Source organism: Paraburkholderia caballeronis (assembly GCF_900104845.1).
GTDB classification, from domain to species: domain Bacteria; phylum Pseudomonadota; class Gammaproteobacteria; order Burkholderiales; family Burkholderiaceae; genus Paraburkholderia; species Paraburkholderia caballeronis.
In genome coordinates, this window is the sequence record NZ_FNSR01000003.1 from 1 (window position 1) to 56,789 (window position 56,789).

General features: G+C 66.8%; 53 protein-coding genes and 2 pseudogenes (1 of these 55 running past the window's edge). 13 read left to right on the forward strand and 42 right to left on the reverse strand.

Annotation, left to right across the window (positions count from 1 at the left end; genetic code table 11):
- The 7 genes and pseudogenes from BLV92_RS26865 to BLV92_RS31830 all read right to left on the reverse strand — a co-directional run.
- On the reverse strand, window positions 1-793 hold a 793-nt coding region (locus BLV92_RS26865; protein ID WP_244283993.1), incomplete at its 3' end, for a porin.
- An 82-nt stretch (window positions 794-875) separates the two neighbouring features.
- Window positions 876-1,148 (reverse strand): hypothetical protein, encoded by a 273-nt coding sequence (locus BLV92_RS32395; protein ID WP_208862145.1) that lies wholly within the window; start codon window positions 1,146-1,148, stop codon window positions 876-878.
- Between the two features lie 246 nt (window positions 1,149-1,394).
- On the reverse strand, window positions 1,395-1,799 hold the full coding sequence (locus tag BLV92_RS32975) for a sodium:solute symporter family transporter (RefSeq protein ID WP_208862146.1): 405 nt from the start codon (window positions 1,797-1,799) through the stop codon (window positions 1,395-1,397).
- A complete protein-coding gene (locus tag BLV92_RS32980; RefSeq protein ID WP_342029125.1) occupies window positions 1,781-2,176 on the reverse strand; it encodes a sodium:solute symporter family transporter in 396 nt (131 codons plus the stop codon). The genes BLV92_RS32975 and BLV92_RS32980 overlap by 19 nt, the downstream gene beginning before the upstream one ends.
- A gap of 594 nt (window positions 2,177-2,770) precedes the next feature.
- A complete protein-coding gene (locus BLV92_RS26875) occupies window positions 2,771-3,370 on the reverse strand; it encodes a hypothetical protein (RefSeq protein WP_342029126.1) in 600 nt (199 codons plus the stop codon).
- Window positions 3,353-5,075: pseudogene (locus tag BLV92_RS26880) on the reverse strand (IlvD/Edd family dehydratase); the annotation flags it as partial. The pseudogene BLV92_RS26880 and the gene BLV92_RS26875, both read right to left, overlap by 18 nt.
- A 118-nt stretch (window positions 5,076-5,193) precedes the next feature.
- The gene (locus BLV92_RS31830; protein ID WP_143040736.1) at window positions 5,194-5,652 is read right to left on the reverse strand and encodes a hypothetical protein; all 459 of its coding nucleotides are present in this window, start codon (window positions 5,650-5,652) and stop codon (window positions 5,194-5,196) included.
- A gap of 112 nt (window positions 5,653-5,764) precedes the next feature.
- On the opposite strand from BLV92_RS31830, the gene BLV92_RS26885 reads away from it, so the two are divergent.
- Window positions 5,765-7,366, forward strand: coding sequence for a methyl-accepting chemotaxis protein (locus tag BLV92_RS26885; protein ID WP_090551514.1), 1,602 nt, complete (start codon window positions 5,765-5,767; stop codon window positions 7,364-7,366).
- Window positions 7,363-10,551, forward strand: coding sequence for an EAL domain-containing protein (locus BLV92_RS26890; RefSeq protein WP_090551515.1), 3,189 nt, complete (start codon window positions 7,363-7,365; stop codon window positions 10,549-10,551). Before BLV92_RS26885 ends, BLV92_RS26890 begins: the two co-directional genes overlap by 4 nt.
- Before the next feature lie 93 nt (window positions 10,552-10,644).
- On the opposite strand, the gene BLV92_RS26895 is transcribed toward BLV92_RS26890, so the two are convergent.
- On the reverse strand, window positions 10,645-12,270 hold the full coding sequence (locus tag BLV92_RS26895; RefSeq protein WP_143040737.1) for a methyl-accepting chemotaxis protein: 1,626 nt from the start codon (window positions 12,268-12,270) through the stop codon (window positions 10,645-10,647).
- A gap of 371 nt (window positions 12,271-12,641) precedes the next feature.
- Between BLV92_RS26895 and BLV92_RS26900 the strand changes: the two genes are divergently transcribed.
- Together BLV92_RS26900 and BLV92_RS26905 are read left to right on the forward strand one after the other, a co-directional pair.
- The gene (locus BLV92_RS26900; RefSeq protein ID WP_090551518.1) at window positions 12,642-13,964 is read left to right on the forward strand and encodes a TIGR00366 family protein; all 1,323 of its coding nucleotides are present in this window, start codon (window positions 12,642-12,644) and stop codon (window positions 13,962-13,964) included.
- A gap of 766 nt (window positions 13,965-14,730) precedes the next feature.
- The gene (locus tag BLV92_RS26905) at window positions 14,731-15,765 is read left to right on the forward strand and encodes a methyl-accepting chemotaxis protein (RefSeq protein ID WP_090551520.1); all 1,035 of its coding nucleotides are present in this window, start codon (window positions 14,731-14,733) and stop codon (window positions 15,763-15,765) included.
- Between the two features lie 356 nt (window positions 15,766-16,121).
- Here the strand turns inward: BLV92_RS26905 and BLV92_RS26910 are convergent, their stop codons facing one another.
- The 12 genes from BLV92_RS26910 to BLV92_RS26965 form a co-directional block, all read right to left on the reverse strand.
- A complete protein-coding gene (locus tag BLV92_RS26910; protein ID WP_090551522.1) occupies window positions 16,122-17,696 on the reverse strand; it encodes a methyl-accepting chemotaxis protein in 1,575 nt (524 codons plus the stop codon).
- A gap of 91 nt (window positions 17,697-17,787) precedes the next feature.
- Window positions 17,788-19,368 carry a dynamin family protein gene (locus tag BLV92_RS26915; RefSeq protein WP_090551526.1) on the reverse strand — a complete coding sequence of 527 codons (1,581 nt, stop codon included), beginning with the start codon at window positions 19,366-19,368 and terminating at the stop codon, window positions 17,788-17,790.
- On the reverse strand, window positions 19,365-20,621 hold the full coding sequence (locus BLV92_RS26920; protein ID WP_244283994.1) for a GTPase: 1,257 nt from the start codon (window positions 20,619-20,621) through the stop codon (window positions 19,365-19,367). Before BLV92_RS26920 ends, BLV92_RS26915 begins: the two co-directional genes overlap by 4 nt.
- 73 nt (window positions 20,622-20,694) lie before the next feature.
- On the reverse strand, window positions 20,695-21,093 hold the full coding sequence (locus BLV92_RS26925; RefSeq protein WP_090551530.1) for a RidA family protein: 399 nt from the start codon (window positions 21,091-21,093) through the stop codon (window positions 20,695-20,697).
- A 121-nt stretch (window positions 21,094-21,214) separates the two neighbouring features.
- Window positions 21,215-22,435 (reverse strand): benzoate/H(+) symporter BenE family transporter, encoded by a 1,221-nt coding sequence (locus BLV92_RS26930; protein ID WP_090551532.1) that lies wholly within the window; start codon window positions 22,433-22,435, stop codon window positions 21,215-21,217.
- 3 nt (window positions 22,436-22,438) lie between these two features.
- The gene (benD, locus tag BLV92_RS26935; RefSeq protein ID WP_090551534.1) at window positions 22,439-23,215 is read right to left on the reverse strand and encodes a benzoate diol dehydrogenase BenD; all 777 of its coding nucleotides are present in this window, start codon (window positions 23,213-23,215) and stop codon (window positions 22,439-22,441) included.
- On the reverse strand, window positions 23,212-24,234 hold the full coding sequence (gene benC, locus BLV92_RS26940; RefSeq protein WP_090551536.1) for a benzoate 1,2-dioxygenase electron transfer component BenC: 1,023 nt from the start codon (window positions 24,232-24,234) through the stop codon (window positions 23,212-23,214). Before benC ends, benD begins: the two co-directional genes overlap by 4 nt.
- A gap of 41 nt (window positions 24,235-24,275) precedes the next feature.
- Window positions 24,276-24,764 (reverse strand): benzoate 1,2-dioxygenase small subunit, encoded by a 489-nt coding sequence (gene benB / locus BLV92_RS26945; RefSeq protein WP_090551538.1) that lies wholly within the window; start codon window positions 24,762-24,764, stop codon window positions 24,276-24,278.
- Window positions 24,761-26,125, reverse strand: a complete 1,365-nt coding sequence (locus BLV92_RS26950; protein WP_090551540.1) for a Rieske 2Fe-2S domain-containing protein — start codon at window positions 26,123-26,125, stop codon at window positions 24,761-24,763. Before BLV92_RS26950 ends, benB begins: the two co-directional genes overlap by 4 nt.
- A 116-nt stretch (window positions 26,126-26,241) precedes the next feature.
- A complete protein-coding gene (gene catA / locus BLV92_RS26955; protein WP_090551543.1) occupies window positions 26,242-27,177 on the reverse strand; it encodes a catechol 1,2-dioxygenase in 936 nt (311 codons plus the stop codon).
- A 79-nt stretch (window positions 27,178-27,256) separates the two neighbouring features.
- Entirely contained in the window at window positions 27,257-27,547 is a 291-nt protein-coding gene (gene catC, locus BLV92_RS26960) for a muconolactone Delta-isomerase (RefSeq protein ID WP_090551544.1), read from the reverse strand.
- A 27-nt stretch (window positions 27,548-27,574) separates the two neighbouring features.
- Window positions 27,575-28,711 (reverse strand): muconate/chloromuconate family cycloisomerase, encoded by a 1,137-nt coding sequence (locus tag BLV92_RS26965; RefSeq protein WP_090551546.1) that lies wholly within the window; start codon window positions 28,709-28,711, stop codon window positions 27,575-27,577.
- A 195-nt stretch (window positions 28,712-28,906) separates the two neighbouring features.
- Between BLV92_RS26965 and BLV92_RS26970 the strand changes: the two genes are divergently transcribed.
- On the forward strand, window positions 28,907-29,827 hold the full coding sequence (locus BLV92_RS26970; protein WP_090551548.1) for a LysR family transcriptional regulator: 921 nt from the start codon (window positions 28,907-28,909) through the stop codon (window positions 29,825-29,827).
- 3 nt (window positions 29,828-29,830) lie between these two features.
- On the opposite strand, the gene BLV92_RS26975 is transcribed toward BLV92_RS26970, so the two are convergent.
- The gene (locus BLV92_RS26975) at window positions 29,831-31,177 is read right to left on the reverse strand and encodes an MFS transporter (RefSeq protein ID WP_090551549.1); all 1,347 of its coding nucleotides are present in this window, start codon (window positions 31,175-31,177) and stop codon (window positions 29,831-29,833) included.
- A 541-nt stretch (window positions 31,178-31,718) separates the two neighbouring features.
- Here BLV92_RS26975 and BLV92_RS26980 point away from each other — a divergent pair.
- Window positions 31,719-32,129: a BON domain-containing protein gene (locus tag BLV92_RS26980; protein ID WP_090551551.1), complete on the forward strand. Its 411-nt coding sequence runs from the start codon at window positions 31,719-31,721 to the stop codon at window positions 32,127-32,129.
- Window positions 32,130-32,264: 135 nt separating this feature from the next.
- On the opposite strand, the gene BLV92_RS26985 is transcribed toward BLV92_RS26980, so the two are convergent.
- The 5 genes from BLV92_RS26985 to BLV92_RS27005 all read right to left on the reverse strand — a co-directional run bounded on the left by BLV92_RS26985 (window position 32,265) and on the right by BLV92_RS27005 (window position 36,573).
- Entirely contained in the window at window positions 32,265-32,984 is a 720-nt protein-coding gene (locus BLV92_RS26985; RefSeq protein WP_090551554.1) for an amino acid ABC transporter ATP-binding protein, read from the reverse strand.
- Entirely contained in the window at window positions 32,971-33,621 is a 651-nt protein-coding gene (locus tag BLV92_RS26990) for an amino acid ABC transporter permease (RefSeq protein ID WP_090551555.1), read from the reverse strand. The genes BLV92_RS26985 and BLV92_RS26990 overlap by 14 nt, the downstream gene beginning before the upstream one ends.
- Complete coding sequence (locus tag BLV92_RS26995) at window positions 33,618-34,298, reverse strand: amino acid ABC transporter permease (protein WP_090551558.1); 681 nt, start codon at window positions 34,296-34,298, stop codon at window positions 33,618-33,620. The genes BLV92_RS26990 and BLV92_RS26995 overlap by 4 nt, the downstream gene beginning before the upstream one ends.
- Before the next feature lie 109 nt (window positions 34,299-34,407).
- Window positions 34,408-35,208, reverse strand: a complete 801-nt coding sequence (locus BLV92_RS27000) for a transporter substrate-binding domain-containing protein (RefSeq protein ID WP_134170068.1) — start codon at window positions 35,206-35,208, stop codon at window positions 34,408-34,410.
- Between the two features lie 480 nt (window positions 35,209-35,688).
- On the reverse strand, window positions 35,689-36,573 hold the full coding sequence (locus BLV92_RS27005) for a LysR family transcriptional regulator (RefSeq protein WP_177197960.1): 885 nt from the start codon (window positions 36,571-36,573) through the stop codon (window positions 35,689-35,691).
- A 77-nt stretch (window positions 36,574-36,650) separates the two neighbouring features.
- Here BLV92_RS27005 and BLV92_RS27010 point away from each other — a divergent pair, with 77 nt between their 5' ends.
- Window positions 36,651-37,952, forward strand: coding sequence for an aspartate aminotransferase family protein (locus BLV92_RS27010; RefSeq protein WP_090551564.1), 1,302 nt, complete (start codon window positions 36,651-36,653; stop codon window positions 37,950-37,952).
- Between the two features lie 77 nt (window positions 37,953-38,029).
- Here the strand turns inward: BLV92_RS27010 and BLV92_RS27015 are convergent, their stop codons facing one another.
- Both BLV92_RS27015 and BLV92_RS27020 read right to left on the reverse strand, forming a co-directional pair.
- Window positions 38,030-39,385, reverse strand: coding sequence for an APC family permease (locus BLV92_RS27015; protein ID WP_243842597.1), 1,356 nt, complete (start codon window positions 39,383-39,385; stop codon window positions 38,030-38,032).
- 97 nt (window positions 39,386-39,482) lie between these two features.
- Window positions 39,483-40,307, reverse strand: coding sequence for a carbon-nitrogen hydrolase family protein (locus tag BLV92_RS27020; RefSeq protein ID WP_090551567.1), 825 nt, complete (start codon window positions 40,305-40,307; stop codon window positions 39,483-39,485).
- A gap of 134 nt (window positions 40,308-40,441) precedes the next feature.
- On the opposite strand from BLV92_RS27020, the gene BLV92_RS27025 reads away from it, so the two are divergent.
- Entirely contained in the window at window positions 40,442-41,239 is a 798-nt protein-coding gene (locus BLV92_RS27025) for a helix-turn-helix transcriptional regulator (protein WP_090551568.1), read from the forward strand.
- A 118-nt stretch (window positions 41,240-41,357) separates the two neighbouring features.
- On the opposite strand, the gene BLV92_RS27030 is transcribed toward BLV92_RS27025, so the two are convergent.
- From BLV92_RS27030 to BLV92_RS32775, 7 genes are all read right to left on the reverse strand, one after another.
- A complete protein-coding gene (locus BLV92_RS27030; RefSeq protein ID WP_090551571.1) occupies window positions 41,358-41,795 on the reverse strand; it encodes an SET domain-containing protein in 438 nt (145 codons plus the stop codon).
- Window positions 41,796-41,938: 143 nt separating this feature from the next.
- Entirely contained in the window at window positions 41,939-43,378 is a 1,440-nt protein-coding gene (locus BLV92_RS27035) for an MFS transporter (RefSeq protein ID WP_090551574.1), read from the reverse strand.
- A 196-nt stretch (window positions 43,379-43,574) separates the two neighbouring features.
- The gene (locus BLV92_RS27040) at window positions 43,575-44,330 is read right to left on the reverse strand and encodes a glycoside hydrolase family protein (protein WP_244283952.1); all 756 of its coding nucleotides are present in this window, start codon (window positions 44,328-44,330) and stop codon (window positions 43,575-43,577) included.
- 435 nt (window positions 44,331-44,765) lie between these two features.
- Window positions 44,766-45,473 (reverse strand): 2OG-Fe(II) oxygenase, encoded by a 708-nt coding sequence (locus BLV92_RS27045; RefSeq protein WP_090551579.1) that lies wholly within the window; start codon window positions 45,471-45,473, stop codon window positions 44,766-44,768.
- A gap of 15 nt (window positions 45,474-45,488) precedes the next feature.
- Window positions 45,489-46,049, reverse strand: coding sequence for a methylated-DNA--[protein]-cysteine S-methyltransferase (locus tag BLV92_RS27050; protein WP_090551581.1), 561 nt, complete (start codon window positions 46,047-46,049; stop codon window positions 45,489-45,491).
- A 52-nt stretch (window positions 46,050-46,101) separates the two neighbouring features.
- Window positions 46,102-46,839 carry a 2OG-Fe(II) oxygenase gene (locus BLV92_RS27055; RefSeq protein ID WP_090551584.1) on the reverse strand — a complete coding sequence of 246 codons (738 nt, stop codon included), beginning with the start codon at window positions 46,837-46,839 and terminating at the stop codon, window positions 46,102-46,104.
- Window positions 46,839-46,970 carry an MGMT family protein gene (locus tag BLV92_RS32775; protein ID WP_143040738.1) on the reverse strand — a complete coding sequence of 44 codons (132 nt, stop codon included), beginning with the start codon at window positions 46,968-46,970 and terminating at the stop codon, window positions 46,839-46,841. Before BLV92_RS32775 ends, BLV92_RS27055 begins: the two co-directional genes overlap by 1 nt.
- 260 nt (window positions 46,971-47,230) lie before the next feature.
- On the opposite strand from BLV92_RS32775, the gene BLV92_RS27060 reads away from it, so the two are divergent.
- Window positions 47,231-47,680, forward strand: a complete 450-nt coding sequence (locus BLV92_RS27060; RefSeq protein WP_090551586.1) for an ester cyclase — start codon at window positions 47,231-47,233, stop codon at window positions 47,678-47,680.
- Window positions 47,681-48,082: 402 nt separating this feature from the next.
- On the opposite strand, the gene BLV92_RS27065 is transcribed toward BLV92_RS27060, so the two are convergent.
- Window positions 48,083-49,009 carry a PilZ domain-containing protein gene (locus BLV92_RS27065; RefSeq protein ID WP_090551589.1) on the reverse strand — a complete coding sequence of 309 codons (927 nt, stop codon included), beginning with the start codon at window positions 49,007-49,009 and terminating at the stop codon, window positions 48,083-48,085.
- A 477-nt stretch (window positions 49,010-49,486) separates the two neighbouring features.
- On the opposite strand from BLV92_RS27065, the gene BLV92_RS27070 reads away from it, so the two are divergent.
- Window positions 49,487-50,827, forward strand: a complete 1,341-nt coding sequence (locus tag BLV92_RS27070; RefSeq protein ID WP_090551592.1) for an LLM class flavin-dependent oxidoreductase — start codon at window positions 49,487-49,489, stop codon at window positions 50,825-50,827.
- Window positions 50,828-50,881: 54 nt separating this feature from the next.
- The gene (locus tag BLV92_RS27075; RefSeq protein WP_090551594.1) at window positions 50,882-51,289 is read left to right on the forward strand and encodes a GFA family protein; all 408 of its coding nucleotides are present in this window, start codon (window positions 50,882-50,884) and stop codon (window positions 51,287-51,289) included.
- A 71-nt stretch (window positions 51,290-51,360) separates the two neighbouring features.
- On the opposite strand, the gene BLV92_RS27080 is transcribed toward BLV92_RS27075, so the two are convergent.
- The 3 genes from BLV92_RS27080 to BLV92_RS27090 all read right to left on the reverse strand — a co-directional run bounded on the left by BLV92_RS27080 (window position 51,361) and on the right by BLV92_RS27090 (window position 53,616).
- Window positions 51,361-52,011, reverse strand: a complete 651-nt coding sequence (locus BLV92_RS27080) for a BON domain-containing protein (RefSeq protein ID WP_090551597.1) — start codon at window positions 52,009-52,011, stop codon at window positions 51,361-51,363.
- Window positions 52,012-52,112: 101 nt separating this feature from the next.
- Window positions 52,113-52,859: an acetoacetyl-CoA reductase gene (gene phbB, locus BLV92_RS27085; protein ID WP_090553091.1), complete on the reverse strand. Its 747-nt coding sequence runs from the start codon at window positions 52,857-52,859 to the stop codon at window positions 52,113-52,115.
- 106 nt (window positions 52,860-52,965) lie between these two features.
- Entirely contained in the window at window positions 52,966-53,616 is a 651-nt protein-coding gene (locus BLV92_RS27090; protein WP_090551601.1) for a BON domain-containing protein, read from the reverse strand.
- Window positions 53,617-53,807: 191 nt separating this feature from the next.
- On the opposite strand from BLV92_RS27090, the pseudogene BLV92_RS27095 reads away from it, so the two are divergent.
- Window positions 53,808-54,454 (forward strand): annotated as a pseudogene (locus tag BLV92_RS27095) (nitroreductase family protein).
- A 78-nt stretch (window positions 54,455-54,532) separates the two neighbouring features.
- On the opposite strand, the gene BLV92_RS27100 reads toward BLV92_RS27095, so the two are convergent.
- From BLV92_RS27100 to BLV92_RS27110, 3 genes are all read right to left on the reverse strand, one after another.
- Window positions 54,533-54,997: a hypothetical protein gene (locus tag BLV92_RS27100; protein ID WP_090551603.1), complete on the reverse strand. Its 465-nt coding sequence runs from the start codon at window positions 54,995-54,997 to the stop codon at window positions 54,533-54,535.
- Between the two features lie 261 nt (window positions 54,998-55,258).
- Window positions 55,259-55,645, reverse strand: a complete 387-nt coding sequence (locus BLV92_RS27105) for a hypothetical protein (RefSeq protein WP_090551605.1) — start codon at window positions 55,643-55,645, stop codon at window positions 55,259-55,261.
- Window positions 55,646-55,740: 95 nt separating this feature from the next.
- Window positions 55,741-56,205 (reverse strand): universal stress protein, encoded by a 465-nt coding sequence (locus tag BLV92_RS27110; RefSeq protein WP_090551608.1) that lies wholly within the window; start codon window positions 56,203-56,205, stop codon window positions 55,741-55,743.
- 291 nt (window positions 56,206-56,496) lie between these two features.
- On the opposite strand from BLV92_RS27110, the gene BLV92_RS27115 reads away from it, so the two are divergent.
- Window positions 56,497-56,789: the 5' portion of an MFS transporter gene (locus BLV92_RS27115; RefSeq protein WP_090551610.1), read on the forward strand. It continues 1,153 nt past the right edge of the window; the window shows 293 of its 1,446 coding nt (coding positions 1-293); its start codon is at window positions 56,497-56,499; the stop codon falls past the right edge of the window.

Here is a 56,789-nt window from a genome sequence, read left to right on the forward strand (position 1 = left end):
GCAGCGTCGCCGGCGTCAGCTGGTAACGCACGCTCGCTTCGTAGTTCGCGAAGCGCAGGCTGCCGCCCGCGATGATGTCGAACGTCGAGTTCGTGTACAGCAGCGCGAGCGTCGCCGGCCCGATCGCATACGTGCCGCCGAGGCCCCAGACCTGGTTGCGCGACACGTTGCTGATGATCGACGACGACAGCGAATAATAGTTATCCGAAGGAGCCGCGCCGGTGGTGTTCGTCGCCGGGCTGTTCACGAGCGAGTACGCCGCGTCGAGGCGCAGCGGGCCGTTCGCGTAGTCCGCGCCGACGCTCCATGCGCGGTTGTTCGCGAATTCGCCGGCCGTGTTCGAGAACGCGTACATCGCGTTCGCGGTGAAGCCCGAGATCGTCGGTGTCGTGTACTTGAGGCCGTTGTTCGTGCGATAGGTGTTGTTCAGGTCGTCGTTGTCGAACACCGCGTTCGCGTATTGCGACAGCGCGCCGACGCCGTTCGTCTGCTCCTGCCACAGGAAGTCCTGCACGCTGTTGTACTGGCGGCCGAGCGTCACCGTCCCCCAGCGGTTGTTGCCGAGCGCGACCCACGCGCTGCGGCCGAACATCCGGCCCGCCTGGCCCGCCGCGCCCGATTCGAGCGAGAAGCCGTTTTCGAGCCGGAAGGTGGCCTTCGTGCCGCCGCCGAGGTCCTCGGTGCCGAGCAGGCCCCAGCGCGAGCCCTGCACGTTGCCCTGGGTCGCCTGGTACGCGGAGTTGCCTTTCTGGTTGTTCGTGTAGGTGAAGCCGGCGTCGACGACGCCGTACAGCGTGACGTTGCTCTGCGCGTGAGCGGCGCCAGCGCAACCCCTGCGACCGCGGCGGACATGATGCTGCGGACGATGTGCTTGTTCATTGTGGTTTCCTTGAGTCCGGATCGATGTGGAACGAGTGAACGCCGGCAAACGCGAACGGCTGCCGGCAGGCCGGAAGGCGCGACGTCAGTGAACCAGCTTGCGCGCCTTCCATTTGCTTGCGCTCCTGTGCGAGAAGTGCGAGCGCTTCTTCGGACGTGACCCGCACGGGCGGCGTCACGAGACTGACGACTACGCCGGCCGCGAACGCGGCGACGACCGAAGGAATGCAGGGATTGCCCCAGAAGCTGCTCCACGACGGCACCGCCATCACCGCGAGCGACGTGCCGGACGCGCTGACGAGCGTCGCGAGCGCGCCCTGCCACGTGAAGCGCGGCCCAGAAGCGGCCGAGCACGCCGCATGCGAAGAGGCCCGACAGCACGGTCGCGATCATCTTCGTGATGTAGCTGATGATGTCGCTCGACGGCAGCGCGAGCAGCAACGCGACGCCGATCACCGCGACGAGCGCGATCCGCGAATGCGCGACGGCCTTGCGCGGGTCCGGCTGGCGGCGGGTCAGCATCGAGCGGATGTCGACGAGCAGGATCGACACGGCGCCACCGAATCGGCGCTCGACGTGGACAGCGTGGACGACATGCCGGCCGTCAGCACGATCAGGCCGAGCCACACCGGCAGCACCTGCGACGCGAGGAACGGGAACGCGAAGTCGGCGTTCGGCAGCTTCGGATCGAGCGCGTGCGCGGCCATGCCGATCACTGCGGGCAGCAGCGAGAAGAACAGGTACAGCACGCCGGAGATCAGGAACGAGCGGCGCACCGTGCCCGCGTCGCGGCCCGCGTAGATCCGCTGGCGATACGACGGCGTCGCGAGCACGCCGACCGCGACGACGACGGACAGCGACAGCGCGTGCAGCGGCCCGATCTTGTCGAGCGCGAGGAACGTCACGGCGGCCGGGTCCATCTGCGCCTGGATGTGGCCGAGACCGCCGCGAGCGTGACCGAGAAGAACGCGATCAGCACGAAGCCGATGAACAGCACGATCGCCTGCAGCGTGTCGGTCCACACCATCGCGGTATAGCCGCCGATCACGACGTACGCGGCGAAACCCGCGGCGATCAGCACCTTCGCGAGCGTCAGGTCGATGTGCGCGATCCACGCGAGATAGAGGCCGCCGCCGAGAATGTGCGAGCCGAGCCAGCCGAGCGACGCGATCAGCATCAGCACCGCGGACACGTTCTTCACGATGCGATTCGCGCCGACGTAATACGACAGTTCCTCGCTCATCGTCATGAACTGGAACTTGCGGATCGGCGCGAACATCCACGCGAGCAGCAGGATGCCGACCGCGCCCGCCGAGCCCGTAGAGCACGCCGGCCCAGCCGTTTTTGTACGCGAAGCCGACCGCGCCGATGCTCGAACCGGTGCCGACCATGGTCGCGACGGTGCTGCCGAGCGTGAGGAACAGCGGAAATGAGCGGCCGCCCAGCAGGAACTCGACGCCGGACTTCTGCCGGCGGCTGAGAATCGCGCTGATGACGACCATCAGTACGACGTAAGAAATGAATCCTGTCAGGAAGATTTCGTTTTCATGGTCACTCTGATAGCAGGACTAAAGGGACGCCTTGCTCCCGTCGCAAGCGGTCGCGATGGCGCGTGGTTTTCGGATCGGGGGAAACGGACGGCCCGCGGACAACGTGCATCCGGCAGGCGTGCGCCGACACGGGCCGCATTGCGCCCGCCTGCGCTCTCTTCGCCACCCCGTATTACTTAATTACGTATCAAATAACTTAATTATGAATTAGTCTAGGGACGGTCAGATGGGGCGTCAAGGGCGTCAAAATTAATCGGCGGCCCCCGCAGAAGGCTTGGCGTGCGGGTGTGCGCGCATCGAAAGCGAAGGGAAAAAACGACGTGAAAACGCCGCGCGCCTGTTCAGGCGCGGCGCACGGCGAGATGGACGAAGGGGAGAGAAGGAATCCGGAGCGCGCGGGCTAAACGACGCCGCATACGCCGTATAGGCGGGTAAACGTTAATGAACGACTGTTGCGCGCAGCGCGAATTCGCACAGAGGGGCTTGCGCCGGGTCACTGCGCCGGCGGCTGCGGACTGTTGGCCGGATTCGTGTCGAATTTCGTGACGGCCGTGATGCCTTCGGGCTCGACCAGTTTGCGCAACTCCGCTTTCGAGCGCGTCGGCGACATCGGCGCGGATAGACCTGCTCGCCGCCGACATACACCGTGAACGACCGCAGATAACGCGCCTGCTTGTCCGGGTTCCCGATCGTCGCGCGCGTCCACCGGTAAAGCGGATAACCGTCCGGCCGTTTTGTTCCGCTTCGCGCACGTAACCGGCGAACGCATCGAGCTGGCAGACCAGCGTCGCGCGAAACCGGCGCAGCACGTCGCCGAGCGGCGGATGAACGCTGGCCGCGTGGTCGCCGCGCAGCGCGCCCGCGAGCGCCTCCGATACGGTGAGCCGCAACTGGTACCGCCAAGCTTCGTCCTCCGGTTCGCGAGGCACGGTTGCGACCACGCGCGGCGCCTTCAGGAATCGAAATCGCAGCCCTCGTCGGCCTGCGTGATCGTCGCGAGAAACAGCTTGCGATAACCGCGCGCATCGGGGTCCTCGACACGCGGCGGCAGCGCGGCCACGCGCGCCGCGATCTCGTCCGCGCCGACCAGCAGGTCGAGCGAGCGCCGCGCGACGCTCAAGCGAATCCGGTCGCCGTCGCGCACGATCGCGAGCGGCCCGCCGATCGCCGCCTCCGGCGTCACGTGCAGCACGATCGTGCCGGCCGCGGTGCCGCTCATGCGGCCGTCCGAGATCCGCACCATGTCCTTCACCCCTGCCGCGCGAGCTTGCGCGGAACCGGAATGTAGCCCGCCTCCGGCATCCCCGGCGCGCCGACCGGGCCGATCCGCTTCAACACCAGCACGTCGTCCGCGCGCACGTCGAGGTCGGGGTCGTCGATCCGGCGCGCGAGATCCTCCGCGTCCTCGAACACGACCGCGCGCCCCTCGTGCTCCATCAGCGCCGCGCTCGCGGCCGACTGCTTGACGATCGCGCCGCCCGGCGCGAGATTGCCGCGCAGCACTGCGAGCCCGCCCTGCGGATAGATCGGCCGCGCGAGCGGCCGCACGACGTCCTGCCCGAACGGCGCCGGCGCGGCGTCCAGTTCCTCGCCGAGCGTGCGGCCGGTGACGGTCAACGCATCCAGATGCAGCAGCGGCTTCAGCTCGCGCATCACGACCGCGAGACCGCCCGCGCGATGCAGGTCCTCCATGTAGTGCTGGCCCGACGGCTTCAGATCGACGAGCACCGGCGTGTCGCGCGCGATCCGGTCCAGCGCGTCGAGGTCGATGCGGATGCCGAGCCGCCCCGCGATCGCGGTCAGATGGATGAGCCCGTTGGTCGAGCCGCCGATCGCGAGCAGCACGCGCAGCGCGTTTTCGATCGCGTGCGGCGTGAGGATCCTGGCGGGCGTCAGTTGCGCGCCGATCATCGCGACCGCCTGCGCGCCGGTGCGCTCCGCGATACGGATGCGATCCGCGCTGACCGCCGGCGGCGACGCGCCGCCCGGCAGCATGATGCCCAGCGCCTCCGCGATGCACGCCATCGTGCTCGCGGTTCCCATCACCGAGCAGGTGCCGACCGTCGGCACGAGCCGGTCGTTCACGGCGTCGATCTCCTCGGCGTCGATCTGGTCGCCGCGAAAACTCGCCCAGAAGCGCCGGCAATCGGTGCACGCGCCGACCCGCTCGCCGCGATGCGAGCCGGTCAGCATCGCGCCGGTCACGAGCTGGATCGCCGGCACGCCGGCCGCGGCCGCGCCCATCAGTTGCGCGGGCACCGTCTTGTCGCAGCCGCCGATCAGCACGACTGCGTCCATCGGCTGCGCGCGGATCATCTCCTCGGTATCCATCGACATCAGGTTGCGCAGGTACATGCTGGTCGGGTGCGAGAAACTCTCCGCGATCGAGATCGTCGGGAACTCGACCGGCAGGCCGCCCGCGAGCATCACGCCGCGCCGGATCGCGTCGATCAGTTGCGGCGCGTTGCCATGGCACGGGTTGTACGCGCTGCCCGTATTCGCGATCGCGACGATCGGGCGCGACAGCGCGTCGTCGGTGTAACCCGCGCCCTTGATGAACGCCTTGCGCAGAAACAGCGAGAAGCCTTCGTCGCCGTAATTCGTCAGCCCCTGGCGCAGGCCCGTGCGGTTCGAACCGTTCGGCATCGGGTGCCTCCTGATCGGTCGTCGGTGGGTGGTCCGGAAATTCTAACCGTTGCGGCGAACGGCGTTTTCCGGCGCGTTCGCGTTTCAGCGGGACGCAAACGTTTTGTCGTTCGACGCTTTATCGTTTGCGCAGTCCGCATTTAATTCGCGCATTCGAATGACGTTGCAACGAACCTTGATATCCGGTTACGGATGCGCGATTAACACCGTTCGCAAATGCCGTTTTAAATGCCGCGCGCCGCAATGCAACGAAATTGCGTATTGTCAATCTCCGTCGAAAAACGAGATAAGCGGCGAATCGCAAATGCGAATCGTGAAGGTAGAGTAACGCCTGCTTTGGATAGCGCGTCGCCGTCACATATCGTTCGCGCGGATCGAACCGGATGCGCAGGACGTTGCGCCGACGCCGTTCGACGAACCGCCAGCCGCAGCCGTACGCAACGCAGCACCGCCAGAAAAGCACCGACCAGAAATGTGGGCCGGGCTCGCGTGAATGCACGATGGACGCGAGCCGCGTATCGCCCGTTAAACGTATCCACTGAGAGCCGACGGCGCCGCACGCGCGGCGTCGGGCCATCGTGCCATCCGTAGTCGCCGGACCTCACTGCGCGTTCCGCTTTCGCGCTGCGCCCGCCGCCACCACGCGGCGGCCATGTCGCGAATCCAACGCCAGCCCGAACCTTCGAACCATGCGCAACAACGTGCCTGTTACCCAGCGCGAGTATCCGATCGCCGACGACACGACGCTGATGTCCGTCACCGACGTCAATGGCCGGATCGTCTACGCGAACGCCGCGTTCATCAAGACGAGCGGCTTCGACAAGAGCGAACTCATCGGCGCGCCGCACAACGTCGTGCGCCATCCCGACATGCCCGCCGAGGCGTTCGCCGACATGTGGGCGACGTTGCGCGCGGGCATTTCGTGGTCCGCCGTCGTGAAGAACCGGCGCAAGAACGGCGATCACTACTGGGTGCGCGCGAACGCGACGCCCATCGTGCGCGACGGCGTGCCGGTCGGTTATCTGTCGGTGCGCACGCGGCCGGGCCGCGACGAGATCGACGCGGCCGCGCAGCTCTATCGGCGTTTCGTGGACGGACGCGCGACCGGCTTGCGCTTCCATCATGGCCTCGTCGTGCGCGGCGGACTGCTCGGCTGGACCGCCGTGTTCCGGACGATGCCGGTGCGCACCCGCATCCGTTACGCGCTCGCGGCAGTCGCCGCGTGCTGCATCGCGGCCGCGTATGCAGCCGGTCTGCGCGGCGCGCCGCTCGGCGCGTTCGCGGCGGCGGCCGCGCTGCTCGGCGGCGCGACGGCGAGCGTGCTCGAACGGCAGATCGCGCGGCCGCTCGAACAGATGCTGACCGCCGCGCTCGGCGTCGCGGCCGGCGAGCGCGGCGGCGAACTGCGGCTCGGCCGGGTCGACGAGATCGGCATGCTCGCGCGCGCGATCCAGCAGTCGGGGCTGAACCTGCACTCGCTCGTCGACGACGTCAGCGAGCAGATCGGCGGCCTGCAGACGACGAACGACGAGATGGTGCGCGACAACGTCGACCTGAGCCGGCGCAGCGAGGAAGCCGCGTCGAGCCTCGAACAGACCGCCGCGTCGATGCAGCAGATGACGTCGATCGTCGATCGCAACGCGCAGGCCGCGAATCGCGCGGGCGCGCTCGCCGGCTCGTCGAGCGACGCCGCCGCGCAGGGCCGCGCGTGCGTCGAACGGGTGGTCGGCATGATGAGCGGCATCACCGAGGCGAGCCGGCGGATCAACGAGATCATCGGCGTGATCGACTCGATTGCGTTTCAGACCAACATCCTCGCGCTCAACGCGGCCGTCGAGGCGGCCCGCGCGGGCAGCACCGGGCGCGGTTTCGCGGTGGTCGCGGGCGAGGTCCGCACGCTCGCGCAGAAGAGCGCGACGGCGGCGAGCGAGATCCGCCGGTTGATCGGCGACAGCGTGTGCCGCATCGACGACGGCAGCGAAGTGGTCGGCGCGGCCGGCCATGCGATGAATTCGATCGTGTCCGAAGTCGAGCGGGTCGGCGCGCTGATCGCGGAGATCGGCAGCGCGACGAAGGAGCAGGCGGATGGCATCGGCCAGATCAACACGGCCGTCGGCCAGCTCGACCAGATGACGCAGAAGAACGCCGCGCTCGTCGGGCAGTCGGCCGCGACGGCCGAGTCGCTGCGCGAGCGCACCGCGCATCTGCTGCACGCGGTCGCCGTGTTCGGGCGGCATGACACGCTCCGGTCCGCGGTTCAACCGTCATCGACGCCGCGCTCGCCGACATGAGCCCGCACACGGACACGCTCGCCCGCAGCGTGCTGGCGCTCGACCAGCGGGTGCTGCGCGCGGAATGCTTCGACGCGCTGGCCGACGCGCTCGTGCACTGGGCGATGGAGGCGGGCGCGGACGGCGCGTATGTCGGCAGGCCCGACGCCGAAGGGCGGTTGCTGCCGGGACCGGCCGGCGACGAACGGACGCGTGCGTATGCACAGCGGCACCGCGTTTCGATCCGGCAAACGGAACCCGAAGGACAGGGGCCGGCCGGCGACGCGTGGCGCACCCGGCAGGTGCGGATCGCCGCGCTGTCCGTCGAACAGGACAACGACGCGGACGACGGCACGCCCGACGCAACCCGCTGGCGCACCTGCGCGGCCGTGCCGTTGACATACGACGGCCACGACGGCGGTCTGCTGTGCCTGTTCGCGCGCGAGACCGACCGTTTCGCGTCGCCCGACTGGACGCTCGCGCTCGACCACGTCGCGCTGATCGCCGGCGTCGCGCTCGACCGGCTGCGCCTCGGCGCCGAACAGAACCGTCTGCGCGAACTGGCGCTGCACGATCCGCTGACCGGCCTGCCGAACATGACGGCGCTCGCGCATCACGTCGAGCATGCGTCGGCGCGCAGCGCGCGCTCGAACGTGCCGCTCGTGATCGGCGTGCTCGACCTCGACCGCTTCAAGCCGGTCAACGACCTGTTCGGCCACGACGCGGGCGACCACGTGCTGCGCGAGGTCGCCGTGCGGTTGCAGGCGGGATTGCGCGCGAGCGACTTCGTCGCGCGCCTCGCCGGCGACGAGTTCGTGCTGGTGCTCGAAGGCGCGCGCGATCCGGTGCAGGCGTTGCGGCCGCTGTTCGACCGGCTGTACGAGCGGCTCACGCAGCCGTTCGACATCGGGCACACCGCGTGGCAATGCGGCGCGACGCTCGGGCTCGCGCTGTGGCCGAACGCGCCGGAGACGACGCTCGCGGACGTGCTGTCCGAAGCGGACCGCGCGCTGCGCGAAAGCAAGGCGCAGCGGGACCAGCGCGAGCACTGGTGGCGCTGGGCGTTGCAGGCGCCCGCGCCGCTGCCCGCGCTCGCGCGCGACGCCGATCCGTCGGGGTTGTACAGCCCTCACCTGCCGCAACTGGCGTCGCTGTCCGCCGCGTTGCAGCGCGACGCCGGAAGCATCGTCAACGAGTTCTACGAGCGCCTGACGCGGCTGCCGAAGTCGTCCGTGATCCTCGAATCGCTGACCGACTTCGAGCTTCAGCACCTGAAGGCGCAGCAGATCCAGAACCTGTTCGTGCTCGCGGACCCGGGCCTGGCCGAAGCCGATCATCGCGCGATGGCGATGCGCGTCGGCCGCATTCACGCGATGGTCGGGCTGGAGCGCGAGGAACTGGTGCGCAGCCGTGGCCTGCTCGCGGCCGCCGTCTACGCGCGGCTCGGCGGCGAGCGCGACAGCGGCGCGCTCCAGGTGCTGAGCCGCCGCCTGAACCGTGATCTCGCGTGGCAGACCGAAGCGTACGAACGGCTGCAGGACGAGCGCCAGCAGGTGCTGTTGAGCATCGCGCGGCTCGCGGGCACGACCGAGAACTACCCGGACCTGATCAACCGCGTCGTCGAGATTCTCGGCACCTGCGACGAGGTCGCCGGCTGCTCGATCGGCCGTCCCGACCGCGACGGCCTGTTCCGCGTCGAGGCCGCGTCGGGCCGCATTCTGGAGAAGCATCCGCGCCAGCCCGGCCCCGGCGCGGCCGGCGCGCACGACGGCATCCGGGTCGCGGACCTCGCGTGGCGGAGCGGCGCGAGCGAACGCTGCATCAACATCGGCACCGATCCGCGCATGACGTCATGGCAGGCGGTCGCGAAACGCGAAGGACTGTGCTCCAGCGTCGCGATTCCGGTCTGCCAGCCCGGCCACCCGCCGCTCGCGATCCTGACGCTGCACAGCGCATTTCCGGGCGGTTATTCGTCGGCCGAGCAGATCGCGTTCACCGACCTGCTGCAAACGCTGCTCGCGTTCGCGATGGGGCGCATCGCGAACCTTCAGGGGCCGACGCACACGATCCCGCAGGCGACGCGGCAACGCTGGGCCGCGCTGCTCCGCTCCGACGCATTGCAGATGCACTGCCAGCCGATCATGGACCTGCGGACCGGCAACGTGACGAAGGTCGAGATGCTCGCGCGCCTGTTCGACGGCTCGCGCCTCCTGATGCCGAACGAGTTCCTGCCCGCGCTGACGTCCGACGACTTTTTCGAACTGTACGTGCGCGGGCTCGGCCAGGCGCTCGTGTACCGGAGGCAGTGGCTGGACAGCGGCGTCGCGCTGAACGTGTCGCTGAACCTGCCGTCGAGCGCGCTCGGCGACATTCGCTACTTCGACGCGACCCGGCGCGGGCTCGCGACACACGACTGTCCGCCCGCTGCGCTGACGCTCGAAATCCTCGAAACCGACGCGCTGCCGCCCGACGTCGACGTGCCGGCGGAACTGGCGCGGTTTCGCGCGCTCGGCGTCGTGCTCGCGGAGGACGATCTCGGCGCGGGGCACAGCAGCCTCGCGCGGCTGCGCGAGCTGCCGTTCGACTGGATCAAGATCGATCGCAGCATCGTGAATCTCGCCGGCCGCAACCGGTCGAGCGTGCTGAACTTCATCTATCAGTTGACGCGGCTCGGCCATTCGCTCGGCAAGTCGGTGATCGTCGAGGGCGTCGAGGACGATGCGCTGCTCGAAGCGATCGCGATCCTGAAGGCCGATGCGGTGCAGGGCTACCGGATCGCGCGGCCGATGCCCGCGCGCCAGTTGCTCGACTGGCTCGCGAAACGTCCCGCGCCGCCCGACCCGGGCGCGCAGCCGCAAAGCGCGCTCGGCAAGCTCGCGCGGCTGCTGATCTGGGAAGAGCGGATCAACCTCGTGCTGAACGATGCGGGCGCGTTCGAGCGGCTCGCGGCGATCGTCCGGACCTCGGCCGCGACGCCGCCGGATGCCGAACCGGCGGCCGTGCCGCCGCCGTCGTTGTGCCATGCGTGTCCGCTGACGAAGTTCTTCGCGGACATCGAGGCCGCGCTACAGGACGACGAATCCGATTCGCTCGCGCAGCGCGCGCTGCTCGACGCGGCGCTGATCCACCGGCCGGGCAGCGCGGCTTACTGCCTGGCGCGGCAATGTCTGATCGCGACGCTCGGCGTCGGGGCCGACGCCGCGTAGCGGATCGATCCGTGGGAATGTCCTGGCGAGGCGGCGAGGCCGCCGGTCCGTTCTCCGGCAACCTCGCCCCGCCATTTCAGCGGGTCCGCCCGATCACGCCGGCACGGCTTGCCATGCGTTCGCGGTCCGCGCGGGCGCGCTGGCTTCGCGCCGGCGCGTCGCCGCCGGGTCCGCGAGCTTGAAGAGGCCGACCGTCGACAGCAGCGCGTCGGCCTGCTCCTGCAACGACGCCGCGGCCGCGCCCGACTGCTCGACGAGCGCGACGTTCTGCTGGGTCGCGCGTTCCAGATGGTCGATCATGTCGCGCACCTCGCCGATCTGCCGCGTCTGCGCGCGGCATGCGTCGTTGATCTCGCCCATGATCGACATCACGTTGCCGGACGACGTGACCACTTCCGCGATCGTGTCGCCAGCCGAATCGACTTCGCGCGTCCCTTCGTTCACGCGCGTCACGCTCTCGCCGACGAGCGCCTTCACCTCGCCCGCCGCCTCGGCGCTATGCTGCGCGAGCTTGCGCACCTCGCTCGCGACCACCGCGAAACCGCGTCCGTGCGTGCCGGCGCGCGCCGCCTCGACGGCCGCGTTCAGCGCGAGGATGTTGGTCTGGAATGCGATCGAATTGATCACCGCGATGATCTCGCCGATCCGGTCCGACGACGCGCGGATGCCGCGCATCGATTCGGTCACGCGCCCGACCGCCGCGCCGCCGTCGCCCGCCGTCGTCGACGCGCGCTTCGACAGCGAGTCCGCGTGCATCGCGTTGCTCGCGTTCGCGGCGACGCTCGCGTCGAATTCGCCGAGCGCGCTGGTCGCCTGTTCGAGCGCGCTCGCCTGACGCCCGGTGCGCTCGCCGAGATCCGCGTTGCCCTGCGCGATCTCGCGGCTCGCCATGCTCACGCCCTCGGCCGCAAGCCGCACCTGGGTGACGATGTCCGCGAGCGTGTCGCGCATCCGCGCCACCGTCGCCATCACGCTCGACGTATCGCCGGCGTGCAGCGCGACGCTGCGCGACAGGTCGCCTTCGCGGATCGAGTCGGCCAGCGCGATCACGTCGCGCGGATCCGCGCCGAGCGTGCGGCCGATGCTGCGTACGACGAACCACGCGACCGCGAGACCGAGCGCGCACGCAAGCGCGGCGAGCACGCCCATGAACAGCCGGAAGTCCGCGCTGATGCGGCGCGCCTCGGCGCCCTGCTGTTCGCTGCGCGCCTGCTCGAAGTCGATCAGCGCGTTGATCGACGCGAGCCATTCGACGAACGCCGGACGGGCGCCGTCGAGCAGCACGCGGCGCGCGCCCTCGGCGTCGCCGCCGCGCTGGCGCGCGATCACGTCGTCGATCAGCGGCAGCGTGCGGGCGCGCGCCGCGTTGATGCGCGCATAGATCGTCCGCTCGGCCGGCACGATGCCGACGTTCGCGGCGAACAGTTGATCGAGGGGCTGCGCTGAGTGGTCGTAGTCGGCCGCGAGTTGCTGGATGTGGTCGACGACGGCCGGCAGTTCCGTCGCATCGACCAGCAGCACGTCGCGCACCGCGATCGACCGGTCGTGCACGCTGCCGCGGAAGTTGATCGCATAACGCTCCTTCACGCCGTTCACGTCGATGATGTCGTCGAGCCGCATCCGGATGTTGTGAACCTGGTAGATCGAGACCGCCGCCAGCGTGACGAGCGCGACGAGCAGCACGCCGAATCCGCCGATGAGTTGTGCTCGCACTGTCATGCGCCGCATCGATATCATGATGACCCCGTAGCCGTTGTGGATTTCGCGCCGGCAGCGGCGATGCGCCGATGCGGGCTTCGTGTGGTAACAGCGGCAGGCGCCGTTTTATTCCCGGTCCGTGAACGATGGGTCGGGAAGGATGACTGAGCGCCTGTCGCGCTGTGATGAGCTTTGCCTGGGCGGCGCGAATTGGCCATTTGAAGTTCTCAATGCCGCCGATAGGGTCCGCCGCGGGTCCGTCACACAAGCCCGCACCGCGCGCGGGTTCTGCATGGAATCGGCGCTGTGAAACGCGCCGAAATATGACAGAATGGCGCCGCCGTTGCACAGGCGCGGCGATAAAAGAACAGGATGGCAAGGAGTCGAGACAGGTGATACAGCGTATTTCGGGTTTTTTTACTGGCGTCGTGCATCGGGTGCTGCCCGATCCGTTGATCTTCGCGATCCTGCTGACGGTGCTGACTTTCGTGCTCGCGTTCGGGCTGACACCGCAGCAACCCGCCGACCTCGCGATGATGTGGGGCACCGGCTTCTGGAACCTGCTCGCGTTCTCGATGCAGATGGCGATGATCCTCGTGACCGGCCACGCACTCGCCAGTTCGGCGCCCGTGCGGCGCCTGCTCGTCGCGCTGGCGAGCTGCGCGCGCACGCCGGCCCAGGGCGTGATGCTGGTCGCGTTCGTCGCCGCGATCGCGTGCGCGATCAACTGGGGCTTCGGCCTCGTGCTCGGCGCGATGTTCTCGCGCGAAGTCGCGCGCCGCGTGCGCGGCAGCGACTACCGGCTGCTGGTCGCATCCGCGTACATGGGGTTTCTGACGTGGCACGGCGGGCTGTCCGGCTCGGTGCCGCTCGTCGCCGCGACGAAGGGCAATCCGATGGAAAAGGCCGTCGGCCTGATCCCCGTAACCGACACGATCTTCACCGGCTATAACGCGTTCATCACGATCGGCCTGATCGTGATGCTGCCGATTCTCGCGCGGCTGATGATGCCGAAGGAAGGCGACGTGGTGTCGGTCGATCCGGCGCTGCTCGAAGATCCGCCGGTTCCGGTGCGCAAGCTCGGCCCCGATTCGACGTTCGCGGAACGGCTCGAAGAGAGCCGCGCGCTGTCGATCCTCGTCGCGCTGCTGTGCGTCGCGTTTCTGGTGGTCCGCTTCTCGCGCAAGGGCTTCGCGCTCGACATCGACACCGTCAACCTCGTGTTCCTCGCGGCCGGCCTCGTGCTGCACGGCACGCCGATGGCCTATGCGCGCGCGGTGGCCGGCGCGGCGCGCGGCGCATCGGGCATCATGATCCAGTTCCCGTTCTATGCGGGCATCCAGGCGCTGATGGACCACTCGGGCCTCGCGGGCATCATCACCAAGTGGTTCGTCGATATCGCGAACGTGCATACGTTCCCGCTGCTCGTGTTCCTCAGCTCGGCGGTCATCAATTTCGCGGTGCCTTCCGGCGGCGGCCACTGGGTCGTGCAGGGGCCGTTCGTGATGCCGGCCGCGCAGGCGCTCGGCGCGGACCTCGGCAAGTCGGCGATGGCGATTGCGTACGGCGAAGCGTGGACCAACATGGCGCAGCCGTTCTGGGCGCTGCCGGCGCTCGCAATCGCCGGGCTCGGCGTGCGGGACATCATGGGGTACTGCGTGACGACGCTGCTGTTTTCCGGCGTCGTGTTCATCGCGGGGATGTACCTGTTTTGAGGGGCGCTCCGCGGATGTGAGCGGGGCGAAGCCGGTTATGGCGCCTGCCTGCATCAGGCCGTATCGGATCGCCGACCTCTCGCGTCCGCGCTTGCGTTGAGCAGCGGGACGCTGCCTCGCCCGCCGTCGAATTCGTGGAAATACCCGATCGGGAAAGCCGGATCAAACGATGGGGGCCGCTATTTCGGCGAATCCCCCGGTAAATAAAAAGCTGCCCGCAATTCGTAGCTGCGCTGCGTTTCCTCCGCCTGCGCTCAATTCGCCTGCCGGCATTCGTGGACGTCCGGCGTTTTCGACGCGGTGTACGTTCCGCCTCCGACGGCAAGCCAATTCCCTCGACCGGCCACAGACTGGCGGTCGTTGCCAGGCCGCGCACGATTGTGCCCGCGAGAAGGATCGAACCGCGCCGGGAAGGCCGCTTACCCGGTCGCGGACGCCGTGAAAGAAAGGCGTAGCGTACTCTCCGACGCTCATGGAGCGGTCCTTGCGCGACAGCGCCAGGGCGTCGGCGTTTAGCGGCATTGCCATGCTGGTTCGCAGAAATCCCAGGCAGAACAATATTAATTCTGAATCGAACGATGATGGAGAAGGACTCCCAAGCATTGGGCATTGGACACCCCCATTGCGGTGCCGCAGCCCCAATAAATTACAAATGGAAAGCTTGAATGGCGACTTGCAAACGTTTGCTTAAAAGATATGACCATTTGATTAAAATCAGGCACGGCTTGTGCATTGGTATTGCTAAACACTCAAAAACGGAAACTCCATGTCGAATCCACAAGCCATTGTCGAACTGACGCATGAAGTAAGACGCCTTGCCACCGGCAAGATCAACGAGATCAACGACATCAACCGCGAAACCACCTTTCTAGCGTTGAACGCGCTCATCGAAGCAGCGCGCGCGGGCAATGCGGGCAAGGGTTTCGCCGTCGTAGCGAACCAGGTGAAGTATGTCTCGAAGCGCATTTCCGAAATCACCACAGGGTTGAACAAGGAACTGGCGGGTTCGCTGTCGACGCTGACCGAACTCGGCGACAGCATGATCGAGCGGTTGCAGTCGCATGACGGCCAGCGTTGCGCCGATCTTGCGCTGAACATGATCGACGTCGTCGACCGGAATCTGTACGAGCGGTCGTGCGACGTTCGATGGTGGGCGACCGATTCGGCGGTGGTCGAATGTCTCGTGGATCAGAACGATGCGTCGGCGGACCATGCGAGCAGCCGGCTGGCGGTGATCCTCGACAGCTATACGGTCTATCGCGATCTGTGGGTCGTCGATGCGAACGGCGTGGTCGTTGCGAATGGCCGTCACGATGTCTACCCGGTGCGCGGTCACAATGTCTCCAGCGCGGAGTGGTTCCGCGCCGCGCTGAAGACGAAGTCGGGTGCGGATTACGTTGCATCGGATATCGAAACGGTCGCGCCGCTTCGCGGCGCACAGGTTGCCACTTACTCGACTGCGATCCGCGAAGGCGGAGCCGTCAACGGGCGCGTGCTCGGCGCGCTGGTGATCTTCTTCGACTGGGCGCCGCAGGCCGACGCGGTGGTGAAGGGAGTCCGTCTGAGCGACGAAGAGTGGCAGCGGACGCGCTGCATGATCGTCGATTCGTCGTTCCGCGTGATCGCCGCATCCGATAGCAAAGGCATACTGGCGGAACGTTTTCACCTTCAGGCCAACGGCAAGCGGTCCGGATACTACGCCGCGCCGAACGGCACCGTCGTATCGTTTGCCGTTACGCCGGGCTACGAAACATATCGCGGGCTGGGCTGGTATGGCGTGGTTGTGCAGCGGCTCGCGTAGAAGCGGTATCGAAGTGCGCGGCGTGCTGTAGACCGCAGCATGCCGCGCCGATGGCGAAGTCTTCACGACCTGCACCAGTGCGTGCATCACGAGCACGACACGCCCGGCCGTATTACGCGGCGTAGCCCGCCTCATGGCAAGCGGCCCGGACAAGGTCCGGCGTCGCGCGCCTCCTCCTCGTCGGCCATCGGGTCCGGCAATCCCCGAAAGCGGCTGACGAAAAAAGCAACGCCCGTTTCCGTTACGCCCCGCGTTGCAAGTCTTCGACGCTAGAATCGGCGCGACGCTGGCCCATCGATCCCGCACAACGGATGAAACCGGACCCGCGTCGAGCGGCGAGACGTCCACCCGATTCGCTAGAAGTGAAACGCGCCCATGGTGGAACGCAGCCGCGTACTCTGTTCGCTCAACACGGCCGCCGTTCGCGCGGCGTTTTCCACCATCCCGGCGTTCTGCTGGGTGGTCCGGTCTATCTGCGCCACCGCCGTCCCGACTTCGACGATCCCCCGCTGCTGTTCCGCCGAGGCAATCGAGATCTTCGAAATCAACCCGGAAACGCTTTGCGACGACGCGACGATACGCTCGATCGTCTGCCGGGCCTCGGTCACGACCTCGGCTCCGCGCCGGCTCTGATCGACGGAGTCGTTGACCAGCTCCTTGATCTCCTTCGCCGCCGCGGCGCTGCGCTGCGCGAGGCTGCGCACTTCGGCGGCCACCACCGCGAACCCGCGCCCTTCGGTTCCGGCCCGCGCGGCTTCGACCGCGGCGTTCAGCGCCAGGATGTTCGTCTGGAACGCGATGCTTTCGATGACGGCGGAGATGCCCGACACGCGTCCCGCGCCGGCGATGATGCTCTCCATCGTCGATTGCACGCCGGCAATCGAGCCCGCGCCTTCCGCGGCCGCATGCGATGCGTCGCCGGCCAGTTCGGCCGCCTGCTTCGCGCTCTCGGCATTGACCTTCACCGCGTTCATCAACTCGGCCATCGCCGCCGAGGTCTGTTCCAGCGCCGACGCCTGATCGTCCGTTCGCGCGGACAGTTCCCGATTGGCCGTCACGATCTCGCTTGCCTTGCCGCCCACGGTTTCCGTGATGCCCTGCGCCTCCAGGACCATGCCGATGAGACTGCGATGCATCGCGCCCAATGTCGATGCGAGTTTGCCCGCTTCATCGTGGGAATCGCGGTTCGGCAGTTCGCACGCGAGGTCCCCCGCCGCGAGGCGCTGGCACGTCTCGATCAGCGCACGCATCTGCACCACCGCGCTTTGCCGGATGACCACGCCCGAGCGGAGCAGCAGCGCGACGCAGGCAAAGCCGATGGCCATAGCGGCCGCGCCTCTGCCGCTGTCGATCCCGTTGTAACCGGGCGCAGCGAGCATGGCAGCCAGAACAACCAGGATGCCGGCGCATTGCTTCAGATGCCCGTCGACGGTCCCGGGCCAGAACCAGCGAACGCAGCCGCGCAACCCGGTGCGCATGATGCGTCCGTTGCGAACGGCGAATCCGGACGACCCGCGCTTCAACGCGCGATATGCGTTCCCGGCAAGCTCGATCTTCTGCCGGGCCGGCCTGGACCTGACCGTCGTATAACCGGCATGACGCCCCTCGATCACGGTGGGCGTCACCGTGACGTCGGCCCAGAAGTATCGGCCGTCCTTGCGGCGATGCTTCATCACGCCGCTCCACGCGCCGTTGGTTTTCAGCGTCTTCCACAGATCGGCCGACACCTGGTCCGGCATGTCCGGGTGGTACAGCAGATTGCTCGGCGCGCCTTGCAGTTCGTCCATCGTGTAGCCGCTGACACGCGCAAATGCCGGATTTACGTAGCAGATCTTGGCGTCGGCGTCGTTGCGGGTAATGAGAAAATCGCGATCGTCGAACTGATATTCGCCCGACCCGCTCACGTCGTGGTCAGGTTGTTGAGCCTGCATGTGGGGATGTCTCCTCTTTGTTGCGTATCCTGGCCGCGTCCGGGTCGGCGCGAATCCGCCCCGCCGTTGCAATGAATCTGAAAATCGGCCTTCACGCAGCGCCGGAACGCAACCGCTGCTTCAGATCCCGCAGTTCCCGCTCGCCGGTCCATAGCACCTGCTTCAGGCTGTCGGACTGCGACGCCAGTTGCCCGATCGACGCGCGGCACTGGTCCGCTGCATGGCTGGCAAGACTCAGCAGACTTTCACGAACGGCCTGCACCAGTTCGCCATGCAGACGCCGGTAATCGACGCCCACCACCTGGTCCGGATGACCGCTGCCTGCCGCCTGTGCGACCACGATGTCCTCGTATCCCGCATCGTCGGCGACGGTTATCGTGGCGAGCGCGGGGTCGGTCGCAACGACGTATCCGGCCAGGTGCTCGTTCGCCTCGCGCGTGAACGCGTCGAGGACCGACTGCGAAAGGCCGTTCCGGATCGCCGTCACGTCGTGCGTTTCGGCATGACGTTCCAGCAGTTCGGGCAACGTCGGCATCACGCTGCGCCAGATGCCCGCCGCGATTTTTTCCCGTTGCTGTTCGAGCAGATCGACGGCGGTTCGCGACGCTTCGTCCATCTGATCCAGCAACGGCAGCACGTCCCGCAACAACGTCCGCAGAACGTTTTCTTCCAGATGGTGCAGCAATATCTCCGCGCACTTGCGCCGCTTGTAGGCCAGGGCGGGTTCGCCGATCGCGAGCAGCGCGCCGTAGAGCCTGTCGAATCCCGCTTCGGTCAGGGCCGCCGGGGTTTGCCCCTGCTCGCGCGCCACGTGAACCGACAGCGACACAGGCGTTCTCAACAGCGCCGCGTCCACGCCCATTGCCACGAGTTTTCCCGCCGCCCGCGCCGCGACGTCCGCTTCCTGAAGCGCGCGATTCCGCGCGGTCTTGTTGCGCAGCGCCTTCACGATCTCGCCGTCGATCTCGTCTTCGTCGTATGCGTCGCTGCGCGTCACGACCGGCAGCAGCGGCTTGTTGCGATGAAGCTCGCGGGCGATATCGTCCAGCTCCTGCACCTGCCCCGGCGACGTGGAACTGGTCAGCCACAACACCGCATCGGCGCTGTCGGTGAAACGCTGGGTCAGCGCCGCGTTCTCCAGCGTCATCGAATGCAATCCCGGCGTGTCGAGCAACACCAGGTTTTCGCCAAGACGCACGCCTTGCAGCCGGGCCGTGGTTTCGGTCGTACCTTCCTCCAGACGCGCCGACGTCTCGACAATGCGACCGCTGTCGAGATGAAAATACTGCACCGCTTTCCCGTGAGCGGCGAAGCGATCGGCGAGGAAGTTACAGAGCGAACTCTTGCCGGCGTTGAACTTGCCGAACACCAGCAGCAGCACCTTGTCGTCGAAATGGTCGGCCAGGGCGCTGGCCGGCTCCAGACTGGCCCATTGCCGCGCCCATGACGGAACGGCATCCCGCAACAGGGTGTTGATCGCGTCCGCGTTTCGAGCCAGGGGGCTACGTTCGGTCAGGCCGCGGGATACCAGACGATGCGCCTGAAGCTCGACACACAGTCTCTCGAACCACGCATTCAGCGAATCCAGGATCGCGCCGAGATCCTGCGCGACAAACTCGAACGCATCGACCTCCGCGATGAAGCGATGTTCGTTGCCGAGGTCCGTTTTCATGCGCGTTCTTCCAACTGGTCCAGCGCAGCCGATGCCTTGTCCGACGCGGCCATGGCCGCTTCGGTTTGCGCGATCAGCGAGGCCAGCGCCTGCCGGTCTCCAGAGCGTTCGTAATAGTGGCCGAACTCGCGCTGCATGCGCTGCCGGCCCGGCTCTTCGCAGAACATTCTGCGCAAGTCCTTGCGGAATTTCACGGACACGCCCATCACGGCGATCATCACGGTATTCAGGCTGCGCGCCGCCGTATGCTGCTCCGACGGCAGGTCGATCACGCCATGCCCCGCCAGAAAACCGTCGATTTCGATGCAGGCGCGCGAATACGCGATCTGGATGTGCGCGCGCTCCAGCTTGCCCGCGGTGATCGCATACGCATCCTTCGCGGAGTCCGGCACGATGGCATGGTCTTCGCCCAGCGCATCCAGCATCGCGGCGATGTCGCCGCCCACCTTGTCGATGACGGCCTTCAGGCCCCGGCTAAAGTCGTGCCGCTGCCGTTGCTGCGTGTCGCGCAACGCTTCGAGCGATTGCCTCTGCGCGGCGCGAAGCTGTGCCAGTTCCGCACGAATTTCCCCGTACAAAAGCGCGGTTTCATGCGCACGCGCGCCCGGCACGCGGGCCAACGCGTCGTCCAGTGCCGCGAGCAGCGCGGGAATTCCGCTGCGCTCCTGAAGCAGTTTCTTCGCACCCTCCACGCCCTTGCGATGGCGCGTGGACGAAACCGCATTCAGTTCGACGCCCGGCATCTGCGCGCCGATGGCGCTTGCGACCGTTTGCAGTTCGGTCTCGTCGGCCAGTTGATCCACTTGCGACAGCACGAACAACGTTTGCCGCTTCGTTCTGCCTGCGTCCGTGCGCAGTTCGGCCAGCAGCGACCGTTCCTTCGCATCCAGTTCGCCTTCCTTCGCGGAGTGGACGAACAGCCGGATATCCGATCGCCGCCACGCGGCCTGCAGCGCATGGGAGTCGTCCTGCGCGCCGGCGTCCGCGTCGAGCCCCGGCGCGTCCAGCCACCGCACGCCGCGATGCACGCGGTCCGACAACGTCACGGTCTCGCGCCGGTCCGCCACGGCGAAGATATCGTCGCCGATCAGTTCGTTCAGCAACCGGCTCTTGCCGTGGTTGTATTTGCCGACGACGGTGACAACGGGTTCGATCCCGTCGGCCAGGCATTGCAGCCGCGCCAGATCGCCGGCGCGGCCCGGCAGCACCGATACGACCTCGCGTACTGCCTGTTCACGAATCTCGCTGGACAATCTTCGGCCCCTCAGGTTTGCTGAAATCCGGACAGCGCCGCGTCGCCCGTCCCTTCGCACGAGCGTGCCGGCACTATTCGGGCAATACGGCCACGGCCTTGATCTCGATGATATAACCGGCCTCGCCGCACAGCATATGCGCGCCCACGGCCGTCCACGCCGGCAGCGGATGCGCATCGAGATACCGGTCCCGCACCCGCATGAACAGCGGCAGGTCGCGCAGGTCCGTATGGAACGTGGTCAGGTCCACCACGTCGCGCAGCGACGCGCCCGCCGCATGCAGCACCGCTTTGAGGTTCTCGAATGCCTGCACCATTTGCGCTTCGCGCCCTTCCACCAGACGCATGTCGCGGTCGCGGCCGATCTGGCCGGATACGTAAATCGTATTGCCGACCTTCAGCGCCGGTGCATAGCGAACCTTCTCGTACACCGCTTCCATTCCATCGGGAATGATGGCCTTGCGATCTGTCATGAACCTGTCTCCATTGAAGCGTGTTTCCGCACGCCGGGCCACTGTGGCTCGCGGCGCGGCCCGGTCTTCTGTCATTGCCCGCCGCCTTCCGAATCCGGCGACTACCGCTGCGGCCCGCCTGTCATGTTTTGGTCTCCCCCGCCGAACTCAATTCCATCGTGACCCGCCGGGACACCTTCCAGCGCAGCAGCGCATGCGCGGCGAGGCCGAACAGCAGGCCCCAGAACGCAGCGCCCAATCCGAACAACGACATGCCGGAAGCGGAGACGATGAACGTCACCAGCGCGGCGTCGCGATCCTTCACGTCGCTCATCGACGCGGCCAGCGCATTCGCAATGGTCGGAAACAACGCGAGGCCGGCAAGCGCCGCGATCAATTCCTTCGGCAGCATCGCGAACAGCGACAGCACGGTCGCGGCGATACAGCCGAGCACGAGATACAGCACGCCGCCCGCCACGCCAGCCACGTAACGCCGGTCCGGGTCCGGGTGCGCGTCGTGGCCGGTGCAGATCGCGGCGGTGATCGCAGCCAGGTTCAGCCCGTGGCAGCCGAACGGCGCGAGCACGGCGGACACCGCCGCCGACCATGCGATCAACGGTCCCGCCGACGGCCGCGTGTAGCCGCCGTTGCGCAATACCGCCATGCCCGGCACCCACTGCCCGGTCAGCGCCACCACCATCAACGGCAGCGAGAGGTTGACCACGGCCTGCCAGCCAATGCGCGGCGTGGTCCATGCCGGCACGGTGAACTGCAGCGACGGCGCGTGGCCGGTCAGCTTGCCGCCCAGCACCGCAACCAGCGCGCCGACGGCCAGCACGCCGACCACCGCATAACGCGGAAACCATCGGCGGCCGGCAAAAAACGCGGCGAACATCGCGCCGACCAGCAGCGGCTGCGCCGGCAGCACCACGAACATCTTCGCGGCGAAGCCGAACAGGATGCCGGCCAGCATCGCCGCCGAAATGCCGGCCGGCAGCCGCGAAACGATCTTGTCGAAGGTGCCGCTCACGCCGATCACGAAGGTCGCGACACTGGCGACCAGATACGCGCCCACTGCCTCCGGAAAGCTCACCGTCGGCAGCAGCGTAATCAGCAGCGCCGACCCCGGCGCGGACCATGCGACGACCACCGGCACCCGGTAGCGCAGCGACAGCACGATGCCGAGCACCCCGGAGCCGATCGAGATCGTCCACACCCACGATTCGAGCAGCGCGTGCGGCATCCCCTGCGCGGCCTGGAACACCAGCACCAGCGGCCCGGCAAACGAGATCAGCGTCGCGATGCAGCCGGCCACGAGCGCCGGCAGCGACGCGTCGCGCACGAGTTGTTTCCACGCGTTCATCGGTCAGCCCGTGTCGCCGCCGGCGACCGGCAACACCGAGCCGGTGATGTAGCTCGCATCGTCCGATGCGAGGAACAGGATCGGCGCGACCTGCTCGTCGATGCTGCCGTAGCGCTTGAAAAAGGTCGATCCGGTCACCTGCTCGACCGCTTCGTTCATCCACGCCTTTTCCTGCTCGCTGTCGCCGGCGGCGTTGCGCGGCACGCGGCGCGGCGGCGCATGGGTGCCGCCCGGCGCGGTCGCGACGACGCGGATGTTGTGCTCCGCGTACTCCATCGCCAGCGACTGCGTGATCGCGTTGACGCCGCCCTTGGCCGCCGAATACGGCACGCGGCGGATGCCGCGCGTCGCGTTCGACGAGACATTGACGATGGTTCCGCCGCCCCGCTTCAGCAGATGCGGCAGCACCGCATGGCAGGTATAGAGCGTCGGCATCAGCGAGCGGCGGATTTCCGCGTCGATCTGCGCCGGCTCGAATTCGGCGAACGGACGCATGCGAATCGCGCCGCCGACACCGTTGATCAGGATGTCGATGCCGCCGAATCGCCCGGTCGCGAACGCCATCGTCGCCGCCGCGCCTTCGTATGTCTCAAGGTCCGCGACGAAGGCCGCCGTGTCCGCGCTGCCCGCTTCCGCCGCCACGTCGGAGACGAACTCCGCGCGGTCGACGAACAGCACCTTGCCGCCTTCGGCCGCCGCGCGCAGCGCGACGCCCCGGCCGATACCCTGCGCGGCCCCGGTGACGACCAGCACCTTGCCTGCGAATCGTTGCGTGTTCATGCCGTCTTCGGAGCCGCGTTGGGAGTGAACTTCTCGTAGTGGAAGCTGTTGGGCTTCACGCCTTCGTCGTCGAAATACTTGCGCACCGCGTCGACCATCGGCGGCGGCCCGCACAGATAAACGTCGACGTCGCCGTCGTTCAGCGCGTCGGCCGGGATGTGCTGCGTCACCCAGCCCTTGCGCGGATGGCTCGACGCCGCATCGGCGACGACGGTGCCGTAGCTGAAGTTCGGCAGCTTCGCCGTGTACGCGTCGATCGCCTCGACCAGCACGAGGTCGAGGTCGCGCGTCACGCCGTAGACCAGATGCACCTTCTGCTGCGAGTTCGCGCGCGCGAGCGCTTCGAGCATCGACAGGAACGGCGCGAGGCCCGTGCCGCCCGCGAGGAACAGCAGCGGCCGCTCGACGCCGCGCAGGTAGAAGCTGCCGAGCGGGCCGACCAGTTCTAGCTTCGCGCCCGGCTGCGCCGCTTCGAGCCACGTGCTCATCACGCCGCCGGGAATCTTCTTGATCAGGAAACCGAGCTTCGCTTCGCCCGGCGCCGACGAGAACGAATACGAGCGATGCTGACCGCTGCCCGGCACGTCGATGTTCACGTACTGGCCCGGCAGAAACACCGGCGCGTCGCCGTCCACGTCCAGTTCGAGCACGACGGCCGCGTCGTTGTGCGGCTCGACCTTCGCGACCGTCGCCGCGACCTTGCTCTGCCCGGTCTTGCACACGGCGGACGACGCCGGCACCGCGATCACGCAGTCGCTCTGCGGGACCATCTGGCAGGTGAGCACGAGGCCGCTGTCCTTTTCGTCCTCGCTCAGCGCGTCCTCGATGTAGTCGTCGCCCAGATCGTAGCGGCCGCTCTCGGCGCGGCACTTGCAGGTGCCGCACACGCCGTCCGAGCAGTCCATCGGCAGATTGATCCTCGCGCGAAAGGCCGCATCGAGCACCTTCTCGCCCACATTGCATTCGATGAAACGGGTAACGCCGTCCTCGAAATTCAGCGCAACTTTATAGCCTGACATGGAACCTCCTGTCTCCTCCGGGTTCCGCCCGGCGTTCGACGTCAAACGTGATAGACGTCGAGCACCTGGCGGATGTAATCGTTCTTCAGCACGATCTTCTTGCTGGCGAACACCAGAACGTCGCCGGTCTCGCGCAACGTCGCGTAGACCGTGCCGAAAAACTGGTCGGTGGTCTTGTAGCGGTGACTGAGCGTGTGGAAGTTGTAGCGCACGTCCACTTCGTCGCCGCGCTCCGCGAGCACTTCCACGTTGGTGATGCTGTGGCTCGTGCGCGGCTCCGGCAGCGACGCGCCGCTGCGCTCCGTCTTGATGCGGAACACCCGGTCTTCGAGGCCGCCGCGGTCCGGGTAGTACATCAGCGAGATCTGGCTTTCGTGGTCGTCGGTAAGCCGGTCGTCGTCGTCCCACGCCGGCATCCAGTACGTGACGTCCTCGGCATAACAGGCCAGCCATTCTTCCCACTGGCGATCGTCGAGCAGACGCGCCTCGCGATACAGCGCGCCGCAGATTGTCTGGTAGTCGAAGCTCATGACTGCGCCTCCTCCTGCTGCCGTTCCTGCTTCAGCGCATCGCGCATCACCCGAGCCCAATACTCGTGCTGACACACGAACAGGCCTTCGTCTTCGCTGCGCGCGCCCGAGATGAGCGGCTTGAGGCCCATCTTGTTCGCGTTCTCGTCCGGGCCGTCCACCCACAGCGGCGCGCCGCGCGACAGATCGTTCCACAGCGCCGTCCGGCCGGCGTAACCCGCCTGGCAGGCGCGGAATTCTTCGAGGTCGTCGGCCGTGCCCATGCCCGACACGTTGAAGAAATCCTCGTACTGGCGGATGCGGGTGGCCCGTTCCGTCGCGCTCTCGCCCTTCGGCGCGAAGCAGAAGATCGTGACTTCGGTCTTGTCGACGCTGATCGGACGCACCACGCGGATCTGCGTGCTGAACTGGTCCATCAGGAAAACGTTCGGGTACAGACACAGGTTGCGCGTCTGGTTCACGATGAATTCCGCCTTCGCCTCGCCGACGCGCGCCTTGACTTCGTCGCGATGCCGGTAGATCGGCCGCACTTCGGGGTTCATCGTATTGGTCCACAACAGAATGTGGCCGTGCTCGAACCCGTACACGCCGGCCACCGACTTGCTCCAGCTATTTGCATCGACGGCCTGCGTGCCGTCCTCCTTGCGCCGGCCCATGGTCGCGGCGTAGTTCCAGTGCACGGTGCTGACGTGGTAGCCGTCGCAGCCGTTCTCCATCTGCATCTTCCAGTTGCCGTCGTAGATGTACGACGAGTTGCCGCGCAGCACTTCGAGCCCGTTCGGCGACTGATCGACGATCTGGTCGATGATGACCCGCGCTTCGCCGAGATAGTCTTCGAGCGGCAGCACGTCCGCGTTGAGGCTGCCGAACAGGAAACCGCGATAGCTCTGGAAGCGCGCGACCTTCTTCAGGTCGTGCGACCCTTCGGTGTTGAACTGGACCGGATACTGCGTGGTCTTTTCGTCCTTCACCTTCAGGAGCTTGCCCGTGTTGGCGAACGTCCAGCCGTGGAACGGACAGGTGAAGCTGCCCTTGTTGCCGTGCTTGCGCCGGCACAGCATCGCGCCTTTGTGCGCGCAGGCGTTGATGACCGCGTGCAGTTCGCCAGTCTTGTCGCGGGTGACGACCACCGGCTGACGGCCGATCCACGTGGTGTAGTAGTCGTTGTTGTTCGGAATCTGGCTTTCATGCGCCAGATACACCCAGTTGTTCTCGAAGATGTGCTTCATCTCCAGTTCGAACAAACCGGCGTGGGTGAAGATGTCGCGGCGGCAGCGGAATACGCCGGCCTGCCTGTCGTCCTGCACGGCGGTCGCAAGCAGGTGGTCCAGTTCACTGGCTTTGTCGATGATAGCGGACATAGTGGTCCCTCCCATGCCGACTCCAGACCGTGTCGGAGCCTCTGCATCGGTGTCGAAAGATTCTCGTGGCGGATCGGGCGGCGGCGTGGAAGCACACCGCCGTGACAGGCTGCGGCTTATGCCGCAGCCGAGGCGCGCAGGCGCTGGACGATCTGGTTGTCCTTGCCCTGGACCAGCGGCGTCAGGGTGAAGTTGAACTCGATGTCCTTGTACGTATCGGCCTTCAGGCCGAGCGCCGTGCCGCCGGTCTTTTCGACCACGTGCGGAATCAGTTCCTCGCGGGTCGCGTAAGCGAAGTCGTCCCAGATCAGCGGATCGCCTTCGATGTTGAACTGGGTGGTCAGCTTGCGCGCGTTGTCGGACGTGACGAAGAAATGCACGTGCGCCGGACGGTTGCCGTGGCGGCCGAGCACGTTCAGCAACTGCTGCGTGGCGCCGTGCGGCGGGCAGCCGTAGCCGACCGGCATCAGCGTGCGGAATTCGTAGCGGCCGTCCGCGCCGGTCTTCACCGCGCCGCGCAGGTTGAATTCGGTCTGCGCGCCGGTCGGATCGAAGTGCGAGTAGAAGCCCTTCGAATTCGCGTGCCAGCATTCGACGATCGCGTCCGCGACCGGCTTGCCGTCGACGCCGGTGACCGTGCCGTGGATGATCAGCGGACCCGCGTCCGGATCGGGGTTGACGTCGATCCGGGACACGCTGTCGCGCACCGGCGCGCCCGCGACATACAGCGGGCCTTCGATCGTGCGGGGCGTGCCGCCGTCGAGGCCGACCGCCTTGTCCTCGGCGTCCATGCGGATGTCGAGATACTTCTCCAGACCGAGACCGGCCGCGAGCAGCGCCGCCTCCCCGTCCTGACCGAGCTTGTTCAGATAGTTGACGCCGGCCCACACTTCGTCGGGCGTGATGTCGAGGTCGTCGATGGCCTTGAACAGATCGCCCAGCAGACGGTGGACGATCTGCTGGAAGCGGGCATTGCCGTTACCGGCGTCGAGATTCGAAGCGGCCTTCAGCAGGTCCTGCACTTCTTTGGTTTGAAATACGCTAACGCTCATGGTTACTGTCTCCACTTGGTATTTTGGGGAAGCCGGTTCAGGACGCGCCCGATTCGGGATCGACGCCCATCGCCCCGGGTCAGGCGTCGTCGTCGCGAATCGACGACGGGTGGCGACACAGCGGCGTCACCGAAATCTTCATGTACGGGAAGAGCGGCAGCGCGGTCAGGATGTCGTGCAGCTCGGCGTTGCTCTCCACGTCGAAAATGCTGTAGTTCGCGTATTCGCCGACCACACGCCAGATATGCCGCCACTTGCCGCTACGCTGCAGCTCCTGCGAATAGGCTTTCTCGCGCGACCTGATTTCGCTGGCGACTTCGGCCGGCATGTCCACCGGGATATTCACATCCATTCGTACGTGGAAAAGCATCGTCAACCTCCTGTTGACAGGGAGCGGTTATCGGGTGACTTTCAGCAGCCCGTCGCGGGTGAAACGCCTGACCTTCTCGTCGTCGAGTTCGATGCCGAGGCCCGGGCCGTTCGGCACGGTCAGTTCGAAGTCGCTGTAATCGAGCGGCGTGGTCAATATCTCTTCGGTAATCAGCAGCGGTCCAAACAGTTCGGTGCCCCACTGCAGGTTCGCGAAGCTGGCGAACAGATGCGCGGACGCGATCGTGCTGAACGCGCCTTCGAGCATGGTGCCGCCGTAAAGCTCGATGCCCGCGGCATCCGCGATCGCGGCGACGCGCTGCGCGGCGAACAGCCCGCCGCTCTGTTCGATCTTGATCGCGAACACGTCGGCGCCCGCGTGCTTCGCGATGTCGAATGCGCTCTCCGGACCTTGCAGGATTTCGTCGGCCATCAGCGCGACCGGGAAACGGCGCATCAGGCGCGCGAGCGCCGCGGCGGACGCCACCGGCTGCTCGACCAGTTCGCAGCCCGCGTCGGCCAGCGCCGGAATCGCCCATGCGGCCTGCGTCTCGCTCCAGGCCATGTTGACGTCGACGCGCACCGCCGCCCGGTCGCCGACCGCCCTCTTGATTTCGGCCACGTGCCGGATGTCGGTCTTCAGTTCCTTCGCGCCGATCTTCAGCTTGAAGATCTTGTGCCGGCGCACGTCGAGCATCGTCTCCGCTTCGGCGATGTCTTTCGCGGTGTCGCCGGAAGCCAGCGTCCACGCAACCGGCAGGCGCTCGCGCCGGCGACCGCCCAGCAACTCGCTCACCGGCACGCCAAGGCGCTTGCCCTGGGCGTCGAGCAACGCGGTTTCGAGCGCGCACTTCGCGAAGTGGTTGACCTTCACGAGCTTGCCGAGCCAGCCCATCAGCGCCTGGATCCGGGTGGCGTCCTGGCCGATCATCGCCGGCGCGAAGTACGCGTCGATCGCCAGCTTCATCGACTCCGGGCTTTCCGGACCGTAAGCCATCCCGGCGATGGTCGTGCCTTCACCCACGCCCACGACGCCGTCGCTGCAATACACCTTCACGAGCATCAGGGTTTGCCCGTACATCGTCGCGACGGACAGCTTGTGAGGGCGTATCGTCGGCAGATCGACAAGGCTCGTTTCGATACGTTCGATGGTGGCGGAGATCATGGAGAAGGCGGCGTTTTAGTAGGGGTTCCGGATTGTTTTATACATGCCGCGCCCCCGCAGAGTCCAATACCATTTGCGTACAATCCAATACCTTTATAATATGAAGCGGCTGCAACACGCCGTTTTAATGCTGCATTACGGCCCATCATATTTTCGAAGTATCGACTTTTCCACTCGCCTCACCGGGAACCGGGCATGGATCTACGCCAGCTTCGCTACTTCGTCGCCGTGGTTCGCGAACGCAACTTCACCCGTGCCGCCGAGCAGTTGCGCATCGCTCAACCGCCGCTGAGCCGGCAGATTCAACTGCTCGAACAGGAGATCGGCGTGCCGCTGCTGATCCGCAATACCCGCCCGGTGCGGACGACCGATGCGGGCCGTCTGGTCTACGAGCAGGCAATGCAGATTCTTGGCCGCGTGGAGCAGATGCAGGCCGCCGCCAGGCATGTCGGATTGCATCAGCGCACGGTGCTGTCGATCGGCTTCGTCGCGTCGGTGCTTTATTCCGGATTGCCAGGCTTGATGCGCAAGATGCGCCAGCATGCGCCGGAACTGGACATGCAGATGGTCGAGCTGATGTCGGTGCAGCAAATCCAGGCGCTCAAGGAAGGCCGCATCGACCTGGGGTTCGGCCGGGTGCGCCACAGCGACCCGAACGTGGCCGGCATCGTGCTGCGCGAGGAGCCGCTCGCCGTCGTGGTGCCGATCGGCTCTCCGATGGCGCAGGACTCGACGCCCATCCCGATAGAGGAACTGGCGGGGCAGAAACTGATCGTTTATCCGAAGGAGCCGCGCCCCGGTTTCGCCGACCAGGTGTTGAGCATCCTGCACGGCGAAGGCGTGCAGCCTGGCGAGGTGCTGGAAGTGCGGGAAATCCAGGCCGCGCTGGGGCTGGTCGCGGCCGAGTTCGGCGTGTGCGTGATTCCCGCGTCGGCGCGGCAGATACGCCAGGACGTGCACTACCGCCTGATAGACAGCGACCACGCGACGTCACCGATCATCCTGAACCATCGCGTGAACGACAACTCGTCGTACATCGACCTCGTGAAGCAACTGGTCAAGGAGCTGTACGCCGAGCCTCAGTCGTGGCTTCCCCCCAAGAAAGAGAAGCCCTGAACGCTAGTGGTTCGACGACAGCGCGATATCGGCGCTGGCCGGATCGAGACGCAGGCTGAACACCGCGAGCGCGGCGCCCGCGAGCGGCACGGCCAGCGCGAGGAAAAAGCCGGAAGCACCGCCCCACGAAAGGAACGTGCCGCCGATCGCCGACCCCGCGATGGCGCCCGCGCGCCCCATCCCGATGGCCCAGCCGGTTGCGGTGGCGCGCAGGGCCGTCGGATACGCGCCCACGATCAGGTAGTTCAGCGCGATCTGCTGGCCGCCGATGCCGAAACCCGCTGCGCCTGCGAGGGCGAACACGAGCGCCCAGTTCGTGCCCGCGTAACTCAGCCCGAGCGCGATGACGATGCCCAGCGCGAACATTCCGCCAAGCAGGTTGCGCGTATTCACGCGAGGCAGGACGAACGCGAGCGGAATCGCGCAAACGATGAACACCGCATTCACGATCACGGTGCCGAGCGGCGCCTGCGCCGCCGGCAGGCCAGCGGATTTGAGCACGGTGGGCAGCCACGACAGAAGCATGAACCACGCAACCCAGTTGAGCAGATAAACGGCCCAGATGGCGAGCGTCTTGCCCGCGCAGCCGTCCCTGAACAACGCGCCGACGCCGGCCTTCGCCACGGCCTCCTCGGGCACGGTGAAGCGCACGTCGGCCGGCAGCGGCTGGGTCACGATCTTCGACAGCGTTGCGTGCACGTATCGTTGCCCGCGAGCGCCGCCGCGCGACGCCTGATAGTAGAGCGACTCGGGCAGCAGCAGCGCCGCCAGCACCAGCACGGCAAGCGGCACCCCGCCGCCCACCACGAAAATGCCCTGCCAGCCGATCACCGGCAGCATGCGCGCCGCGAGCAGACCGCCGAGCATCGCGCCCGCCGGAAGCCCCAGCAGCACGCCGGTCAGGATCGCGCCGCGCAGTCGCGCCGGGCCGTACTCGGCGGCCAGCGCGAGCAGCACCGGGGTGCAGCCGCCCATGCCGAGCCCGGCGATGAAGCGAAGCACCAGGATGAGCTGCGGATCGGTCGCGAACGACGTGGCGAGCGTGGCGCAGCCGAACAGCGCGAGGCCGATCATGATGGCGGGCCGGCGGCCGATGCGGTCGCCGACGAGGCCCAGCGTCATCGCGCCGACCGTCATGCCGATGATGCCGGCCGTCAGGATCGGCGCCAGCGCGCCTGCGGAGAGCTTGAACGCGGCAAGAATGGCCGGCCCGGTAAACGCGATGGCCTGGGTGTCGAAGCCATCGAGAAGCGCGATCAGCACGCAGAGCGCAAGCACGCGCCATTGGAACGCGCCGAGCCGCTCGTTGTCGATGAGCGCCGGGATCGACCGGACGGAAGGGTGTGTCATGACGAGAGTCTCCAGACTGCGCGCATCCGGATGAATGCGCGGCGTTTATTGTTTTTGAAGTTCAGGCTACAGGCCGGCTAAGGATAGAACCCGGCATTTCGATCTGTCCAACACCGAATAGGTATCGTTTCCATACCGGCAAAGCATAGTTGCGAAGGCATTCTTTTATGCCTCGAAGGATCACTGATCTTTTCGCACTGGTCGGATCGTTCGATCGCGATGAACTCATCTGGCTGATGACGCATGGGCGCGCTCGACAACCCCGCGACGGCCGCTCCCCGATCGATGCGCCACGCGAAGTTTGTTATCCATCGCCAGCCGCCCCTCCACCGTCCTGAAGCCGGACACCAGGCAGAAGCCCGCTTGCGACCGGGGCCACACGAAAACGCGTATCGTCACGTTGATCGGACGGCTCGATGTGTCGCGCGGAATCAGTTCACGAAAGCGGCATCAATCTCCTTCAGTGCATCGGGAACTGAAGCGCCGCGCCCCGCTCTTCCGTCTTTCCACTGCCAGGTTGAAAGAACCCCAAGGAGGCAGCATGACCATGAACCGTACAAGCGGCGTGATCGGCGCGATGCTGGTTCTGGCCGCCGCGACGGGCGCGCCCGATGCGAACGCCAGAACGGAGGCGAGCGCGCCGGCCGGCGTGACCGTGCAACGCGTGGCGGTCTCGACGTCGCCGCCGAGGAACAGGCAGGACACGTCGTTAATTCGCGACGTCCGCCGTGCGTTGAGGCGCGTGCCGGGACTGAACGATTCGCAGATTCACATCAGGGCGCGCCACGGTGTCATCACGCTGACCGGGACCGTGCCGGAAAGCTGGCAGATTTCGCGCGCGGGCAATGCGGCAAGATCGGTGCACGGAGTGCGGGCAGTGTCGAACCGATTGACCGTGCGACGCAGGAACACCGCGGCCATCGAGCAGCCGTTCGCGGCATCGCTCGCATAGACCCGACGCCTTCCGCTTCGATGCGGACATGCGCTATCGATACCCGCGGACTTATCGGCGCGTCGCGATCGGCGTGGTGTTTCCCGGCGAATCACCATCGACGTCGGCGTTGCCTGGCCATCTCACGCCAGTCCGTCACTGAACGAACCGCTTCAACTCCACGGTAGACGGCCGCTCGAAAATCTCCTCCGGCGTGCCGCTCTCCCACACGCGGCCCTGATGCATGAACACGACCTTGTCGCTGACCGCTTTCGCGAAGCGCATCTCGTGCGTGACCATCACGAGCGTCATGTGCTCTTTCGCGAGGCTCTCGACGACGCCCAGCACCTCGCCGACCAGTTCCGGGTCAAGCGCCGACGTGATCTCGTCGCACAGCAGCACGCTCGGCTTCATCGCGAGCGCGCGCGCAATCGCGACGCGCTGCTGCTGGCCGCCGGACAGCCGCTCCGGATACGCGTCGAACTTGTCCGCGAGACCGACGCGCGCCAGCATCGCTTCGGCCACCGCGCGCGCCTCGTCGCGCGGCGTCTTCTTCACGACGTTCTGCGCGAGCATCACGTTCTGCCCGGCGGTGAGATGCGGAAACAGGTTGTACTGCTGGAACACCATGCCGACCTTCAGACGCAGCGCGCGCAGGTCCGCGTGGCGCGCGTCGATATGCGCGCCGTCGATCTCGATCGAGCCGGCGTCGATGCTTTCCAGCCCGTTCAGCGTGCGCAGGAACGTGCTCTTGCCCGAGCCGCTGCGGCCGATGATCGTGACGACCTGGCCGCGCTCGACGGAAAAATCGATGCCCTTCAGCACCTGGTTCGTCCCGAAGTTCTTCTCGACGCCTGCGGTTTCAACGAGCGGCATGCCATTTCCTTTGCAGCACTCGCGCCGACCATGTCAGCGGATAACAGAGTGCGAAGTAGATCAGCGCGACGAGGCCGTACACGAGGAACGGCTGGAACGTCGCGTTCGAAATCGCGGTGCCGACCTTCGTCAGCTCGGTGAAGCCGATGATCGACACCAGCGCGGTGTCCTTGACCGCCTGCACGCCGAAGCCGACGGTCGGCCCGATCGCGATGCGCGCGGCCTGCGGCAGGATCACGTGGCGAAGCTGTTCGAAATAGCTCATCGCGAGGCTCGCCGACGCTTCCCACTGCCCCTTCGGAACCGCCTCGACGCAGCCGCGCCAGATCTCGGCCAGATACGCGCTGGTGAAGAACGTGAGCCCGAGCGTCGCCGCCACCCACGGCTCGACGTCGATGCCGACGAGCGGCAGGCAGAAGAACACGAGGAACAGCTGCATCAGGAGCGGCGTGCCCTGGAATATCTCGATGTACACGCGCACGATCGCGCGCAGCAGCCGCGAATCCGACACGCGCATCACCAGCAGCACGAGGCCGACGAGGCCGCCCGCGACGAACGACACGAGCGACAGCACGACCGTCCAGCGCGCGGCGAGCAGCAGGTTCTCCAGGATCTGCCAGAACGTGAATTCGATCATCGCGCCGCCCTCCGGACGAACAGTTGCCGTCCCGCCGCGTGCAGCGCCGCGCGCAATACGAGCGCGAGCGCGAGGTACGCGAGCGTGATCACGAAATACGTCTCGAACGCGCGGAAGTTGCGCGACTGGATGTAGCTGGCCGCATACGTGAGGTCGGCGACGGAGATCTGCGAAACGACAGCGGAGCCGAGCATCGTGATCACGATCTGGCTCACGAGCGCCGGAAACACCTTCGCGAACGCCTGCGGCAACACGACGTGGCGAAACGTCTGCGCGGGCGACATCGCGAGCGCCGCCGCCGCTTCCAGATGGCCGCGCGGCACCGCGGCCACGCCGGCGCGCACGATCTCGACCGAATACGCGCCGAGATTCAGCGTCATCGCGAGGATCGCGGCCGCGTATGCGCCGATGTGGATGCCGAGCGCCGGCAGGCCGAAGAACAGGAAAAACAGTTGCACGAGGAACGGCGTGTTGCGGATCGCCTCCACGTACAGACCAACCGCGCCGCGCAGCCACGCGAGGCCGGGCGTGCCGGTATTGCGCGCGGCCGCGCCGGCGACGCCCACCGCGAGGCCGAGCGCCGTCGCGACGGCGGTCAGCCCGAGCGTGGTCGCGGCGCCGCTTGCGAACAGGCCGGCATAGCCGGTCAGTTCGCCGAATTGAAGCTGATAGCTCATGAAAACCGGGCTCGGGTCGAAAACGAAGGAACAGCGGCGGACGGACTCGTCCGCGCATGACGCGGCGGCCTCACCACCGCCGCGTCACGCGCGGCCTGGATGGTGAGACTCAGAGGCCCGCCGGCAGCGGCTGGCCGAGCCATTTCTGCGAGATGCCTTCGAGCGTGCCGTCCTTTTTCGCCTGCGCGATCACGTCGTCGACCTTCGCGAGCAGCGCCGGCTCGTTCTTGTTCAGGCCGACGAAACACGGCGAATTCTTGATCACGAACTTCGCTTCCGGGCGGCGCGGCGGATTCTTCGCGAGGATCGCGGCCGCGACGACGTTGCCGGCCGCGACCAGATCGACCTGCCCCGACAGGAACGCCTGGATCGTCGCGTTGTTGTCCTCGAAGCGGTGGATGTTCGCCTTCGGCGCCATCTGCGTCAGCGCGATTTCCTCCAGCGCGCCGCGCGTCGCGCCGACCGTCAGGTTCGGCGTGAGGTCGGCGGGGCTGCTCACCTTCACGTTCGCCGGGCCGAATACGCCCTGAAAATACGGCGCATACGCGGTCGAGAAATCGATCACCTTGTCGCGCTCCGGCGTCTTGCCAAGCGACGAGATCACGAGATCGACCTTGTTGGTCTGCAGGTACGGGATGCGGTTCGCGCTGTTCACCGGCACGAGCTGCAGCTTCACCTTCATCGACTTCGCGATCAGCGCGGCCATGTCGATGTCGTAGCCGCGCGGCTGCATGTCGGGGCCGATCGAACCGAACGGCGGGTAATCCTCCGGCACCGCGACGCGCAGCACGCCGCTCTTCGTGATCGAGTCGAGCGCATCGGCGCGCGCGGACGGAGCGGCAAACAGGAGCGGCGTCGCGGCGACCACGGCGGAGAAAGCGGCAAGCCACGTGCGGCGGGTACGGTTCATTGTTCTGGTTTCCAGGGAAGTTGCTGGACGGCGCGAGGGTCATCGTCCATCGTGATCGCGGCCCGGACTGGCCGGGCCGCCGTGCGCACCGTAGAAGCAAGAAGCAGACCATCGCTTGCTAACCGGCCGCAAAGCGCGCTCCGGTGGGGCTCGCGGCGACATGGCCGACGCGGACCGGAGCAGGCGTGCGCGTTTTGCGCTCGCACCATGCAGCGCATCCGGCCACGCACCATCCGTGCGCATGCACCACGATGGGAGGCGCGCGTTTCGGGCATGCCGCCAATCGATCAATAACCCTAAAGACTTTTTTCGGGTCGCCGGAAAGCCGTAAAACGGCTGGCAAGCCCGATTACCCGAGCCGATCCGCAGCCCGCACCGATCGCTCCATGCTCCGCACCGGCCCGACGATTGCCGCGCCGTCACGAGCCGAACTGGTGCGCATCGTCGTCTCGATCATGATTGACAGCGGCTTCGATGCGATCACAGCAACGGCAGCGTCGCCCGGATGTGTTCCGCGAATACCGTGACCAGATGGGGCGGCCGCCTGCGTTCGAACTTCAGCGTAATGCCGATGGTGGGCAACGGCGGAAGCGCGGGATCGCCGTTGAGTATCTGCAGGTCCGCCGGGACGGCGGTCTGCGTAATGACGGCCACGGCCTGCCCCGAGCGGACGAGCGCCGTCAGGCCGGCCAGGCTGCTGCTCGCATACGCAATGCGATAGGCCCTGCCCGCGCGTTGCAGCGCGTCGCACGCCGCCACGTGATCGAGCGTGTCCGGGTCGGAAAGCGCCAGCGGCAACGGGTCGAAATGCGCGGAGTCCTGTCCCGGATGACCGACCCACACCAGCGGCTCGCGGCGAATGATGTCCTCGTCCGCCGCGTGCTCGGGCAGCGAGATCATCGCGAGGTCCAGCGCATGCCTCTCCAGTTGTTCCAGCAGACGCGGCGTCGGCGCGCAGATCACTTCCACCAGCGCATGCGGATGCCGGCTCGCGAACCGGCGCAGCAGTTGCGGCAGGAACACGGCCGCATAGTCGTCCGGGCAGCCGAAGCGAATCGTCCCGGACAGCCCCTGGCCGGACAGATCGGCCATCGCCTCGTCATGCACCCGCAGAATGCGTTGGGCGTGCATCAACAGGCGTTCGCCGGGATTCGTCAGCACCACCCCGCGCCCCGTACGCTGGAACAGCGGCTGGTCGACGATGTCTTCGAGCCGCTTCATCTGCTGGCTCAACGCGGACTGGGTCCGGCCGATCCGGTTCGCCGCGCGGCTGAACGCGCGTGCATCGGCCACGACGACGAACGAACGCAGCAGATCGATTTCGAGTGAAAGACTCAAGGTATTAGCCCCGCTTCTGGCTTCGATAAGAACTATTCGATTCTATGAAATCAGGGAGCCGTCTAGACTGCAAGTCATTCCCGCAGTCGGCCAAGGAGAAACGCGTGTCCCGCAACGACGATGAAGTTTTCTGGCGCAACGCCAGGCAGCACCTGATCCGCTACGGCGGCACCTTCGCGCCGATGATCATCGAGCGCGCCCAGGGCAGCTTCGTTTATGACGCGGACGGCCGCGCCATCCTCGACTTCACGTCGGGGCAGATGAGCGCGGTGCTCGGGCACAGCCACCCGGAGATCGTGTCGGTCGTCAACGAATACGCCGGCAAGCTCGACCACCTGTTCAGCGGGATGCTGTCGCGGCCGGTCGTCGATCTCGCGACCCGGCTGGCCGACATCACGCCCGACGGGCTCGACCGCGCGCTGCTGCTCAGCACCGGCGCGGAGTCGAACGAGGCCGCCATCCGGATGGCGAAGCTCGTCACCGGCAAATATGAAATCGTCGGGTTTGCGCAGTCGTGGCACGGCATGACCGGGGCCGCCGCATCCGCGACCTACAGCGCGGGGCGCAAGGGCGTCGGTCCGGCAGCCGTCGGCTCCTTCGCGATCCCCGCGCCGTTTCTGTACCGGCCGCGTTTCGAGCGCGACGGCGCATACGATTACCTGGCCGAACTGGACTACGCGTTCGATCTGATCGATCGCCAGTCCAGCGGCAATCTCGCCGCGTTCATCGCGGAGCCGATCCTCAGTTCCGGCGGCATCATCGAATTGCCGCCGGGTTACATGGCCGCGCTGAAACGCAAGTGCGAAGAGCGCGGCATGCTGCTGATCCTCGACGAAGCGCAAACCGGGATCGGACGCACGGGCACGATGTTCGCCTGCCAGCGCGACGGCGTCACGCCCGACATTCTCACGCTGTCGAAGACGCTGGGCGCCGGTCTGCCGCTCGCGGCCGTCGTGACCTCCGCGCAGATCGAAGAACGCGCCCACGAGCGGGGTTATCTGTTCTATACGACCCACGTGTCCGATCCGCTGCCGGCCGCCATCGGTCTGCGGGTGCTCGACGTGGTCGAACGCGACGGGCTGGTCGAGCGCGCGAACGTGATGGGCAAGCGGCTCAGGAACGGCCTGCTGGATCTGATGGAACGCTTCGAATGCATCGGCGACATTCGCGGACGCGGGCTGCTGCTGGGAATGGAGATCGTCAAGGATCGCCGGACGAAGGAACCGGCCGACGAACTCGGCTCGAAGATCACCCGCGAATGCATGAACCTCGGCCTCAGCATGAACATCGTGCAGTTGCCCGGCATGGGCGGCGTGTTCCGGATCGCGCCGCCGTTGACCGTCAGCGACGAAGAGATCGATCTTGGCCTCGCGCTGCTCGGGCAGGCCATCGAGCGATCGCTGTAGCCGGTTCGTCAGCGGGCGACGCGCGACAGCCCTATCTGGGGGCTTCGTCGCGCGCCGTCGCTCACACGATCACAGCGTCACACGGCCATTTCCGGCGGAGCCTGGCGGAAGCAGCGCGTGATCCACGCCAGATAGAACAGGCCGGCGGCGAACCAGACCGCGCCGAGCACGAGCGCCGTCTTTTCCAGGCTCGACAGCAGCCAGATATCGGCGATCGCGCCGACGAGCGGGAACAGCAGCCCGCCGATGATCCCCATCGCCTGCGCGGTGCCCTTCGCGAGGTAATACTGGCGGATCACGCACAGATTGACCGCGGTGAACGCGAGGAACGCGCCGAAATTGATGAACGACGTCGACGTGGCCACGTCGAGCTTCAACGCGATGAGGCCCACGACGCCCGCCAGCGCGATGTTGAGCATCGGCGTCTTGTATTTCGGGTGCACGAAGCCGAAGAAGCGTTTCGGAAGCGCGTTGTCGCGCCCCATCGCATACAGCAGCCGGCCGACGCTCGCCTGAGCCGAAATGCCGGACGCGAACTGCGCCAGAATCAGCCCGGCGAGGAACAGCGTCACGAACACGTCGCCGCCCACCTTGCGGGCGATCTCGAACGCGGCGGAATCCGGGTCCTTGAACACAGCGCCCGGATGCGCAAGCTGCGTCGCATACGCGGCGATCACGAAGATCGCGCCGCCGATCAGCGCGATCAGCACGATCGCGCGCGGCACGGTCCGCTCGGGATCGATGGCCTCCTCGGTGAGCGTCGAGACGGCGTCGAACCCCAGGTACGAATACGCGGCGATGGCCGCGCCCGCCATCGTCACCGACAGCGGCACCTGCGGCTTGAAGAACGGCGTCGCGGAAATCAGCCCGCCCGGCCCCCTCATGGCCACGACGTAGTGGCAGCACAGCAGCACGAACACCGCGACGATCGCCAGTTGCACGATCATCAGCGCGATGTTGAAGCGATTCGCGAGTTCGATGCCGAGCACGTTGAGCACGCTCGTCAGCACGATGAACGCGACGATCCAGATCCATCCCGGCACGTGCGGAAACGCGGCGTTCAGGTACGCGGCGCCGATCAGCCAGATCACCATCGGCAGGAAGAAGTAGTCGAGCAGCGTGGCCCAGCCGATCAGGAAACCAGCATGCGCGTTGAAGGTCTTGCGCGTGTACGTGTAGGCCGAGCCGGCCACCGGAAAGCGCCGCGCGAGCTTGCCGTAACTGAGCGCGGTGAACACGATGGCGACCAGCGCGAGCAGATAGGCGAGCGCGGCGGTGTCGCCGCTCGCGCCGGACAGCACGCCATAGGTGCCGTACACGATCAGCGGCGCCATGTAGGCGAGGCCGAACATCAGCACGGACGGCAGGCCGAGGGTGCGCTTCAGGTGCGTTTCGTTGGCGGGCGCGGGTTGGCCCGGATGAGAAGTGGTCACGCGATGCTCCTGTGAATGTCACGCCCGTCAGGGCGAGCGAGGCCCCGGGTGGAGCCGCGCCACCCGTCGAATGAGAAAAAGGAAACGGCGCGCCGGCTCAGCGCGGCGCGATCAGCACCGCACGGCCCGTGGATGTATCGTCCGCGGGCCGCAGCCCGAGCGGTATGCGGGCGTCGTGGAGGTAGCGGTAATGCTCGCGGGCATCGACGAGCCGCGTGCGGTCGAGCCGCGTTGTCAGCACCGTCTCCGCCGCCGGCGCTTCGTCGACGACGTCGCCCCACGGATCGACGAGCGCCGACTCGCCGGGGAACGTGAGGCCCGCCTCGCCCGTTCCGTAGCGATTCACGAGCGCCGCGAACATCTGGTTTTCCATCGCCCGCGCGACGATCGCGCGGCGATGCACCGGCCCGAACGGGTCCATGTTGCCGTTCGTGACGATCAGCAGGTCCGCTCCCAGCGACGCCACCGCACGGGCGGTTTCGGGGAACTCGATGTCATAGCAGATCAGCAGGCCGACCATGAGGCCGCGAAACCGGCAGACCTCGAAACGGTCGCCCGCTTCGTACACGCCGACGTCGGACGCCCACAGATGGGTCTTGCGATAACGCAGCACGATCTCGCCGCGCTCGTCGATCAGCACGGTCGTGTTGTAGAAGCGTTCGCCGTCGCGTTCGGACAGGCCGATCGCGACGCCCACGCCGGCCTCGCGCGCGGCATCGCGCACGCGGGTCAGCGACGGGCCGTCGAGCGGTTCGGCGAACTGAGCGACGTTGTGGCGGTTCAGAAAACCGGAGACCGTGGTTTCCGGGAACACGATCAGATCGGTTCCCGGTTGGCGGCGCGCAATCAGATCGAGCACGCACTGCAGGTTCGTGGCGATCACGCCGTCCACCAGTGCGATCTGCGCCAGTTCGAGTTGCATGAATCAGGTCTCCTTTCATTGATTCGGGCGATATCGCATCGCAGTCATGCGCTGCGGTGCAAGGGTTCGGGCTATTATCAGCAAACAATATTCAGCGGAAATCACCCGGCAGGGTTACCACAATGGGGGAGAGGATGGCGCTCGAATGGAGCGATCTGGCGTTTCACCGCGAAATCGGCGCGGTCATCGAGGCGCTCGACGGACCACAGTTCTGGACCCGGCTCACCCGCACGCTCGAACGCCATGTCGCCTTCGAAAGCTGGGTCGCGCTGCGTTTCGAGCCGCGCGCCGCGCCGGCGGTCTGCGCCGAATCGCCGACGCCGGACGGCGCGGTGGACCTGATGTTCCGCGACTATCTCGCGGCGCTTTATCAACTCGACCCGTTCTACATCGATGCGTGCGAACGACCGGTGTCGGGTTTCGTCACGCTGGCCGACGTGGCGCCGGACAACTTCACGATGACCGACTACTACCAGCGGTATTTCCAGAAGAACATCGTCGGCGACGAGGTGCACTTCAACTGCCGGATCGACTCGCGGCAGACGTTCGCGTTCTCGCTGGGCTCGACGCGGCGCTTCAGCGACAGGGACTATGCGGTGCTGGCGGTCTGCGCGCCGTGGATCATCGCGTTGATGCGGCAACGCTGGCCGCACGAAACGTTCGATACGGCGCTGGCCGAGTCCGCGTCAGCAGTGACGCACAACGATGCCGCGCGCTTCGAGCGGATTGCGCAGACCGGCGGCCGCGCGGCGCTGACCTCGCGCGAGGTGGAGATCACGATGCTGACGCTCAGCGGATTTTCGACGCGGGCGATTGCGGAGAAGCTCGATATTTCGTTCGAGACGGTGCGGGCGCACAAGAAACACGTTTATGCGAAGCTCAACGTCAAATCGCAATCGGAGCTTTTTTCATTGTTCTATGAAGCGGTTTGAGTTTTGCGGGAAAAGACGCGTTGAGTGTCCCGGCCCGCGTCGGTAGCCGACAACGGCAAAACACCGGCTCAACGCGTGTTCCGTCTGTCGCCGCAATCGGTTGAGCGCCAGCCTGCCGCTAGGGTCGGCCAAGCATCGTCCCGCGGCATTTTTTGCTGCCGCAGCGGCAGCGGTATCCGTCGAGCGTCGCCTGATCCGTCTTCGGCGGCACTTCCAGCGCGTAGTCGATGAAAAGCTCCTCGCCGGGTCCGATGTCCCGGATCGCTTCGATGAACACGCGGTTGCCGTCCTCGATGGCCTCGCAGTTCGCCACGCACGCGTGATTGAGCCATCGCGCGCCGTTGCCGCCGCGGCCGCCGTCGATCACCCGGCCGTCCGAACGCCCGAACAGGAACGTATGCCCCTCCTCCGCGCGCCGCGAATGGTAGCGAGCCGCCTCGTTCCACGTGGTGACGAGCCCTTTGTATTCGAAAATGCGTTCGCCGGCGGCGAGCGGCTGCAGTGCAAACACGCCCTTGCCATGCACGGAGGATTTCCTGACGGTGACGCGTCTCATGGGCTCTGGAGTTCGAGGAAAGGCACGCAGTATAGCTCGCGAAAATGCAATGGAGACGTCTGCCAGCCGGCGTTTCCGGGCAACCTGTATCGACCTCGACCGCGGTGGTTCGCGCAACGAGAAACCGGCCACTCGCGCCGGGCTCAGCCCTGTTCGGGCTTCGCACTCGCGTCCGTCGCCCCGGTGTCGACGCGCCGGCCGCGCGCGATGTCGTCGCCGGCATTGCGCGCCAGCCGCCGCGTGACCAGGATCGACGCGAACGGGCATAAGCCGACCGCCACGAACGCCGGCCAGAAGTCGGACCACGCGAGCGTCGCGTGGCCGTTCAGCGTCCGCGTGATCTGCAGCACGATCCCCGCCACCGTCACGCCGAGGCCGAGCGACATCTGCTGCACGACGCTGCCGAGGCTCGTCGCGCGGCCCACGTCGCGGCTGTCGATCTCCGCGTAGGTCATCGAGTTGAGGCTCGTGAACTGCAGCGCGGGGAAAAAGCCGCCGAGCAGCACGACGGCCCAGATGAGCCACGTCGGCGTGCCGGGGAAAAACAGGCCGCAGGCGGCGATCGCCACGCCCGACAGCACCGCGTTGTAGATCAGCGTGTTGCGAAAGCCGAAGCGGCGCAGCACCGTGGAGGCGAGCGTGCGCATGAACATGCCGCCGAACGCCGACGCGCACGTGATGAGCCCGGATTCGAACGCGCTCATCCCATGGCCTTCCTGCAGCACGAGCGGCAGCAGGAACGGCACCGCGCCGAGGCCGATGCGGAACAGCGAGCCGCCGAGCACGCTCGCCTGGAAGGTCGGCACGCGGAAGAAGCGCAGATCGAGCAGCGGCCGCGGCACGCGATACGCGTAGCCGACGTAGAGCGCGAGCAGCAGCGCGCCCGACACCGCCATCCAGACCGCGGTGCGCACCGGCACGAGGCCGCCGTCAAGGAACGACAACCCCAGCATGAACAGCGACGCGCCGCCCGCCGACAGCGTGAAACCGGTCCAGTCGAGCGGCCCCGGATGCGGCTCGTGCGTGTTGCGGATGTGGCGGTTGGTCAGCCAGATGCCGAGGATGCCGATCGGGATGTTGATGAAGAAGATCAGGCGCCAGTGCAGGTAGGTCGTGATGAAGCCGCCGAGCAGCGGCCCGGCCGCCGGCCCGAGCATCGCCGGCACGCTCAGGTAGTTCATCGCGCGGATGTACTCGGAGCGTTCGACGACGCGGAAGATGATGATGCGCCCGACCGGCACCATCATCGCGCCGCCCACGCCCTGCACGAACCGCGCGAGCGTAAACGTGAACAGCGAGGTCGATGCGGCGCACAGCAGCGAGCCGGCGATGAAGATGCCGATCGCGACGCGGAATATCGTGCGGGCGCCGAAACGGTCGGCAAACCATCCGCATACGGGAATGAACACGCCGAGCCCGAGCACGTAGCTCGTGACGGCGACCTTCAGCGTGACGGGATCGTGGCCGAACGTGCGCGCCATTTCGGGCAACGCGGTGACGATCACGTTGGCGTCCACCGCCTCCATGAACATCGCACAGGCCACGATCACAGGGACAATGAAAGCCTTCAGGGCAAGGAGCATGGACAGCTGACGGACGGCGGCCGGAGCGGGAGAAGCCGGGATTATCGCATTGATCGGGCAGGGTTTCCCGCGATGACCGTGTCGTCATGCGCGGGTCGTGGGGCGGCGAACCGCGCGTCGCCGGTCGCGGGCGGGTGCATGGCCCCGGCGACAACGACGGTCCGAACCCCCGATGCCCCGCTGCCCAAACCCGTCGTCAGGAACCCGTCAGCTTCAGGTATTCGGTGCCCAGCGGAGTCAATTGCCCCTCTGCCCCAAGCAGGCTCGTGAAATGAGGGTCCGGGTTTTCGCGGCCGGTGAACCACGCGTAGCGAAACACGTCCGGGCGCATTTCGCAGGTTGTCACCATCTCCTGCATCTGCGCCTGCTGGGCCGCGAGCGTATCGATCTGCGAACCATCGCTGCCGCCATGCCAGTTCGCGAATTCGGTTACCCAGATCTGTTTGCCGTATTTGTCGAGACGGTCCAACTGCTGTGCGAGCCCGTAGTCGTACCAATGCATCGCGAGATAGTCGATGCGTGGAGCCCGGCCGCCGTTGGCCGCCTCGTAGTCCGCATAAAACGCGTCGAGCCAGACGATGGGATCGGAATAACCGGGCAGCGTCCCCCAGTTCATCGCCGGGCCGACGATCTTGACGCCGGTCTGCGCGGCGATGGCTTCGTAGCGCGGCCATAACGCCGCCGCCTGCGACGGCGTCATGTTCGCCTGATCGACAAGATTCGGCTCGTTCAGCACGAGCAGATACTTGATCGACGGATGGGCGCTCAGGTACGCAACGATCTGCGCGTCATTGAAGTTGCCGTTCCACAGCATCGGGATGAATTCCATCCCGAAGCGGGTTTCATAGTCGGCGGGAAGCCCCGCGTTCGGCGTCGGACTCCAGTTGTACCACCAGCTGACGTTCGGCGACACCGCGGCCATGTCGCCTGCCGACGCCAGATCGTATGCCATGCCGCGCTTTGAATTCTTTGCCGTCGTCGGCGGCGGCGCGGGCTGACCGTTCGGCGTGCCGGGCGAAGAACTGCTGGACGAACCGGCATCGCCTCCTCCGCCGCCGCACGACGCAATGCCGACCGCAATGGCCAACGCAAACAGGCGTGTCGTGAAACGGCGCGATGAACGGATCTGCATTGGATGCGAGCCAGATTAGGGTCCCTTCACCGTTTACGGCGTGCTGATCTGGACCTTTAGCGGCTGTCATCCGCCGCGAACGCGGGCAAGACCCGTTGCGCGGCGGCTCCATAGGTACCCGGTTCCCATAAAAGGTAACCCTTCTCCTCCGCTCGCCGGGGCGCATGAAGCGCGGCGCGGCGCTTCGATACGGCTCGCCGTCCGGCCCTGGCAGCGTGAACGCATCGGGTCGGCGCGTGACCGCCGTCCCCCGCATCAGCACGCGTCGTGGAACGACAACTCCACGCCGATGCGCTCGCCGCCGCGCACGCGGCTGATCGCATGCTTCAGATTCACGCGGTAATAACCGGCGCTGCCCTTGACCGGACGCTGCGCGGTGCTGATGATCGCCGCGTCGCCGAGGGTGAGCGGCAGCACCATCGGACGCGACTGCATGCGCGGGCGCTGCTCGGTCATCACGAACTCGCCGCCGTGAAAGTCGCGGCCGGGCTCGGTCAACAGCGCGACGACCTGAAACGGAAACACCTGCTCGCCATCGGCGCGTTGATGCAACGCCAGATAGTCGCCGTCGAGCAGCCGGTTCAGATGCGACTGCGGTTGGGTCTGCCCCGCCTCCCGGTTGAGCCGCACGAAAGCGTCCAGTTCGGCCGGGTAACGACGATCGGCGTCGAGGCTTTCGCTCCAGCGATTTGCGATGACGGCCAGATGACGATAGAACGCGATCCGCCATGCCATCCACGGCGCGGGCAGGTCGCCGCCGAAGTAGAACAGTTCGCCGCGTCCGGCGTCGTCCACGGCAAGCGTCACGCGGCGCAGCGCATTCGACATGCCCGCCTCGCGCCCAGCTTGGCGGGCGTGCTCCGGCAAAAGCAGGCGCGGCAACAGCGCGTAGCCTTCGCGGTCCAGTTGCTCGCCGAGGTCCGCCCAGTCGAGGCGATCGATCGCGGTGGTCGATGAGGTCATCGCAGGCATCCTGTTTCAGAAGCCCGGAAGGGTCGCGTTTCGCGGGCCGCCGGATTTCGGCGCGAGCGCCTTCTCGTGTTCGAGCAGCCAGCGTTTGCGGTGCACGCCCCACGCATAACCCTTGAGTTCGCCGTTGCTCGCGATCACGCGATGGCACGGCACGACGATCGCGACCGGATTCGCGCCGTTGGCCGCGCCGATGTCGATCGCCGCGCGCGGGTCGTCGAAGCCGAGTGCCTTCGCGAGCTTGCCGTAGGTCGTCGTGCTGCCGACCGGGATGCGGCGCAATGCGGCCCACACGCGCCGTTGCAGATCGGTGCCGGCCGTCGCGGTCGGCAACGCATCCAGCGCGTTCAGATCGCCCGCGAAGTAGCGGGCAACGGCATTCGCGATGCCAGCGGGCGCGGGTCCATCGGTCAGGTCCGCCGGCGCGGCGCTGCCGTCATGCTCGCGCAGACCGCGATGCAGACGCGACCTGTGATCCGCGAAATCGAGCGCCCTGATCTGCTGCCGTTCGTCCGTGACAAGCAGCATGTCGCCGAGCGGCGACGCCAACGGGCTCAAGAACAGTTTCATCACGCAATCCTCATTCGATGAAACGACTCGCGCGCCGGCCGGTGACCGGCCGTCAACGCGAATCGTGAAAAATCAACCCGACGGTGTGGCGTTTCCCGCGCCGCACGACGCTGACGCCATGGCGCATCGCCACCTTCCGGACGCCGCCGCGCTTCGCCGCCGCCGGACGATGATTGACGGTGAACACGACCGCATCGCCCCGGCGCAACGCGACGACGTCGGCATGCTGCCCGTTCGACGCGGTCTCCGTCATCACGAACTCGCCTCCCGCGAAGTCGTCGCCGGGCTCCGACAACAGGATCGCCACCTGCAACGGAAAAACATGCTCGCCGTAGAGATCCTGATGCAGGCAGTTGTAGTCGCCTTCGCCATACTGAAGGATCAGCGGCGTCGGCCGCGTCTGTCCCGCCGCGCGGCACCGGCCGAGAAACGTGTCGAGATCGGGCGGATACTGCACGTCGATGCGCAACAGCCGGTTCCATCGATTGGCGATCGGCGCGAGATGCGGATACAGCGCGTGACGCAGCCGGTCGAGCAGCGGCGGCAGCGGATACGCGAAATACTTGTACTCGCCGCGTCCGAAGCCGTGGCGGGCCATCACGATCCGGCTGCGATAACCGTGCTCGCTGCCGTACATCGCTGCCAGGCTTCGACATTGATCCGCATCCAGCAGGCTGGGCAATATCGCGTTGCCGCGAGCGTCGAGCGACTGCTCGACACTAACCCAGTCGAATGCGTCGGCCTTCGTGGCGGGTTTCGTGTCGGCCACGTTCGCGGCATGGATTTTCATCACGCGCGCTCCTCCACGAGCAGCGCGCGCTTGCGATCAACGTCCCAGCGATAGCCGGAGATCGGACCTTCGACGCCGCGGCCGGGCGCACGGTAGGGGTATTTGAACGCGGAGAACGAACGGGTTTTCATGGCGTGTCACTCGATGAATTGAAATTCGATGAATTGAACAGTGAGTGCCACTTTAGGCGTTTCACCGCGCGCGGGAACTCCGCTCCTTGCGGTTGAATTCTGCGCGGCCGCCGTCGCGACGCCCGAGCCCGCCCGACGAAAAACCCGCGCGAATGGCACCGCAAGAAACGGGTATCAGAGCATGAAGGCGATCGATATCGTTCGCTCCACGGAAAAGCAATCCCGCTTCTCCGTTCATCGAGATCAGCAAGGAGTCGAACATGTCGAAGGAAGAGGACAACAAGGCGATCGTGGGCCGCTGGTTCACGCGCTTCTGGGGCGAGCAATGTGACCTCGGCGTCGTCGACGAGATCGCCGCGCCGGACATGCTGCTCAAGTATTCGCTGCACGAGCCGCGCCGCGGCCGCGACGACATCAAGGCGTTCATGACCGGCTTCCGCGCGGCGTTTCCGGACCTGAACTTCTGGGGCGTCGCCGACCTGATCGCCGAAGGCGACTATGTGGTCGGCCAGTGGGAAGGCGGCGGCACGCACACCGGGCCGGCGTTCGGCGACTTCCTCGCGGGGTCGCTGCCCGCAGCGTCCGGCCGCGCGATGCGCTTCACCGGCACCACGGTGCTGCGCCTGAAGGACGGCAGGATCGTCGAGGAACTCGGCCTCGACGACGGCGTGACCGCGCTCACGCAACTGGGGCTCATCAGGACGGTTTGAGCGCGGACGGCGGCCGTTGCGGTTGCAGCGTCCTCGGGAACGCGGGCCGGCGAAAACCGGCCTGCCCGTGCTCGACGACGCTCGTGATCCAGTTGAACCGCGAAAAACGGAGCGTGTTTTCCGCTCCGCGGCCTTAGCGTGATCGCATCCTGAACACGCAACGAAGCCGGATCATGCTGCCACGCCTGCCGTTTCATACGCTCGCGGCGCAGCGCGAAAACCGCGGAAACGGGCTGCGCCCGGAACTGCATGCGCTGCTCGAACGCGGCCCCGCGGGAAACAGGCCTCAGCGCGGGCATCGAGCCGGACGAAGCCGGATTTCCGTGCGAACGTTCGGACGCGCCCGCAAATCACGAGAACCCGCCGCCGCCGGAGTGACGCAGCGCGCGCGCCTCGCGGGCATCAACTCGATGCGACGCTTTCCAGCACGAAGTCCTTGATCTCGCGCCGCGCGTCGTCGGATACCTGAACGATCTCCAGTCCGTAACGGAAGCGGTCGCCGTCCTGGCGGCGGTTCCTCACCTCGACCACGACCGCGACGGGCCGCGTGCGGCTGTCGACGGACAGGCTCATCGCCAGTTGCGCGCTTTGTCCGACGATCAGGAAATCGTCTTCCGTCGAGATGCCGAACCCGACCGAACTCATGTTCTCGATCAGCACGTCGGCCGTCGGGCGCTGATATTCGTGCGTCTGGAGCTTGCCGATGATCGACGTCGGCACCCGATGGTGCCGGCGCACGATCGCCTGCGAAACGACCTCGGGATACTTGAGAAAGTGGCAGCCGAGCGGTCCGGCGCTTTCGGGCAGCAGCCGCGTGTTGAAGCGGAACACGCGCGACCCGGTGAAGAGCCGCGCTTCGTAGACCATCCCGGTCGTGAGCGTCGGCGCGTCCTGTCGCGTGTGACGGGCGATCAACGCCTCGTCGGGAATCACGCCGGCGAGTTCCATGCGCAGCGCGTCCGTGCTGCCCGCCTGCGTCAGGTGAAAGAACTCGACCTTCTGCCGCAGATTCGGCAGCGTCGGCCCCTTGCGCGCGGCGACGGCGCTTTCGCCGGCCTCGCCGTGGTCCGCGGCGGCCGCGCCGAAAAGCAGCGCGCTTTTATCCGCCGCGCCGGCCGAGGCCGGCTCCATCGCGGCGGAAGCCCCGCTGGAAGCCGCGAACTGCGCCGGCACATTCTCACGGTGTCCCAGGCGATACAGGCGGTCGAGCAGCCACGGCGAATCGACCACGTAGCCCTTCTGAAGCAGCAGCTTGCCGTCGCTGCTATAAACCGCGAAATCGGTCGGTTCGCCAAGCCCTACGTCGCCGGAAGACAGTTTTATCAGCATCTTGTTGGCACCATCAGGAATCCGTATTCTCGCAGCCGCCCGCCGCCGCGCCCGCGGAGCCGGTCGCTCCCGTTCGCACCTCCGCGTCGCCCCGATCGCGGCCCTTCTTACTGCGCGCAGGCGCTGCGCTACCGTGCGCCGTCGACGACAGCGTCACCGTCCGTCCCCTCCCCCGAGGGACCGCGATGACCGCCGGCGGGCACAAACAGGGCATCGGGACCGAATCTTTCGAAACGATTTCAACGCCAGCGACAAAGAGTGCATTTATGCTGTTTCACCGTTATGACGGCAACGCTCCGCATCGGCAATCCTTTGTCGTGCATACGATACCCTGACTATTTCCTGCCGAACAGAACTTTTAACGGCGCTTTTACGGCCAAAGCAGAGGTCACAGCAGAGGCGCGGTGTGGCGCCCCACTCGCCGGCGAAGAATGGAGTAACGTAGCGTTTCCCCGACTTTAGCCAGCCATTGCCCCCATGTCCCGCTCCCGCCAGCTTCATCTCGGCGCGTTCATGCGGCCGGTCAGCCTGCATACCGGCGCATGGCGTTTCCCCGGCGCGTACCCCGATGCGAACTTCAACTTCGCGCATCTGAAGCGCTTCGTGCAGACCCTGGAAAAAGCATGCTTCGACGCGTTTTTCATGGCCGACCACCTCGCGGTGCTGAACATGCCGGTGAACGCGCTGAAGCGCAGCCACACCGCGACGTCGTTCGAGCCGTTCACGCTGCTGTCCGCGCTCGCGGCCGTGACCGAGCGGATCGGCCTCGTCGGCACCGCGTCCACGACGTTCGACGAGCCGTATCACATCGCGCGCCGCTTCGCGTCGCTCGACCATCTGAGCAACGGCCGCGCGGGGTGGAACCTCGTGACCACGTCGAACCCCGACGCCGCGCTGAACTTCGGCCGCGAAGAGCACATGGAGCACGACGAACGCTATCGCCGCGCGCGCGAGTTCTACGACGTCGTCACCGGCCTGTGGGATAGCTGGGCCGACGACGCGTTCGTGCGCGACGTCGAAAGCGGCCTGTTCTTCGATCCGGAAAAGCTGCACGTGCTCGATCACAAAGGCCCATACCTGTCGGTGCGCGGCCCGCTGAACATCGCGCGGCCGGTGCAGGGCTGGCCGGTCGTCGTGCAGGCCGGCTCGTCCGAGGCCGGCAAGCAGGTGGCCGCCGAAACCGCCGATGCGGTATTCACCGCGCAGCCGACGCTCGCGGCCGGCAAGCGTTTTTATGCGGACGTGAAGGGCCGCCTCGACCGGCTCGGCCGCCCGCGCGACCATCTGAAGATCCTGCCGGGCGCGTTCGTCGTGGTCGGCGACTCGCACGACGAGGCGCTCGAAAAACGCGCGCAGCTCGACACCTTCGTCCATTACGACAGCGGCATCGCCTCGCTGTCGATCGCGCTCGGCCACGACGTATCGTCGTTCGATCCGGACGGTCCGCTGCCGGAGATCCCGGAGACGAACGCGAGCCGCACGTCGCGCGAGCGCGTGGTCGAATGGGCGCGCGCGGAGCAGTTGACGATCCGCCAGCTTGCGCAGCGCGTCGGCGGTTATTCAGGCTTGCAGATGACCGGCACGCCGGTCGAGATCGCGGACCAGATGGAGCAGTGGCTCGTCGAGGAAGGCAGCGACGGCTTCAACGTGATGTTCCCGTATCTGCCGGCGGGTCTCGACGACTTCGCCGGCAAGGTGGTGCCCGAGTTGCAGCGGCGCGGCATCTTCCGCCGCGAATACGAGGGCACGACGCTGCGCGATCATCTCGGCCTGCCGCGTCCCGGCAACCGCTTCTTCGGCGGCGACCCGGGCCGCTGATCGCGCGTTGACCTTCCGCCGCCTCGCCCATGCGGCGCGTTTCCGGATAGCACCATGAACGCCAACCACGAACTCGCCGGCATGTGCCTGTGCCGCGCCGTCGAATACGCGGTGCGCGACGAATTCGCGTATGCGATGAACTGCCATTGCTCGCAATGCCGGCGCGCGACCGGCTCCGCGTTCAAGCCGTTCGCCGGCATCGAGCGGAGCAAGCTGCGCATCGCGCGCGGACACGACGCGCTGGCCGTGTTCGGCGACGCGAACGCGGAACACGACGTGCATTGCCGTCATTGCGGGTCGCTGCTGTATTCGGTGGTGAGAGCCGGCGCGTTCGTGCACGTGACGCTCGGCACGCTCGTCGATGCACCCGCGATCCGGCCGTCCGCGCACATCTTCGTCGGCTCGAAAGCGCCGTGGTTCACGATCACCGACAACCTGCCGCAATACGACACGCTGCCGTGACGCACGGCGGCCGGGATTCGCTCCACCGCGCTTGGTCCGCGCTGGCAACCGTGCAAAAGCCAACGCCGCGGTCACGCAACGACGAGCCGGTCCACCACCTGCCGCACGCCCTTCGCGGCCCACGCCGCGCCGCAGGCCGCGCGCCGCTCCGCGAGCGACGCGACGGTGCCCGTCAACGTAACGACGCCGTGCTGCACGTCGATGTCGATGCGCGAGAATTCGCGTTGCGCGCGCCGCGCGAGCGCGGCGGAAATCTGCGCGGCGACGTCGGCGACCGCATCGCTGTGGCGCACGACGATCTGGTTCGCGACGCCGACGACGCCGCGCATCGCGCCGACGACCTTCTCGGCCGCGTGGCGCTGGTAGCCCCAGTCCACTTCGCCGCTCAACGTCACGCAGCCGCGCTCGACCTCGACGCGGATGTCCTTCTCCGCGAGCCCGGCCTGCCACCGCAGCGCCAGCACGATCGCCGCCGCGAGGTCTTCGTCCTCGTGCCGCGCGCGCGGACGCTCCGGCACGTCCAGTTCCATCACCAGCGCGCGGCTGCCGGCAACGCGCTGCACGGCCTTCTGCGCGGCGAGCTTCTGCGCATAGTCCGGCACGGTGCCCGACAGCGTGACGACACGCTCATGCACGTTCACCCTGATGTTCGCCGCGTCCACCTGCGGATCCCACAGCAGTTCGCCCTCGACGTCCTGCTTCAATGCTTCGTCGGATTTCATCTGCGTCTCCGGTCGCCATCAACGATGCCCGCAGTCAGCATCGCGCCGCGCGCCGAATCGCCGTTGATGTCGATCAAACGCGAAGCAGACGCGCGGCACGCTCACTCCATATGCATGCCGCCGTTCACCGCGATGTCCGCGCCGGTCACGAACGCCGCATCGTCCGAGCACAGGAACGCGATCAGCGCCGCGACCTCGTCCGGCTTGCCGAGGCGGCCGACCGGAATCTGCGGCAGGATCCGCGACTCCAGCACGTCGTGCGGCACCGCCTCGACCATCGCGGTCGCGAGATAACCCGGCGACACCGTGTTCACCGTCACGCCTTTCCGCGCGACTTCGAGCGCGAGCGCCTTCGTGAAACCGTGCAACCCCGCCTTCGCGGCCGAATAGTTCGCCTGGCCATACGCCCCGCGCGAGCCGTTCACCGAGCCGATGTTCACGATGCGGCCGAAGCCGCGCCCGATCATTCCCGGCAGGAACGGCTTCGTCACGTTGAACGCGCTGTCGAGATTCGTGTGCAGCACCGCGTCCCAGTCCGCCTTCGACATCTTCGCGAACGTCGCGTCGTGCGTGACGCCGGCGTTGTTGACCAGCACGTCGACCCGGCCATACGTTTCGAGCACGTGCTGCGCGCATTGCGCGCACGAGTCGAAGTCCGACACGTCGACCGCGAACGTGCGAAACGTCCGGCCCGCCTCCCGTTCCGCCGCGAGCCAGCGTTCGACGTGATCGTTGTGCGTCGAATGCGATACGGCGACTTCCATTCCGCTGTCGCGAAGCCGGCGGCTGATCGCGCTGCCGAGTCCGCCCATTCCGCCCGTCACGAAGGCGACGCGTGTTGTCTGCATGATGCTCTCCTCGTTGAATGCCGGATCGTCCGCGCGGGCGCAATGCTCGCCGCGCGGACGGCTTCGGTGGCGCGCGCCGCGGACGATCGCGGCGCGCGCTGTCTCCTCACTCGACGACCAGATCGTCGACGACCGCGCGCACGCCCGGCGCCGACCACGCGGCGCCGCGCGCGACCGCGCGCTCAGCATGAGAGTGCACCGTGCCGGTGAGCGTGACCGTGCCCTCACGCACGGTCACGCCGATATGCTTCGCCTCGCGCGCCGCGTGCCGCTGCATCGCGCCGCGAATCTGCGCGCCGATCGTCTCGGGCTCGATCGTGCGCTGCACCACGACCCGGTTCACGACGTCGATCACGCCGCGCAACTGCGAGATCGAACGCGCGGCCATCTCGGCCTGCCAGTTCCATTCGACTTCGCCGGTCAGCGTCACGTGGCCGTTCTCGACCTGCACGTGCACCGCGTTCTCGGTGAGGCCGACGGTCCAGTGCAGGATCGAGCGCGCGACGTTCGCGATGTCCTCGTCGGTCCGCACGTCGTGGCCCGGCAGACGCACGGCCATTTCGACGACCACCGCGCGCACGCCGTCGATGCGCTGCGCGGCGCGCTCGGCGGCGAGCTTTTCGGCATAGCTCGCCGGGTGGCCGGACAGCGTGACCACGCGGTCCGTCACCTCGACGCCGATGTTCGACGCATTCACCGCCGGCTCCCATTCCAGTTCTTCCTCGACATCGTGCTTCAACTGCAGATCGGTTTTCATCGTCGGCTCCCGAGAATGACGCCGGACACGCAGCGCCGTCGTTGAGTCGAGCTTTGCACTGCGCCGCCGGGCCGCGGCTGATCCAGGTCAACGGCGGCCGGATGCGGGCCTCTATCTTCGAACTGCGCGTGCGAGCACGTCGCGACGCGCGCGTTTCGCGTTTCGTTTCGCTTCGACCACCGGAGACCACTATGACCGGGATTCCGCCGCTCACCTACGAACCGTCGCCCGCGTTGCCCGCTCCACCGGGCGGAGACACGCCGGCCGTCGTGGACCTGCCGCCGCCGCGCAGCGCCGCGGGCGCGCCGCTGCTGGCGGCGCTCGCGCGGCGCGCGAGCGCCGCACGTTCTCGATGGAGCCGCTCGACATGGCGACGCTCGGCGAACTGCTGTGGGCCGCGGACGGCGTGAACCGTCCGGCCGACGGCGGCCGCACCGCGCCGTCCGCGCATGCGTTCAACGAGATCGACATCTATGTCGCGCTGCCGCACGGCGTCTATCGCTACGAGCCGACGCGGCACCAGTTGGTGCTGAAACACGCGGTGGACGCGCGCAACCTGACCGGCTATCAGGACTACGTCGGCCGCGCGCCGCTCGATCTCGTGTACGTGATCCGGACGGCGAAGCTGCTCCACGCGCCGCCGCAACTGCGCGAGACGTTCGCGGCAGTCGCGGCCGGCGCGATCGCGCAGAACGTGTCGCTGTACTGCGCGTCGGAGGGGCTGGCGACGGTCGTGCGCGGGTGGATCGACCACCGCGCGCTCGCGGATGCGCTGAAGCTCAACGAGGACGAACTGCCGATCCTCGCGCAGACGGTCGGCAGGCCGGGGGTGGCGTAGCCGGCTTGAGGAAAGGAAAGGCGCGGGATGCTGCCGGAAGCGAAGGAGCAACCCGCGCCCGACACACGCGGGCATGTCCTACTGCGCCGCGCCCATGCTCCGGCGAAAATCCAGCGCGGCATCGTACAGCCGCTGCGCGCATTCGCGATACAGCGGGCCGGGGCCGCCGTCGGTGTCGTACATGCCGCGGCAGATTCCCTTCAGCCGGATGATCGTCACGCCGTCACTCACGGTCCGTTCCGCGCGCAACGACGCGACGCCGTACTGATGCGGCTCGCCGGTTTCGATCGTGCTCGCGTCGGCGCTTTCGACCCTCGTCGCGGAGTGCTGGTCGATGAAGTCGCGCGTATGCGTCCAGCGGGTATCGCAATCGCGCGGCGTCGAACACGACAGCGACGCGACGATCCGCGCGGCCTCCAGCTTCTGCTCGGTGCGGCGAAATTCGTCCGGCGGCACCGACGACGCGCAGGCCGCCACGGTCAGCATCGCGGCCGACGCGGCGGCAAGCGCGCTTGCGCGCGGGAGGAAACGCAGTCGGCACATGCGAGAAACCGCGCCGCGTCCGGTCCGGACTTCCGTTCGTGTATTCATGCGTGCAGCGGCAGGCCCGGCCGCGCGAGGCGCGTCGGGCGGTCCATCGAACACGGGGCCGCTCGCGCGGCCCCGCTCCCTTGCGCCGTTGCGGCGGCTCGCCCGCCGATCCGCCCGACACCGGAAAACCACCGCCGCGCGACGCATCGAGCAGGCGTCATCGTCATCCGATGCCGGCCACCGGAGACCCGACGCGAACGCCGGGCCGTCCGCTCACTCCGCATGCGCGGCGCGCTTGCCGCTGCCGGCGTTCGCCTCGGCCGCGTCGTCGTGCATGTCGTCGTGCATGTCGTCGTGCGCCGCGTCGCGCTCGCGGCCGGCTGGGGCCAGCGCGCCGAACGACGCCCACCACGGCGCTTCCCACGCGGCGACGCAGCCGCGGCACGCGCCGCGCATCACCGCGCCCAGTTCGCTCTGGCCATGCGCGAAACCAGCCACGCTGTCCTGCCAGATCGCGATGTTCGCCGCCATGCACTCGCGCATCAGCCCCTGATACGCGAGCGCATACGCATTCCAGTCGCGCGCGGCGGACAACGTATCCCACGCATGGCCCACGCGGCCGTGGCTGATTTCCAGTGAAGTCGGGTTGTCGGTAAACATGATCGTGTTCCTCGATCGGTATTCCGGCCGCCGCCCGGACCCGGCAGCCGGACCGTTATGCACAGGCCCGGGACATGGTCGTTCCATCAATAGCGTCAGGCGCCCGCGGCGGTGTCGGTGCCGCGCACCATCAGCACCGGCACGGTCGTGATGCGCAGAAACCGCTCGGCGACGCTGCCGAGCATCATCCGCTTCAGCCCGCGCCGGCCGTGCGTGCCCATCACGACGAGATCCGCGCCGTAGCGGTCGGCGCAGCGTTTCAGGCAGGTCGGCACGTCGTCGGCGACGGATTCGGTCTCCGCCAGCTCGGTGTCGCCCTTCATCCCCATCCGCGCGATCGCGTTCTGCGCGTTCTCCAGCACCTTCGCGCTGTCCTTGCGCGCCGCGTCGATCAGCGCGCCCGGATCGTAGTAGCCCGCATACGGCAGGAACGGCACCTGGTCGACCACGCACACGACGCGCAGGTCGCCCTGCGTCACGGACGCCATCCGCAGCGCCTCGTCGAGCGCCTCGACCGATGTGTCGCTGCCGTCCATCGCGACAAGTATCTTCTTGTACATCTGCGACTCCTTATCGACGCCCTGGCGTGCCGCGCGGCGCGCGCCGCAGGGCCATGGGAAACGGCGCGAGGCCGTGGTTTCATCATCATCGCAGACGACCGGCCACGCTTGACGTGAATCAACCATTCAGGGCGGCACGTCGGCGCGGCCGGCATGCGGCCAGGCTGCCCCCGGCTTCCCGCGACGACTTGCGGGACCGGCCCGCCCAAGGCAGCATAGGCATCCCGCACGGCAGGTCAGCACCAGACCGACCGCTTACATAAACGAAAGAAATTTCGACTGGAGACTCCGATGGCGACCGCCACCCCTATTTCCGCCGCCCGCCCTGGGCCGCAACCGCCGTCCGGCGCGAGCGCCGCCGCGCTGCCCGACGCGGGCTCGATCGCCGCGCGGCTCGACCGCCTGCCGTCCACGCGCACCATCTGGAAACTCGTCGCGCTGTTGAGCCTCGGCTTCTTCTTCGAGCTGTACGACCTGCTGTACACCGGCTACGTCGCGCCGGGGCTCGTGAAAAGCGGCATCCTGACGACCACCACGCACGGCCTGTTCGGCACCACCGGCGTCGCAAGCTTCATCGCCGCGCT

Coding starts and splice junctions, on each gene's coding strand:
- BLV92_RS32395 (WP_208862145.1), bottom strand. CDS start 1,148: ATGGCGGTGCCGTCGTGGAGCAGCTTCTGGGGCAATCCCTGCATTCCT.
- BLV92_RS32975 (WP_208862146.1), bottom strand. CDS start 1,799: ATGGACCCGGCCGCCGTGACGTTCCTCGCGCTCGACAAGATCGGGCCG.
- BLV92_RS31830 (WP_143040736.1), bottom strand. CDS start 5,652: ATGGCCCGACGCCGCGCGTGCGGCGCCGTCGGCTCTCAGTGGATACGT.
- BLV92_RS26885 (WP_090551514.1), top strand. CDS start 5,765: ATGCGCAACAACGTGCCTGTTACCCAGCGCGAGTATCCGATCGCCGAC.
- BLV92_RS26890 (WP_090551515.1), top strand. CDS start 7,363: ATGAGCCCGCACACGGACACGCTCGCCCGCAGCGTGCTGGCGCTCGAC.
- BLV92_RS26895 (WP_143040737.1), bottom strand. CDS start 12,270: ATGACAGTGCGAGCACAACTCATCGGCGGATTCGGCGTGCTGCTCGTC.
- BLV92_RS26905 (WP_090551520.1), top strand. CDS start 14,731: ATGTCGAATCCACAAGCCATTGTCGAACTGACGCATGAAGTAAGACGC.
- BLV92_RS26910 (WP_090551522.1), bottom strand. CDS start 17,696: ATGCAGGCTCAACAACCTGACCACGACGTGAGCGGGTCGGGCGAATAT.
- BLV92_RS26915 (WP_090551526.1), bottom strand. CDS start 19,368: ATGAAAACGGACCTCGGCAACGAACATCGCTTCATCGCGGAGGTCGAT.
- BLV92_RS26925 (WP_090551530.1), bottom strand. CDS start 21,093: ATGACAGATCGCAAGGCCATCATTCCCGATGGAATGGAAGCGGTGTAC.
- BLV92_RS26930 (WP_090551532.1), bottom strand. CDS start 22,435: ATGAACGCGTGGAAACAACTCGTGCGCGACGCGTCGCTGCCGGCGCTC.
- benD (WP_090551534.1), bottom strand. CDS start 23,215: ATGAACACGCAACGATTCGCAGGCAAGGTGCTGGTCGTCACCGGGGCC.
- benC (WP_090551536.1), bottom strand. CDS start 24,234: ATGTCAGGCTATAAAGTTGCGCTGAATTTCGAGGACGGCGTTACCCGT.
- benB (WP_090551538.1), bottom strand. CDS start 24,764: ATGAGCTTCGACTACCAGACAATCTGCGGCGCGCTGTATCGCGAGGCG.
- BLV92_RS26950 (WP_090551540.1), bottom strand. CDS start 26,125: ATGTCCGCTATCATCGACAAAGCCAGTGAACTGGACCACCTGCTTGCG.
- catA (WP_090551543.1), bottom strand. CDS start 27,177: ATGAGCGTTAGCGTATTTCAAACCAAAGAAGTGCAGGACCTGCTGAAG.
- catC (WP_090551544.1), bottom strand. CDS start 27,547: ATGCTTTTCCACGTACGAATGGATGTGAATATCCCGGTGGACATGCCG.
- BLV92_RS26965 (WP_090551546.1), bottom strand. CDS start 28,711: ATGATCTCCGCCACCATCGAACGTATCGAAACGAGCCTTGTCGATCTG.
- BLV92_RS26970 (WP_090551548.1), top strand. CDS start 28,907: ATGGATCTACGCCAGCTTCGCTACTTCGTCGCCGTGGTTCGCGAACGC.
- BLV92_RS26975 (WP_090551549.1), bottom strand. CDS start 31,177: ATGACACACCCTTCCGTCCGGTCGATCCCGGCGCTCATCGACAACGAG.
- BLV92_RS26980 (WP_090551551.1), top strand. CDS start 31,719: ATGACCATGAACCGTACAAGCGGCGTGATCGGCGCGATGCTGGTTCTG.
- BLV92_RS26985 (WP_090551554.1), bottom strand. CDS start 32,984: ATGCCGCTCGTTGAAACCGCAGGCGTCGAGAAGAACTTCGGGACGAAC.
- BLV92_RS26990 (WP_090551555.1), bottom strand. CDS start 33,621: ATGATCGAATTCACGTTCTGGCAGATCCTGGAGAACCTGCTGCTCGCC.
- BLV92_RS26995 (WP_090551558.1), bottom strand. CDS start 34,298: ATGAGCTATCAGCTTCAATTCGGCGAACTGACCGGCTATGCCGGCCTG.
- BLV92_RS27000 (WP_134170068.1), bottom strand. CDS start 35,208: ATGAACCGTACCCGCCGCACGTGGCTTGCCGCTTTCTCCGCCGTGGTC.
- BLV92_RS27020 (WP_090551567.1), bottom strand. CDS start 40,307: ATGCAACTCGAACTGGCGCAGATCGCACTGGTGGACGGCGTGATCGCC.
- BLV92_RS27025 (WP_090551568.1), top strand. CDS start 40,442: ATGGCGCTCGAATGGAGCGATCTGGCGTTTCACCGCGAAATCGGCGCG.
- BLV92_RS27030 (WP_090551571.1), bottom strand. CDS start 41,795: ATGAGACGCGTCACCGTCAGGAAATCCTCCGTGCATGGCAAGGGCGTG.
- BLV92_RS27035 (WP_090551574.1), bottom strand. CDS start 43,378: ATGCTCCTTGCCCTGAAGGCTTTCATTGTCCCTGTGATCGTGGCCTGT.
- BLV92_RS27040 (WP_244283952.1), bottom strand. CDS start 44,330: ATGGCATACGATCTGGCGTCGGCAGGCGACATGGCCGCGGTGTCGCCG.
- BLV92_RS27045 (WP_090551579.1), bottom strand. CDS start 45,473: ATGACCTCATCGACCACCGCGATCGATCGCCTCGACTGGGCGGACCTC.
- BLV92_RS27050 (WP_090551581.1), bottom strand. CDS start 46,049: ATGAAACTGTTCTTGAGCCCGTTGGCGTCGCCGCTCGGCGACATGCTG.
- BLV92_RS27055 (WP_090551584.1), bottom strand. CDS start 46,839: ATGAAAATCCATGCCGCGAACGTGGCCGACACGAAACCCGCCACGAAG.
- BLV92_RS32775 (WP_143040738.1), bottom strand. CDS start 46,970: ATGAAAACCCGTTCGTTCTCCGCGTTCAAATACCCCTACCGTGCGCCC.
- BLV92_RS27060 (WP_090551586.1), top strand. CDS start 47,231: ATGTCGAAGGAAGAGGACAACAAGGCGATCGTGGGCCGCTGGTTCACG.
- BLV92_RS27065 (WP_090551589.1), bottom strand. CDS start 49,009: ATGCTGATAAAACTGTCTTCCGGCGACGTAGGGCTTGGCGAACCGACC.
- BLV92_RS27070 (WP_090551592.1), top strand. CDS start 49,487: ATGTCCCGCTCCCGCCAGCTTCATCTCGGCGCGTTCATGCGGCCGGTC.
- BLV92_RS27075 (WP_090551594.1), top strand. CDS start 50,882: ATGAACGCCAACCACGAACTCGCCGGCATGTGCCTGTGCCGCGCCGTC.
- BLV92_RS27080 (WP_090551597.1), bottom strand. CDS start 52,011: ATGAAATCCGACGAAGCATTGAAGCAGGACGTCGAGGGCGAACTGCTG.
- phbB (WP_090553091.1), bottom strand. CDS start 52,859: ATGCAGACAACACGCGTCGCCTTCGTGACGGGCGGAATGGGCGGACTC.
- BLV92_RS27090 (WP_090551601.1), bottom strand. CDS start 53,616: ATGAAAACCGATCTGCAGTTGAAGCACGATGTCGAGGAAGAACTGGAA.
- BLV92_RS27100 (WP_090551603.1), bottom strand. CDS start 54,997: ATGTGCCGACTGCGTTTCCTCCCGCGCGCAAGCGCGCTTGCCGCCGCG.
- BLV92_RS27105 (WP_090551605.1), bottom strand. CDS start 55,645: ATGTTTACCGACAACCCGACTTCACTGGAAATCAGCCACGGCCGCGTG.
- BLV92_RS27110 (WP_090551608.1), bottom strand. CDS start 56,205: ATGTACAAGAAGATACTTGTCGCGATGGACGGCAGCGACACATCGGTC.